General features: G+C 66.6%; 52 protein-coding genes and 1 pseudogene (2 of these 53 running past the window's edge). 19 read left to right on the top strand and 34 right to left on the bottom strand.

The features are described from left to right. The 7 genes from ABZ942_RS40820 to ABZ942_RS40790 all read right to left on the bottom strand — a co-directional run. Window positions 1–6381: the beginning of a C2 family cysteine protease gene (locus ABZ942_RS40820; RefSeq protein ID WP_357391630.1), read on the bottom strand. The gene continues 29466 nt to the left of window position 1, outside the view; the window shows 6381 of its 35847 coding nt (coding positions 1–6381); it begins with the start codon at window positions 6379–6381; the stop codon falls past the left edge of the window. Further along, window positions 6345–7352, bottom strand: a complete 1008-nt coding sequence (locus ABZ942_RS40815; RefSeq protein WP_357391629.1) for a hypothetical protein — start codon at window positions 7350–7352, stop codon at window positions 6345–6347. The genes ABZ942_RS40820 and ABZ942_RS40815 overlap by 37 nt, the downstream gene beginning before the upstream one ends. A gap of 188 nt (window positions 7353–7540) precedes the next feature. Next, window positions 7541–7933, bottom strand: a complete 393-nt coding sequence (locus ABZ942_RS40810) for a hypothetical protein (RefSeq protein WP_357391628.1) — start codon at window positions 7931–7933, stop codon at window positions 7541–7543. Between the two features lie 339 nt (window positions 7934–8272). Then, window positions 8273–9697 carry a HAMP domain-containing sensor histidine kinase gene (locus ABZ942_RS40805; protein WP_357391627.1) on the bottom strand — a complete coding sequence of 475 codons (1425 nt, stop codon included), beginning with the start codon at window positions 9695–9697 and terminating at the stop codon, window positions 8273–8275. Window positions 9698–9706: 9 nt separating this feature from the next. Further along, window positions 9707–10366, bottom strand: a complete 660-nt coding sequence (locus ABZ942_RS40800) for a response regulator transcription factor (RefSeq protein WP_357391626.1) — start codon at window positions 10364–10366, stop codon at window positions 9707–9709. 102 nt (window positions 10367–10468) lie between these two features. Then, a complete protein-coding gene (locus tag ABZ942_RS40795; protein ID WP_357391625.1) occupies window positions 10469–10723 on the bottom strand; it encodes a hypothetical protein in 255 nt (84 codons plus the stop codon). A 467-nt stretch (window positions 10724–11190) separates the two neighbouring features. After that, window positions 11191–12774: an MFS transporter gene (locus ABZ942_RS40790; RefSeq protein ID WP_357391624.1), complete on the bottom strand. Its 1584-nt coding sequence runs from the start codon at window positions 12772–12774 to the stop codon at window positions 11191–11193. Between the two features lie 288 nt (window positions 12775–13062). Between ABZ942_RS40790 and ABZ942_RS40785 the strand changes: the two genes are divergently transcribed. From ABZ942_RS40785 to ABZ942_RS40775, 3 genes are read left to right on the top strand one after another with little or no spacing between them, the layout of a single operon-like run. Further along, window positions 13063–13401 (top strand): hypothetical protein, encoded by a 339-nt coding sequence (locus tag ABZ942_RS40785; RefSeq protein ID WP_357391623.1) that lies wholly within the window; start codon window positions 13063–13065, stop codon window positions 13399–13401. Window positions 13402–13407: 6 nt separating this feature from the next. Next, window positions 13408–16755 carry a hypothetical protein gene (locus ABZ942_RS40780; RefSeq protein WP_357391622.1) on the top strand — a complete coding sequence of 1116 codons (3348 nt, stop codon included), beginning with the start codon at window positions 13408–13410 and terminating at the stop codon, window positions 16753–16755. Then, entirely contained in the window at window positions 16752–17936 is a 1185-nt protein-coding gene (locus tag ABZ942_RS40775) for a hypothetical protein (protein ID WP_357391621.1), read from the top strand. Before ABZ942_RS40780 ends, ABZ942_RS40775 begins: the two co-directional genes overlap by 4 nt. Window positions 17937–17942: 6 nt before the next feature. On the opposite strand, the gene ABZ942_RS40770 is transcribed toward ABZ942_RS40775, so the two are convergent. The 4 genes from ABZ942_RS40770 to eccB all read right to left on the bottom strand — a co-directional run bounded on the left by ABZ942_RS40770 (window position 17943) and on the right by eccB (window position 21449). Beyond that, window positions 17943–18299 carry a YbaB/EbfC family nucleoid-associated protein gene (locus tag ABZ942_RS40770; RefSeq protein ID WP_357391620.1) on the bottom strand — a complete coding sequence of 119 codons (357 nt, stop codon included), beginning with the start codon at window positions 18297–18299 and terminating at the stop codon, window positions 17943–17945. A gap of 7 nt (window positions 18300–18306) precedes the next feature. After that, window positions 18307–18771 (bottom strand): YbaB/EbfC family nucleoid-associated protein, encoded by a 465-nt coding sequence (locus ABZ942_RS40765; protein ID WP_357391619.1) that lies wholly within the window; start codon window positions 18769–18771, stop codon window positions 18307–18309. Continuing rightward, window positions 18768–19862 (bottom strand): hypothetical protein, encoded by a 1095-nt coding sequence (locus ABZ942_RS40760; RefSeq protein WP_357391618.1) that lies wholly within the window; start codon window positions 19860–19862, stop codon window positions 18768–18770. The genes ABZ942_RS40765 and ABZ942_RS40760 overlap by 4 nt, the downstream gene beginning before the upstream one ends. 165 nt (window positions 19863–20027) lie before the next feature. Further along, window positions 20028–21449 (bottom strand): type VII secretion protein EccB, encoded by a 1422-nt coding sequence (eccB, locus tag ABZ942_RS40755; protein ID WP_357391617.1) that lies wholly within the window; start codon window positions 21447–21449, stop codon window positions 20028–20030. Between the two features lie 62 nt (window positions 21450–21511). On the opposite strand from eccB, the gene eccE reads away from it, so the two are divergent. After that, window positions 21512–23248, top strand: a complete 1737-nt coding sequence (gene eccE, locus ABZ942_RS40750; RefSeq protein ID WP_357391616.1) for a type VII secretion protein EccE — start codon at window positions 21512–21514, stop codon at window positions 23246–23248. A gap of 59 nt (window positions 23249–23307) precedes the next feature. Here the strand turns inward: eccE and ABZ942_RS40745 are convergent, their stop codons facing one another. From ABZ942_RS40745 to ABZ942_RS40680, 14 genes are all read right to left on the bottom strand, one after another. Then, window positions 23308–23604, bottom strand: coding sequence for a WXG100 family type VII secretion target (locus tag ABZ942_RS40745; protein WP_357391615.1), 297 nt, complete (start codon window positions 23602–23604; stop codon window positions 23308–23310). A gap of 42 nt (window positions 23605–23646) precedes the next feature. Beyond that, window positions 23647–23964 (bottom strand): WXG100 family type VII secretion target, encoded by a 318-nt coding sequence (locus ABZ942_RS40740; protein ID WP_357391614.1) that lies wholly within the window; start codon window positions 23962–23964, stop codon window positions 23647–23649. Between the two features lie 93 nt (window positions 23965–24057). Continuing rightward, window positions 24058–24843: an ESX secretion-associated protein EspG gene (locus tag ABZ942_RS40735; RefSeq protein WP_357391613.1), complete on the bottom strand. Its 786-nt coding sequence runs from the start codon at window positions 24841–24843 to the stop codon at window positions 24058–24060. A gap of 37 nt (window positions 24844–24880) precedes the next feature. Further along, entirely contained in the window at window positions 24881–25891 is a 1011-nt protein-coding gene (locus ABZ942_RS40730; protein WP_357391612.1) for a PPE domain-containing protein, read from the bottom strand. A 43-nt stretch (window positions 25892–25934) separates the two neighbouring features. Continuing rightward, a complete protein-coding gene (locus ABZ942_RS40725; RefSeq protein WP_357391611.1) occupies window positions 25935–26234 on the bottom strand; it encodes a PE family protein in 300 nt (99 codons plus the stop codon). A 10-nt stretch (window positions 26235–26244) separates the two neighbouring features. Next, entirely contained in the window at window positions 26245–27588 is a 1344-nt protein-coding gene (locus tag ABZ942_RS40720; protein WP_357391610.1) for a hypothetical protein, read from the bottom strand. Then, window positions 27588–27905: a type VII secretion target gene (locus tag ABZ942_RS40715; protein ID WP_357391609.1), complete on the bottom strand. Its 318-nt coding sequence runs from the start codon at window positions 27903–27905 to the stop codon at window positions 27588–27590. Before ABZ942_RS40715 ends, ABZ942_RS40720 begins: the two co-directional genes overlap by 1 nt. A gap of 237 nt (window positions 27906–28142) precedes the next feature. Continuing rightward, complete coding sequence (locus ABZ942_RS40710; protein ID WP_357391608.1) at window positions 28143–28439, bottom strand: YbaB/EbfC family nucleoid-associated protein; 297 nt, start codon at window positions 28437–28439, stop codon at window positions 28143–28145. Further along, complete coding sequence (locus tag ABZ942_RS40705; protein WP_357391607.1) at window positions 28436–28945, bottom strand: hypothetical protein; 510 nt, start codon at window positions 28943–28945, stop codon at window positions 28436–28438. The genes ABZ942_RS40710 and ABZ942_RS40705 overlap by 4 nt, the downstream gene beginning before the upstream one ends. Continuing rightward, window positions 28929–29711, bottom strand: coding sequence for an ESX secretion-associated protein EspG (locus ABZ942_RS40700; protein WP_357391606.1), 783 nt, complete (start codon window positions 29709–29711; stop codon window positions 28929–28931). The genes ABZ942_RS40705 and ABZ942_RS40700 overlap by 17 nt, the downstream gene beginning before the upstream one ends. Continuing rightward, window positions 29708–31381, bottom strand: a complete 1674-nt coding sequence (locus ABZ942_RS40695) for a hypothetical protein (protein WP_357391605.1) — start codon at window positions 31379–31381, stop codon at window positions 29708–29710. Before ABZ942_RS40695 ends, ABZ942_RS40700 begins: the two co-directional genes overlap by 4 nt. Before the next feature lie 42 nt (window positions 31382–31423). Beyond that, entirely contained in the window at window positions 31424–32260 is an 837-nt protein-coding gene (locus ABZ942_RS40690) for a YbaB/EbfC family nucleoid-associated protein (RefSeq protein ID WP_357391604.1), read from the bottom strand. 42 nt (window positions 32261–32302) lie between these two features. After that, window positions 32303–33124 (bottom strand): ESX secretion-associated protein EspG, encoded by an 822-nt coding sequence (locus tag ABZ942_RS40685; RefSeq protein WP_357391603.1) that lies wholly within the window; start codon window positions 33122–33124, stop codon window positions 32303–32305. Then, a complete protein-coding gene (locus tag ABZ942_RS40680) occupies window positions 33124–35061 on the bottom strand; it encodes a hypothetical protein (protein ID WP_357391602.1) in 1938 nt (645 codons plus the stop codon). The genes ABZ942_RS40685 and ABZ942_RS40680 overlap by 1 nt, the downstream gene beginning before the upstream one ends. Window positions 35062–35433: 372 nt before the next feature. Here ABZ942_RS40680 and ABZ942_RS40675 point away from each other — a divergent pair, with 372 nt between their 5' ends. The 3 genes and pseudogenes from ABZ942_RS40675 to ABZ942_RS40665 form a co-directional block, all read left to right on the top strand. Next, on the top strand, window positions 35434–37350 hold the full coding sequence (locus ABZ942_RS40675; protein WP_357391601.1) for a hypothetical protein: 1917 nt from the start codon (window positions 35434–35436) through the stop codon (window positions 37348–37350). A gap of 59 nt (window positions 37351–37409) precedes the next feature. Beyond that, window positions 37410–38489, top strand: a complete 1080-nt coding sequence (locus ABZ942_RS40670) for a glycosyltransferase (RefSeq protein ID WP_357391600.1) — start codon at window positions 37410–37412, stop codon at window positions 38487–38489. Continuing rightward, window positions 38489–39058: pseudogene (locus ABZ942_RS40665) on the top strand (DUF707 domain-containing protein); the annotation flags it as partial. The gene ABZ942_RS40670 and the pseudogene ABZ942_RS40665, both read left to right, overlap by 1 nt. A 996-nt stretch (window positions 39059–40054) precedes the next feature. On the opposite strand, the gene ABZ942_RS40660 reads toward ABZ942_RS40665, so the two are convergent. Together ABZ942_RS40660 and ABZ942_RS40655 are read right to left on the bottom strand one after the other, a co-directional pair. Then, window positions 40055–41026 (bottom strand): magnesium transporter CorA family protein, encoded by a 972-nt coding sequence (locus ABZ942_RS40660; protein ID WP_357391599.1) that lies wholly within the window; start codon window positions 41024–41026, stop codon window positions 40055–40057. Window positions 41027–41078: 52 nt separating this feature from the next. Continuing rightward, the gene (locus ABZ942_RS40655; protein WP_357391598.1) at window positions 41079–42038 is read right to left on the bottom strand and encodes a winged helix-turn-helix domain-containing protein; all 960 of its coding nucleotides are present in this window, start codon (window positions 42036–42038) and stop codon (window positions 41079–41081) included. Between the two features lie 272 nt (window positions 42039–42310). On the opposite strand from ABZ942_RS40655, the gene ABZ942_RS40650 reads away from it, so the two are divergent. From ABZ942_RS40650 to ABZ942_RS40625, 6 genes are all read left to right on the top strand, one after another. Next, window positions 42311–42721 carry a peptidase inhibitor family I36 protein gene (locus tag ABZ942_RS40650; RefSeq protein WP_357391597.1) on the top strand — a complete coding sequence of 137 codons (411 nt, stop codon included), beginning with the start codon at window positions 42311–42313 and terminating at the stop codon, window positions 42719–42721. A gap of 71 nt (window positions 42722–42792) precedes the next feature. After that, window positions 42793–43725 (top strand): hypothetical protein, encoded by a 933-nt coding sequence (locus ABZ942_RS40645; RefSeq protein ID WP_357391596.1) that lies wholly within the window; start codon window positions 42793–42795, stop codon window positions 43723–43725. 163 nt (window positions 43726–43888) lie between these two features. After that, complete coding sequence (locus ABZ942_RS40640) at window positions 43889–44581, top strand: hypothetical protein (RefSeq protein ID WP_357391595.1); 693 nt, start codon at window positions 43889–43891, stop codon at window positions 44579–44581. An 81-nt stretch (window positions 44582–44662) separates the two neighbouring features. Beyond that, entirely contained in the window at window positions 44663–45058 is a 396-nt protein-coding gene (locus ABZ942_RS40635) for a hypothetical protein (protein WP_357391594.1), read from the top strand. Between the two features lie 80 nt (window positions 45059–45138). Beyond that, window positions 45139–45438, top strand: coding sequence for an ANTAR domain-containing protein (locus ABZ942_RS40630; protein WP_357391593.1), 300 nt, complete (start codon window positions 45139–45141; stop codon window positions 45436–45438). Window positions 45439–45579: 141 nt separating this feature from the next. Then, window positions 45580–46593: a YdcF family protein gene (locus ABZ942_RS40625; RefSeq protein ID WP_357391592.1), complete on the top strand. Its 1014-nt coding sequence runs from the start codon at window positions 45580–45582 to the stop codon at window positions 46591–46593. Window position 46594: 1 nt separating this feature from the next. Here the strand turns inward: ABZ942_RS40625 and ABZ942_RS40620 are convergent, their stop codons facing one another. After that, window positions 46595–47278, bottom strand: coding sequence for a PAS and ANTAR domain-containing protein (locus tag ABZ942_RS40620; protein WP_357391591.1), 684 nt, complete (start codon window positions 47276–47278; stop codon window positions 46595–46597). A gap of 85 nt (window positions 47279–47363) precedes the next feature. On the opposite strand from ABZ942_RS40620, the gene ABZ942_RS40615 reads away from it, so the two are divergent. From ABZ942_RS40615 to ABZ942_RS40605, 3 genes are all read left to right on the top strand, one after another. Beyond that, window positions 47364–48167 (top strand): M15 family metallopeptidase, encoded by an 804-nt coding sequence (locus tag ABZ942_RS40615; protein ID WP_357391590.1) that lies wholly within the window; start codon window positions 47364–47366, stop codon window positions 48165–48167. 174 nt (window positions 48168–48341) lie between these two features. Further along, window positions 48342–48878, top strand: a complete 537-nt coding sequence (locus tag ABZ942_RS40610; protein WP_357391589.1) for a hypothetical protein — start codon at window positions 48342–48344, stop codon at window positions 48876–48878. Between the two features lie 190 nt (window positions 48879–49068). After that, window positions 49069–49500: a hypothetical protein gene (locus tag ABZ942_RS40605; RefSeq protein ID WP_357391588.1), complete on the top strand. Its 432-nt coding sequence runs from the start codon at window positions 49069–49071 to the stop codon at window positions 49498–49500. A 106-nt stretch (window positions 49501–49606) separates the two neighbouring features. Here the strand turns inward: ABZ942_RS40605 and ABZ942_RS40600 are convergent, their stop codons facing one another. After that, on the bottom strand, window positions 49607–50413 hold the full coding sequence (locus tag ABZ942_RS40600; RefSeq protein WP_357391587.1) for an SAM-dependent methyltransferase: 807 nt from the start codon (window positions 50411–50413) through the stop codon (window positions 49607–49609). Between the two features lie 189 nt (window positions 50414–50602). Here ABZ942_RS40600 and ABZ942_RS40595 point away from each other — a divergent pair, with 189 nt between their 5' ends. Next, the gene (locus ABZ942_RS40595; protein ID WP_357391586.1) at window positions 50603–52735 is read left to right on the top strand and encodes an EAL domain-containing protein; all 2133 of its coding nucleotides are present in this window, start codon (window positions 50603–50605) and stop codon (window positions 52733–52735) included. A 123-nt stretch (window positions 52736–52858) separates the two neighbouring features. On the opposite strand, the gene ABZ942_RS40590 is transcribed toward ABZ942_RS40595, so the two are convergent. From ABZ942_RS40590 to ABZ942_RS40575, 4 genes are all read right to left on the bottom strand, one after another. Continuing rightward, window positions 52859–53896, bottom strand: a complete 1038-nt coding sequence (locus ABZ942_RS40590) for an oxygenase MpaB family protein (RefSeq protein ID WP_357391585.1) — start codon at window positions 53894–53896, stop codon at window positions 52859–52861. A 29-nt stretch (window positions 53897–53925) separates the two neighbouring features. After that, the gene (locus ABZ942_RS40585; protein ID WP_357391584.1) at window positions 53926–54567 is read right to left on the bottom strand and encodes a TetR/AcrR family transcriptional regulator; all 642 of its coding nucleotides are present in this window, start codon (window positions 54565–54567) and stop codon (window positions 53926–53928) included. Window positions 54568–54655: 88 nt separating this feature from the next. Then, the gene (locus ABZ942_RS40580; protein ID WP_357391583.1) at window positions 54656–54805 is read right to left on the bottom strand and encodes a hypothetical protein; all 150 of its coding nucleotides are present in this window, start codon (window positions 54803–54805) and stop codon (window positions 54656–54658) included. Then, the gene (locus ABZ942_RS40575; protein WP_357391582.1) at window positions 54802–55302 is read right to left on the bottom strand and encodes a DUF4383 domain-containing protein; all 501 of its coding nucleotides are present in this window, start codon (window positions 55300–55302) and stop codon (window positions 54802–54804) included. Before ABZ942_RS40575 ends, ABZ942_RS40580 begins: the two co-directional genes overlap by 4 nt. A gap of 104 nt (window positions 55303–55406) precedes the next feature. Here ABZ942_RS40575 and ABZ942_RS40570 point away from each other — a divergent pair, with 104 nt between their 5' ends. Continuing rightward, window positions 55407–56060, top strand: coding sequence for a helix-turn-helix domain-containing protein (locus ABZ942_RS40570; protein WP_357391581.1), 654 nt, complete (start codon window positions 55407–55409; stop codon window positions 56058–56060). 119 nt (window positions 56061–56179) lie between these two features. Continuing rightward, window positions 56180–56443: a GlsB/YeaQ/YmgE family stress response membrane protein gene (locus ABZ942_RS40565; RefSeq protein ID WP_150403242.1), complete on the top strand. Its 264-nt coding sequence runs from the start codon at window positions 56180–56182 to the stop codon at window positions 56441–56443. On the opposite strand, the gene ABZ942_RS40560 is transcribed toward ABZ942_RS40565, so the two are convergent. Continuing rightward, window positions 56416–57671, bottom strand: partial view of a cytosine permease gene (locus tag ABZ942_RS40560; RefSeq protein ID WP_357391580.1) — the 3' portion only. It continues 199 nt past the right edge of the window; only the last 1256 of its 1455 coding nucleotides appear in the window; its start codon lies off the right edge, out of view — the gene reads right to left on this strand; the stop codon is at window positions 56416–56418. The genes ABZ942_RS40565 and ABZ942_RS40560 overlap by 28 nt on opposite strands.

Here is a 57671-nt window from a genome sequence, read left to right as displayed (position 1 = left end):
ATCCGGATACTCGGACTGCAAGACCGCGCGGAACGCGCAGTTGCCGTCACTGAGGCCGTTGACCAGTCGGGTGCGCAGACCGGCGGTCAGATACCACCGCTGCGCAAGACGTTGCAAGAATTCGGGGTAACCGGCGAGCGCGTCCCAGCCCGGAATCGATTGCCGCACACCGCTGTTCACCAGTCGATCGGCATGTGACAGCGGCGCGATATGGACCAGCAATTCACCGTGGGTATCGGCGGCGACCACCGCGCCGCTGTTGTCCACGGTGATCACCCGTGCCACACCATCGTCGCCGACGACGCTGTACTCCTCGCCTGCCGTCGGGATGACGAGATCGGCCTGCGAACCGAGGTCGGACTCGTCGAGCGACCGAACCCAGACGTGCGTGCCGTCGGGGTCGGTCGCGATCTGCCGGATCAGCGGTGCACCGCTGTGCTGCGTGGTCAGTCGACCGTCGAGAACCGCGGTTCGGATCGTTCCACCGTGATTGGTGGTGATCGTGTTCCCGTGTGGGTCGGTGGTAGTCACCGCTCGGCTCGACTCGGTCACCACGCGGCCATCATCGAAATACCGGGTTTCGGTGTACTCACCGGACGGCAGCATCCGGCCCACCACATCGACCGCACCGCGTTGGTCGTCGGTGAAATAGTGGAACGACGTCCCGTGCTCGTCCACTCGCATCGCCGGACCGTCCGGAATCGGCTGCTGGACAGCGCCGTTCGGGGGTTGCTGCTCGGGTATCGGCTGCGGCGTGCCCACCGGTTGCGACATCGGTTGCAGCACTGGACTGTTCATCGGGCCACCGGTGTCGGGCAGCACCACACCGTGCGCGGCCATGCGCTGTACGGCGTTGTGCGCCTGGAGGACCGGGGCCAATCGCAGCACCGCGTCGGCGGCGATCCGACGGTCTGCCGCAGCGGCAGCACGCGCGTCCAGCGCGGCATTGCGCGCGATCTCGGCCTCATTACGCGCGACCTCGGTCCGGTCGCGCGTGGCCTGAGCATCCGCGCGGGCGCCGGAATCGGCGGCCTGGAACGCGGTTTCGGCGGCGCGATGGTCGGCCTCGGCGGTCTGGTGTGCGGTTTCGGCGACCTCGAATTCATGCGCCGCGGCCCGGTAGCGGGTCTCGGCTTCCTGGTAGCGGGTGATGGTCACACCATGCGCCGTCGGCGCGTGCGCATACAGTTCGTCGTCGATCGCCTCGTAGTAGGTAACGCTGCCCGGCTTACCATTACGCGCCGTACGATTCTCGGCCTGGATATCGATATCGCGCAGCTGCGACTTACTGGTGATGGCTACGTGCAGGCCACCCATTTCCTGGTTGACTTTTTCCTCGACCGGGATGTCGACACCGCGCCCACCCTGCCGGTTGATGATCAGCACCTTGCCCGTTTTTCCGGCCTCGGCGAAGATATCGAGCAGCCGCGCCTCCGCGTGGATTCCGTTGTCGTAGAACCAATCCGCGTCGATGGCGATATGCTCGACCTGCTGGCTTTTCAGCAGTTCCGACAGCACCGCGACTTCGCTGTTGCGGTTCGCGATCACCAATTGCGGCGGACCGGCGCCATCGTTGTGGGTGTCGACGATGTCAGCGGCGATCTTCGCGTGTTTCTCCGACTGCGTCAGCGACATCTCGGCGGTGTGCGTGAGCAGTTCCAGCTTCGCCAGCCGCGGCACCACCACGACCTCCGGCATACCCATCAGCTGGAGCTCCGGCGACACCCCCTTCGCCGTGCCCGAAGCACCGGACAACTCGTGCACGTTCCCGTGCCTGGTGTTGAAGAACTCGTCCGCGGTTTTACTCGTCGAGCTCGTGGTGTCCTGACGAATGTTCAGTCCGTGCAACGCCTCAACGGCCTGCGCCAGACCACTGTTCCACCGGCTTTCGGTCGACGTCGCCGCGTTGTGCATCAGTTTGTGCGCGGTCTGCTCGAGAATGAGGGCCTTGCCGTCACGCACGATGTAGTGGTCGCCCTTGACGAACTCCCACCGGGCCGAGGCCGCCATGGTCACCCGCGCCACCGTGGCATCGAGTTCAGCATCCGACAGCACGCGGCCCTCGTCGGCGGCGTGTTCGGTCAGCAGCTCCCTGACCTTGCGCTCGCCTGCCTCGGTCAGCTTCGTGCCGCCGCCGGCCTGCCCGGCCTGTCGACCGAAATCGGCCTCGCTGAGCACCTTCGATTCCACCTGGGTCTTCAGGAAATTGTGCGCGTACTCGACCTGCCCCTGCACCTCATCGGATGCCAAATCGGCCGCACCGTTGGAAATGGTCCAATTCTGTTCACCATGGATGAGCATGTCGATCTCATCGACGACGACCTTGTGGACCGGCGCCTCGAAGCCGCGCAAATTTGCGAAGACCGCCTGGTCTACGGTCCCGAGATAGATCGTCGGCTCACCATCGACCACCTGCTCGTAAGGCTTGTCCGGGTCCATCCGATGAACCTTGAAACCATACGGGCTCACCGATTCTGAAGTTTCCGAGGGCGCCACCTCCGGAAACTTCAGGACCTTCCGATACAAGTTTTCGGCGGTCTCCACCAAATGGTCCATGGTGGTCAACACCTGCACCGGCTCACCGGACGCCGCCCGCAACAACGCATCCGCCAGGAACACCAGTGTCTTGCCCTCGCCGGCATCCATATTGATGGGGCCGTGCCGCATAGCCAACGCGCCCTGCACCTGGGTATGCCGCAAAACCTTGCCGCCGGGGACCTCGTCGACGGTCCCCCGCCGCACCACCTCGATCGCGGCGAGCACCGAATCCCGATACTTGGCTACCGACTCGGGCCGGAACGGATCATCCGCGTACCGGGTATCGCCCGCATCGAAATAGCGACTGCCCCTGAGGGTTTCGGCCAGCTGCTGCTCCGTCAGATTCTTCCAGTCGCCGGCCGCGTACAGATCGAGCAGATGCTTCGCCTCGGCCTCGTAAATCCCCTCCGGCTGATGCTCTCCTTGCCCCGTCCCCTCGGCCTCCGCAAGGTCGCCCTGCTTCGCCCCGATCGACGAATCATCGTGCGCCCGCGAACTTTCCGGCTCGTCCAGCGGTGGTACATCCTTCGACGAATGACCTGCCTCAGCCGCCTCCGCAGTGCCCGGTGGGCGCGTGCCATGCGCAGGCAACTCTACTTTCGCGTCGCCGGGCACCCGAATCCGAGTCATGCTCGCATCGGCGAAGATTTTCGCCACGTCACCCGACGACAGATCTGTTCCGTCGTCGGCCCGCCGCCAACCGGTCGTCTGCTCGCCGCCGGCACCCGACCGAACGTTCTCGCTCCGCCAGACGTAGTACGCGTGCTTCTCGTCGCCGAGTACGACCAGGGCGGCATCCTCTACCCTGGCTTTGCCATAGTCGTCCTTGGAAAACAGTCTGGGGTCGTCGAGGCCTGCGATCGAGTTCCACTCCCTAGGAGCCGCAGGTACTTTCTCGGCACCGTGCGCACCGGTATCGGTATCACCGCGGTCACCGCCGGGCTTCTTGTCGCTGTCGGTCTCTGTGTTCGTGTGGCTCTTGGTCTCGCCGTCTGTCTCTTTCCCGTCTTTCGGCTTCGGGTCGTTCCGGTCGGCCGCCGGAGGCCACCCTTCCCGCTGTTCCTCGGTGTACTTCCGCCCGCGCTGGTCATAGTGGTCGAGCCCTGCGTACAGGTCCTTCAAAGCGTCCCTGACTCGCGCCGGGGCCGGCTGATAGGCGCCGGCCTCGTCGAAGACGGCCGTCATCCGCCCGTCCTCGAACGCGGCCTTGAACGCCACGTACACCCCGGCGTTGTGAAACGACTCGTGCGGCAGATCGCTGATATACCAGTTGCCTTCGTGGTCACCGACCACCGTCCGCATCACCGGCGCAGTCTGATTCGCCCACCGCTTCAACAGCGGCCCCGTCCGTGGCAGCGGGATCTCCGGGGTTCCGCCCCCTTCTCCGACGACGGTCTTACCCGACGGAGCCTTACCCGCGCCGCCGCCTGCGTCGGACTTACTCGACTCCGACTTACCCGCGTCCTTCGCGGTGTCGTCGGACTTGGTCGGCACCGATGTGGACTTGCTCGAGACCGACGCGGCATCGTCGGACCCCGGCTTACTCGAGACCGACGCGGCGTCGTCGGCGCGGCCCGAGACCTTGGACCAATTCCCCGCCGAGTCGACCGTGTACAGATGCTCGGGCCGCTCGTCCGCGGTCAGCCAATTCGTATTCCGCGAAAGCGGTTTGACCTTTCCGTTCTCCTGACCGAAGCGGGGACGCAACGGTAGATCGCTGCCCTCGTGCGCCCGGTACGGCTCGCGAGCCTCATGCGGAGTCTTGAATCCCTTGAGCAATGCCCACGTCTGCTGCAGCGGCAGAAGTTCCTTCAGGAATGCGCCGGTCCCCGGCCACACCGGACCCAACAGGCTCGCGTCGATCCGGCGCCACCGGGGTTCGGACCACGACTTGCCGGTGTCGGCGGTCTTCCCGTCATGGGGATCACCGCCCTTCACCTTCGTATCCGGTGTCAACGGCTTCTCGCCGGCCCCGTCGGTATGCGGTTTCGCGTTGGCCGAGCTGTGCTGCGAGGTGTTGTCCGCTTCTTTTCGTGCGGACGCATCGCTGCGTGACGAGCTCGCGGTCGGCTTCTCCGCTACCGGGGACTCGGACGCGACCATCGACTTGTTTTCCGCGCCCGATGACTTGTCCCGAGGGGCGGCTGCGGCGGACTGATTCTCCGCGTGAACATTGTCGGGGACGCGGCCGCCGCCGTTGCCTTTCGGATCCGCCCCGAGCGCGCGCGACCCACCGGATGCGCTGGAGTCGGACGGTCGCGACACCGAGTCCGCGACGGGCCTCGACGTCGTCCCGGCTCCCGCCGCCGCCCCGGCCGCACGGGGATTCTGGCCCGCCGGTGCCGGTGCGCCGTCGCCGCGCCCAAGACCTGACTTGGGCGACTGTGTCGTCGTCCCATCGGACTGGCCCGAATGTGGAGTCGCGCCATGACGATTCGACTGCCCCGAATCGCCCTCTGAGCCGGTGCGCGGTGATCCCGCGCTTTGGTTCGATGCTTCACTCCGGGTAGGTGATCCATCGTTGCGGACCGATTCGTCGCTATGGACCGATCCATTGCCGCGGTTCGATTCGTTGGTATTGCTCGATCCGTCGACGCGGTTCGAGCCGTTCGTACTGCCCGAGTCATTCGCGCGGCTGGACCCGCTGGTACTGCCCGAGTCGTTCGCACGGCTGGACCCGTTCGTACTGCCCGAATCATTCGCACGGCTCGACCCGTTCGTACTGCCCGATTCGTTGGCCCGGCTCGGATCACCGGCCTTGACCGACGAGGCCGGACTGTTCGACGGCGATTTCAGATTCTGTTCTGGATTCCCGAGGTCTTTGCCGACCGAACCGACGGGCGGACCACCCGGCCGGTCTTTGAGACTCGACATCGGCAAATTATCGATATGAACCTTGACACTCGAATTACGCCAACCCCGAGCACCACCGGTGAACGCGCCCGCCGCACCGGCGCCGAGCATTCTCGGATCCAGCACGAATGGGCCGCCGTTGGCGATCTGGTTGGCGAGACCGCCACCGATCATGCCGCCGACACCACCGGCCCCGCCCTGCACGAGGCCGGCCGCAATGTGCTCGAACTTCTGGTTGAACCCCATTTTCCCGCCGAGGAGACGGGTCAGATCCCCGCCCAGTTTGCCGAACAAGTGACCGAATGCGCCACCCACCGCGCCACCGAGCGCGAACTGTCCCAATTCCTTGACATCGAAACTCTCGCGGTGATGCGCGGCCATCTGGCCCAGCTGGATCAGGATATCCTGGATAGACTGCAGCGCGGCGGCGCGCAAAGCAGCGAGCACGATATCGCGCAGCATTATCTTCAGCCACTGGAAAACCAGCTTGGTCCACGCGATCTCCGCCGCTATCGTGGGCCCGGCCGTCGGCGGCCAGAACAACGCGAACAGAATCTCGGCCAATAGCTGAAGCAAGCCGAGGATGATCATGATCTTGTTTTCTTGGATCGCGCAACCAACCTTGTCGCACGAACTCGCCAACTGCTTCAAGGACTCCGCGATCGACTGCAGCGACGAGTTGTTCGACTCCTTGGTCAAATCCTTCAGCGTCCGCACCATCGCCGCGTTATCAGCATCCGCCGACGCATACGCATGCAAAACATCGGTGACGGCTTCTTTGATTTCGTCGACCAGCCCCGTCAAATCACCCGAAGCCTCCGACCATGCATCGGCCAGCGCGAACATGCCGTTCTCGCTACCCTCGGGCCACGCGCCACCGGCCACCCAACTCAACCAGTGCAAATCGGGTGGCAAGGTGATGTCGGACTGCGCGATCGCATCGGGAACAGACATCACCGACCACCGATCGGCCAGCCGGACCGCTGCCACGGGTCATCCGTGCCCGGCTCATCCTGGACCTCATCCGGGAGCGGCGACGGCTTACGACGCTCACCACGCCCCTTCTTCTTCCCCTCGGCAGCGCCGCCACCTGCGGCGCCGCTACCAGGCGTACTCGGCATGCCGGGGGGCATTGCTCCGCCGGGCATGCCTGCTCGGGTAGGCATGCCGGCGCCGACGTTCTTCGACGCCAATTTCTCGCCATCGAACGCGGACCCCGGCAACGGTGCCCGCGGGCTGCCTGCGGCACTACCGCCAGCCCCTTCGCCGCCGCCGACCTTGCCGCCCGCGATCGGCGCACCCGATTTGTCCACCGGCAAACCGGTCACCGGATCGATGGCAGACCCGGATGCGTTCAGCCCGAGCGCACCGGGCGGGAGGGACATGCCGGTCAGCGGCGAACCCGATGTGGTGGTCGAGCCGAGCGGGTCGTCCGAACTGTCGCCGCCGGAATTCGGCAGGCGGGACGACGGCGAACCGGACAGTGCGTAATTCGAAGGCGGCGGTGTGCTCTGACCGTCGGTGTCATCGGCGTTCGGTCCCTTCGGATTCAATCCACCAGCACTCGGGCCACCTGCATTCGGGCCGCCTGCGCTCGGGCCGCCTGCATTCGGACCACCCGAATTCGGGCCACCGGCGTTCGGACCGCCCTGCGACGACCCTCCCGAATCCTGGCCACCGCCACCTGGACCCTGATATTGGGTGCCCGGCGGCGGCGTCTGATTGTTCTTGTCGTCTTTCTTGCCGAAGTTCGGATCGGAACTGAGCGGTCCTTTGTATGGGCCCGGATTACCCTTCGCGTCTTCGTTCACATAGTTGCCGAGCATCCACTGGGCGTAGAGATCCTCGCCGAGGGAGAACGCTTTGCCCGCTTCCTCGATCGTCTTGCCGTAATTGACCAGTATCTGGCCATAGACCGGAATCGCACCAGCCGCGTCCGGACCAGGAGTGGCATTACCCACCAGCGACTCCACTGCGGCCAGGTAACCCGACGCACCCTCCGAAAATTGTTTCCCGATTTCGTCGTCACCCCACGGGGTCCCCAATGACTGGATGCTGTTGTTCAGTTTTTTGAGAATGTCGAACAGGCCGTTCGCCGCACTCGGCAGATCCGCCAGCTTCTTGCCCTTGGCGATCAGTTCCGTCGGATTTACCTGTACGGCTTTCCCGCCGCCGCTCGAATTACCGCCACCCGAGTTGCCGCCACCCGTATTACCGCCGCCTGGGTTGCCACCGCTCGGCTTACCACCACTCGGGTTGCCGCCGCCGTCACCGCTCGGCTTACCGCCGCCGGAGTCACCGCCATTCGGCTCGCCACCGCCGGAATCGTCACCATTCGGCTTACCGCCACCCTGGTCACCACCATTCGGCTTACCGCCACCGTTCGGCTCGTCACCGGGGCCGGTCGACCCATCCGCGCCCGTAGCACCGTGCCGACCTGGACCATGCGGTCCAGTCGCACCCGAAGGACCATGATGACCAGGATCATGCGGCCCAGTGCCACCGTGTGGCCCGGTCCCACCATGAGGCCCCGTCCCACCATGCGGTCCCGTCCCACCATGCGGTCCCGTCCCACCATGCGGTCCCGTCCCACCATGCGGATGGCCCTTGTGCGGGTGCGGGTGCGGATGACGCCCATGCCCACCGTGTTCGGGATGACGGGGGTCGTGCGAATGACCGTTGGTGTCAGGCGTGGGTGTCGTCACGGTTCCTTCTCATCTCCCGCCGAGCTCACCGCCCGACGGCCTCGTCAGCTGCCGCACTGCCGGTAGGCCCCGCTGCCACCGAGCCATCGTTGCGCCATCGGCACGGCTTGACCTTGGCTGGAGATGCAGAATTCACCGGCCCGTAAGCAGTTCACCGGGCCGTAAGGTTGCGCGAATCAGCGGATGCGGGCCGTTTCGGCGACACCGGCCGGGCCGGACGCGGCGGGAAAACTCACCGTCACCGCCAGACCGTGCGGCTCGACGGCCTCGACGAAGAACAATCCGCCGTGCTGAGCGGCCAGCGTCGCGGCGATCGGCAGGCCGAGCCCGGAGCCGCCGGCGGCGGCCTGCGCGCCGCGAAAGAATCGGGTGGTGATCAGGTCGATCTCGTCCGGCGCCACACCGATTCCGCTGTCCCGCACCGAGATCACCACCGACTCGCATTCATGGTTCACGCTGACCGTGGCCGCCGCACCACGCCCGGCATAGCGGGCCGAGTTGCTCAACGCGACGTCGAGGATCTGCGTGAGAACCTGGTGCGGCACTACCGATTCCGCAGCGGCGAGCAGGGGTCGCATGGTCAGGGTCAGACCGGCCTCGGTGAACGCATCGCGCCACGCCTCGACCCGCTCGCCAGCCACCCGCACCGCGTCGCAGCCGGACGCGGCGACCGTTTTGTCGGCGCGTCCTGGCTCGGCTTCGGCTACCGCTGAGGCCAGCAACCCGTCCAGCAGTCCGGTCAGCCGGTCGACTTCGCCGACGACACTGACGAAGGCCGAAGCCGCCCGATCGGCGGCCATCATGGGCTGCAGCGCTTGGAGTCTGACCGCCAGCGCGGTGAGTGGATTGCGCATGGAATGCGCGGTATCGGCCACGAGTCGCCGCTCGGCGGCGGCCAATTCGGCCACCGCCTGGGTCAAGGCCCGGACCCCGACCGCCAATTCCACGATCTCCGGCGGGCCCTCGTCCTTGGGCGCGTGCCCGCGCGGCTCGGCACTGCGTACCGGCATTGTCGAGGTCAGTGCGTCGACGTTGCGCAGCAGCTCGGACACCGGTCGCAGAATCCACCCGGACATCACCAGCGCGAGACCGCCGACCAAGAGCACTCCAGTCGCGGTGACACAGCCGAGTTGTATCCAGGCATCGCCGACTTGCGTGCGGGTCGCGAAGGTGGAGACCACGATGATCACGACGCCTTCAGCCTGCGGCGGCGTGCCGATCGGTTCCGCGACGAGCAGCTGTCGGGTACTCCACGGATACAGCCACGGTGGCGGGGCCTCGGGCACGAAATGCTGTGCCCGGCCGGAAATCTCGACGATCGCCGGATCGTGGCGATCCACCCCGATATTGCACAGCACGGTGCCGTCCGCTCCGATCACCAGGACGTTGTCGCCGCTTCGGTCGTGGTAGCGCTGCGCCTCGTCACGGAGATTCGCCGGTGTGTCCGCGGACAGCGCCACGAACCGTTCGGCGTCATGGATCCGATCGATGAGCAGTCCCCTGGTCCGGCTGCAGACGATCTGGAAGCCGATCCCGATGGCAAGACAGGTCATGCAGATCGCCGCGAGCAGGGTGAACGCCGTCAGCAAACGGACGCGCATCGAGCGATCTCACCGAGCCCAGCGGTAGCCGAAACCATGGACCGTGGTGATCAGGCCCGGCCTGTTCAACTTGCCCCGCAGCGCGCCCATATGGACATCGAGTGAACGCGAGATGGCGGGGGTCTTCTCGCCCCAGATCTCGTCCATGATCTTTTCGCGGCCTACCGCAATCCCCGCCTGTGTGACCAACATTCGCGCCAAGGCGAATTCCTTCACGGTCAACGACACCGACTGGCCGGCCACCACGACGGTGCGCGCCACCAGATCCACGGTGACGTCTCCGGTGACCACCACGGCCGGGCAATAGTCGGTGGCCTGCCAGCGCCGCACGATCGCTTCGAGGCGGGCCGCCAGCTCGCCGACGCGCGGCGGTTTGACCATGTAATCGTCCGCGCCGGCCCGCAAGCACGACACCACCGCGAGCTCGTCGCCCTCGGCGGTGAGCACCAGCACCGGGACCGAGCTGACTTTGCGCAATTGCCGAAGAACGAGATATCCGTTGACATCCGGCAGACCGAGATCCAGGATTACCGCGTCATAACCGGAGTGCGAGGTCAGTAGATCAAGTCCATAGGACAGATGATCGACGGACTGAAATCCGTGGGCTCGTAGTCCGTCGACAACGGCCGCGACCACACCCGGGTCATCCTCCACAAGCACCACACGCACGTCTGTCCGATCCGTCGACCTCAGGCAGCCTGAATGGTAGCGGACCGGGGAAGTGACCGTTGACCGGGAGCGATCTGCCGGGCGGCGACGCCGAGCCGACCGTCATGCGGTGGCGGAACCCCGGCGCGGACCGGCGGACTGCACCGAAGGCACGGCGACCGGCGGGTAGCCGACGGTTCGCGGGACCGGCGGCAGCGTCGGGAATCGGCGGCGCATGGTGCTCAAATGGCGATAGACCTCACGCAGCTCGGCGTGCAGTTCGCGCAACTCGTCCTGTAACTGCTCCGCCTCGGTGATGAGCATGGCTTGGAACACGCGCGCTTGTTCGCATTGCGCCCGTTCGGCGCGCGATCGCATCAGCGTCTCCTCGGCCGACGTCCGCGCCGGCATCGATCTGCTCGCGGTACCCGGACGTGCCGCGCGGCGGCTGACGCGTGTGCCGCCCTCGAAGTCCTGCATGCAACCTCAGCCTTTCAGTAGCACTGACACACCGTGTCGAATGGCCGGATCAGCTCGTTACGGGTGCCTTACGTGATGATTATGCACACTTCAGGAGTCGTCAACTTTCAATTGAAATATTTGCATCAGCTTGACATAAGTTGATATTCCAAATAATTTCCCATCACTCTTTAGAAAACCTTTAGATATTGATATTTATTTAACAAACTACCAGGTCCGGCCAGTTTTCTGTTACCGTCCAAGCTGAAATACGACCGCCGCAACGACAGCTCCGCGCACACAATCAAGGCCAGCTCCGGCAGATTTACGTCCACGAGTACGGAAACCTATTCATCGTGCACTATTATTCCGGCAGGCAAGTAGATTCAAATCTTTTCCGCATTTACCACACGAGCAACGAGCCCTTGCCCACGCCGCCGTTTCGAAGCGGTGGACTTCACGATGATCGTGACCATCGTGGCAACGATGACGCCGATGATGGCGAGCAACCCGTGCCGATAACCGGCCAGGAAGGCGTGCTGCACAGCGGCGGCCAGCGGTGCGGCGGACTGATCGACCGCCGAGGCGGCTACCGCCACCGCTTTACCCAGCGAGTCGCGGCTGACAACGGTGCCGCCCTGCTGGATGGGCACCGCGGCCGGAACCCGCAGATGCTCGTGGTAACCGCTGTCCACCAGGCTGCTCACGATCGCGAGCCCGAGCAGTCCGCTGAGCTGTGCGAATGTCATGCGCGCCGCGCAACTGATGCCGCGACTCGACGATGGCGGCGCGCCGATCACCGTGTCCATTCCGACGCTGACGACGACGGCGAAACCCGCGCTCGCCACCGTCACCATGGCCACGATCGGGGGTAGATCACCGGTCGCGTCGGCGGTCAGGCCGATGGCAAGGCCGTCCAAGACGGCCGCCAATCCGACGATCAGCGCGGCGCCCGGCCCGAGTTGGCGCCGCAGCATCGGCCCCAGCTTCGCACCGATTGCCATCGCGGCCACCGTCGGCAGGAACGACAGCCAACCCGCGACAATCGGCGAGTAGCCGCGTACCGCCTGGAGATATTGGATGACCAGGAAGACGATCCCGAACACCGCCAGGAACACCGCGGCCATCGCGATCACCGCCCGGCGGATCCGCGGATCCGAGCGAAACAGGTAGTCCTGCAACGGCTCGTTGCCGCGACGCCGACCTATCGCGAGGATCGCGGGTGGCAGGATGCCCGCGGCCAGCGGCACCGCGATCGAGGGGTTCGTCCATCCCCACTCCGGCCCTTGGATCAGGGCGAACGTCACCAGCCCGACCCCGAGCGCGACCACCGTCGTCGCGGACCAGTCGACGGGGCGCGGCGGATCCGGTGGCATTGCGGGCACCACCGTGACGACGCCGAACAGCGATGCCACGGCGATGAGCCCGAGCACCGCCACGATCCGCGGCCACCAGAGATTATCGAGAACCAGGCCACTGACGAGTTGCACGATCGTCACCCCCGCGGCGAAGCAGCCGAGCCACAGCGTGAACGCCTTGACCCGCCCGGCGTCGGTGTCACTGACCGCGCCGACGATCGACATGGCGGCCGGGACCATGAGCGCGGAGCCGACCCCCATGACCGCGCGCAACCCGATCAGCGGGACCGACGTCATCGCCAGTGGATAATTGGCCAAGGCACCGGCGAGGTACGTCAGCAGGCCGACGATCAGGACGCGCTTGGCGCCGAACCGGTCGGCGAGCACGCCACCGACGATGAGCAGCGCGACCGCCACCACCACGAAAACCTTGGGAATCCACTGCGACGTCTGCAGCACCGGCCGATCCCCCAACTGCTGCAGCAGGGTCGGCACCGCGATGGCGTGGATGGCGGTATCGAAGCTGAGCAGGAAGGCGAGGCCGCACATCACCAGCAGCACCGCCGCACGGTGCCGTCGGCCGAGCCGCGCGGGCAGCGTCTGCGTGCTCATCCGGCCTGCCGCAGCGGGGGCCGAGTGGTTTGTCCCATGGTCTTCTCTCACATCTGCCGAGCCGTGAAACGAGTCCGCTGTCCAATCGCGGTCACCGCAGTGTCGTTTATTGGACACTCTCCCGCCAATCGGCGCGATGCGGGGGGCAGTTCGGAAATTAACACTCGATCGGCGTCGGTCCGATCCACCGGCAGATACCGCCGTCCTGTGATAGATCCAGTGAGTGATACCGAGTGCGGCATGTCGTTCGATCGAATGATGCTGCGGGACAGAGCCGGAGGCACCACCATGACGGAGAGCATCATCATCAACCCGAGTGATGTGCGGGCCGCCGGACAGGAACTGCTCGACCTGAGCTCGAGCTCCGCGGGCGGCCCGGTCTCGTTCCACACGATCATGCGCGAGCTCATCGACGCGGTCGGCGGCGCCGGGGCGGAGACCTGGGGCGACGACTCTTTCGGCAAGCAGTTCGCCGAGGGCGCCAACGGCTACCGTGCCTCTCGTTCGAACCTGCTGAAAGGCGGCAACGACATGCTGACCACGCTGCAGGATTTCGGCACCGGATTGACCACCGCGGCGAACAACACGTCGAACGGAGAGTCCGGCAACGTCAACAACTTTCGCTAGCCGCGCATGTCGCTACATTGGCCCTCGGACCTGGCCTGGCTGACCTATGTGGTCGGCTCGGAATGGCCGGAGGGCGACGAGGACAAGATGTTCGCCATGGCCCAGGCCTGGCTGACCGCCGCCGACGCCATGGAAAAACAGCTGATTCCCGCACTCGGCGAGGTGCACAACCGCGCGGTGCTCGGCTATCAGGCCGGGCAAGGCCATGACGCCATCAGCTTGGAACTGCGGAAACTCATCTCCGGTGACAACTCGATAGACCAGCTGGCCAAGGACTTTCAGCAGGTCGGCACCTCTACCCGGCACGCGGCGACCACGCTCGAAGAGACCAAGCTGATGATCATCGTGGCGATCAGCATGCTGGCCGCGCAGATCATCGGCGCTTGGTTGTGGCCACCGACCGCCCCCGCCGTCGAGGCCGCGGCCATCGGTGCCACTCGTGCGGCGGTCTACCGGGTAACCAACCGTGCCCTCGACCTCATCGCGGAAATCCCGGGTATCGGTGAATTTTTGGTGAAAGTGCTGCGGTATCTGCCGAAGGTGTCCGACGGCCCGGGAAAGATCGCCGGGCTGGTGGCCAAACCGGTGACGGGTTTCGCGGGGAGAGCCGCACCGGGATTGACCCGTGCGGCGCTCGATTGGGGGTTCACCGACGCCACGGCACTCGCGGTCGGCCGGATGCCTGCCGCGGTAACCAAATTCATGATCGAGAAGGCGGTCAACAACGTCATCTGGGCCGGCGGTGGCGACCTGCTGATTCAGGAGATCCAGATCGCCAAGGGACATCGAGACGGCATCGACGGCAAGGAAGTCGCCCTGTCGATCACCGCATCGATCGGCGCCTGGTACGCCGGGGCCCTGGTGGCCACCAATGTCGAGAAGTACGGCGGCAAGCTGCTGACCCGCCTGGGCAAGGACCCCACCGCGGGCGTCTGGGGCGCGGGCCTCGGGCTGCTGTCGGGTACCGTCCCGACCGTTGTCGCCACCCTCGTCGGCGCGGGGATCGGCGAACTGTTCACCGGAACCTTCGACCCGAGAATGGCGCTGATCGGCGCGGTATCGGCCAACTCCCTGATGGGCGCGCAGCGCGGCTACATCGGAATGCTCGGCGATGCGCCGCAACAGTTCCACGCGCGGCCCGAATCCGAGCACGGCTCGACCATGACCGGGCGCGCCGGATCCGCCGAGCACATTCCGATGACCGAGCGGACCGAGCAGACCCGACCGCCCTCGCTGCGCTCGATGGGCAGCGGCAGCACCGGCGGGCGCGTCAAATCCTATGACGAGCTGCTGCAGGAGATCAGGCAGCGCGATGTCCCCGGTTACCACGCCGCCCGCGTCGCGGACCGCGAAGCACGATCCGGCGGCCGCGCCGGCGAGCCGGAGTTCGATCCGCGCCAGCACCGCAACGCATTTCAGGCCGAGCAACGCAAAGCCCTGAACGATCTGACCACCGCGCAGCGGGAGGTGAAGGCACGCGAACTCGAACTCGTCCGCGCTCGCGCCGCGGCGCGAGCGCCGAGGGCCGACGCGTCGCCTGATCAGGCCGGCGACCCCATCGTCCATGCGACGCAACGGCTAGGGGAAGCACAGAGCCATGCGGTTGAGGAGCGATCGCGGATCCAGCGAATGCTGGCAGGAGAGCCGGAACCCCAGCCCACCGGTGCCGGTAATCGGACGGTCGAGGCGACCGAGCCGATCGACGCACCCACCGACCACATCGAAACAACCCACCGGTCAACCGGTGCCTTGGAAATCACCGAAACCGTGACCTACCACGACGATGCCTCCTCCACCCATTCGGTAATCGGCGAACTCCCGCCCAACGCACCCCACGCCGACAACCAGCCACCCGACCGGTCCCGACCAGTCCTGGAAATCATCGAAACCGAGAGCTACCACGACTACGCCTCCTCGACCCATTCGACGGATCGCGCCGACCTTCCCGCCGACCCCCCCGGACCCCAGCCACCGCGGCTCGGCATCCGGTCGGCGGACCGGACCATCACCGATCTCGACCGGAAGCTCAGCACCCTCGAACAGCGAAGTCGCTCGCTGGCCGCCGCGGACGAGCGGGTGCAGCGAACCCATGAAGAAATTCATGACGCGAACTCTCGACTGGCCGGTCTCAATGACCGGCGCAACACGCTTCAGCGCGAGAAGGACGCGGCGGAAGCCAACCTCAGCGCGGCACAAACCCGCCTGGACCACTGGCGCACACAACTCGACGAACCCACGGTGACCGGCCCGGCCCGAGCGAGCGCCACCGAGGAGTTCACCCAGGCCGAACGTGATCTGAAGGCAGCGCAGCACAACATCGTTCGCGCCACAACCCACCTCGAGCTGACCGCGCAAGAGCAGAGCCGCGCGCACGGCAAGTTGGATGGCCCGGTGCGTGATCAGGACAAGGCCGTTGCCGCCACGGACAAGGCCGACCGCGCCGCCGAGGACGCCTTGGACGCGGCAACCAGAGCCCACGAGGCGCAACGCGCCGAACTCGATCGACTCACCGCGCGCCGCGACGTCAACGAGGCCGAGCTCCAGCAGGCGCAACGTGAGCACCGGACCGCCGAGGAAAACCTCGCCGCGCACAACCGGGAGTTGGCGCGGGCCGAGCAGGACTACCGTGACCTCGCCGCGCGTGAACGAGTGCACAAGCAACGCGAGGCTCGTGCCGCACAGCATGATTCGTCGGCGGAGGCAGAGCGCCAGAAGCTGTCCCGGCAGTCGACTCGCAATACCTTGGCTCGACGAGACACCGTCGACGACCAGACCCGGGCCGCGCACCTGCAGGAGCGCAATGAGCGCATCGCACGGCACGAGCGGGAAAGCGAAGACCTACGGCGACAGAACCGGGAAGACCAACCGGAGCAGCGGCGAGCCGAGCACCGCGCCCTCGGCACCAGGATCCGCGAGCTGGAGGGCCAGCAGGAGCGGCTTGCCGAGCGGGCCGCCGCCACCCGAACCCAGGTCGAGACCGCACAACAACGGCTCGACGCGGTCGACACGAACATCCGCCGGACGCACCGGCAACTCGCCGGCTTCGCCAGGCTGCACGAGCTCCAGGACCAGTTCGCCGCACAACGCGGCACTATCGCGGAAATGCGGGCCCTCCGCGAAGAGCAACTGCTGACCACCGGCATCACCCAGGCCAAGCTCGAGGCCGAGCTGGCGCAGATCGCCAAGGATGGTCAGACCGATCGAACCCAGATCGAACGGACACTGTCGGACGGCGGCTACTTCAGCGGCAAACCCAAGGGCCGTAAGCTCCCGCTGAACCACGACATGCCGGACCCGTTCAGCGCGCTGTTACCGCCCCCCGGCCCCGGATTCTGGCTGACAGGGGTGGCGTGAGCACCGACGAAACCCCGGATTTCGCCCTCTCATTGGCCACCGAGTACGGTGCGGCGGCGGTCACCGAGGTGACACCCGCCGCACCACCCGATGAACGCGACGCGGTCCGCCGCTACGCCGACGAGCTCGCCGCGGACATCACCGAGCTACTGGTACCGGCAGGCCCACCACGGTGGCAGCGGCTGTACCTCACCTGCTCGGCGACGGTCGCGGCGGTCACCGGTGACGCAGTATTCGTCACCGAGACAGGCGATTCCGTGGCGGTCGCAGTGCCGGCGACGGCGACGGAGCTGATCCAGCTGCTGCGCACGGTGACCGTCGCGCTGGCGGATCGGGCCTGGTGGCTTGTCGAGCTGCGCCGCGACCGTGGCGGCAGCACGGTCACCGAATTCGGCTACGGCGACCTACCGTTCCCGCCGAGCCTGCTGCAACCCGCCGCCGCCTACCGCGCCGATCTGGAACGCTTTCCGCGCGAACGACTTCCGGTGTGGCTTGCGGCCTACCTGGCCGTCGAGGACGGGCGGACACGACTCTCCGAGCTGCTGACCCGCGCTCACCTCGACAGCGAAACACCCGCGATACCAGTCGAATTCCTCGAGCCACGGCTGATGTGGGCGCGGTGGGCCATCGTGGCGGCTGCTGCGGTGGCGGCCGAAAGCGATTGGGGCCCAAGAGTTATCGGCTCCGCAGCCGCGTTCGAATCCACCGACGGCAGTGGCTCGACCCTGCATCTGCTGCCACGCGGGCGCGCCGTGCTCTCCGGCGGGGTATGGGACGCCCCGGAACTCGACGCCGCCTACAACGACGGTGCGCCGATGCCGGAATACTATGGCGGCCTGCCGGATTGGGTAGACGCTCCGGTCCTGAACCACCGGGCGGTCGCGGGCCTGCTGTCGTTCTGCTACTGGTGGGACGGCACCGGCTGGTATCGCGGGCAGTCCCCCGGGCCGGCCGGCATCGGTGCGGCGATCCCGGGAATGTGGACACCGGAAACGGTGACCGGCATCGTCTGCGCGGTACTCGGCGACGCGGCATCCCGATCGGCGGTCGCCGACCTGGTGGCGGCCGCCGAATCGGGTGCGGTCAGCCGCGATACGGTACGGGCGGCCTTCGGCGGCGCGGACCGCACCGCCGCGGCCGCCGGCTTCACCCAGCTCGCGCTGGCCGGTCTCACCCGTTGATCCGGTTCAGCTGAACTGGTCTTTCAAGGCATCGACGGCGGCGAGCATGTCGCCGACTTTCGGTGCCGCACCGTAGTCGACCATGACCGGGGCCATCAGCTCCTTCCGGCGCTGGACGACATCGGCAACCGCCCTGCCGGACGCCTCGGTCACCGCCTCGGCGATCTCGTCGTACTCCAGATCGCCGATGCTGGAGGCGAACTTGATGTCGATGGCGATGCCGTCGGCGTTCACCACGACGGTCACCCGCCGGCGCGCGGCCGTTCCGGTACCCATCAGCTGCGCGGCCTCGGCCTGCAGCCGACCGATAGCGGTCACCTGCTCGGTGAAATCATCGACAGCCCTGGCAAATTCGTCGTTCATCCGTGCCTCACTCATCGCGATCCAGTATTCGGTGGCCGGTGGCGGGCCGCTCGTTGCGCTCACTCGGCGGGGTGAGTGGCGCGGGCACCGCCTTTGGCATCCTCGTGCGGAGTTCGGCCAGTTCGCTGAACATGTCCTCCAGCCGGGGCATGGCCGACTGCCGCTCGTCGAGTGGAGCGCGCAATTCCGCTTCCTTGCGGGTGATCTTCGCCGCCGCGCGCTGGGCCGCCTGCAGGGTGGCGCGGGCGATCTGGCCGTAGCTGAGATCATCGACGGCGCCGGCGAACTTCGTCGCGATGATCGAGCCGGAAGCGTTGACCGTCACGGTGATTCGCCCGCGCTCCGCCGACGCCGATGCCGTGAGCTCGGCTCGGCTGCGCGCCAGTTCGGCCAGGTGCCCGAAGGTTTGCCCGAAGGCGTCCAGTAATCCGCTGACGTCCTCGGCCAGCCGTCGATTCTCGGGATTTATCATGACGCCGCCATTTCGGTCATGGCCTCCTGCAGGCCTTCGGTCTCCACCCGCAAACCCGCGTATCGCGCCAGGTACGCGATCACCTCGGCGCTGTCGCGCTGGTCGGCGTGCGCGGGCAGCAGCAGCACGAACTGCGCCGGATCCGGTTCCTCGTCGCCGACCAGTGCCACCATCCGGCCATCGCGCAGCCGCAGCACCAGCATCGGCGGCTCGTCGGCGACGACGTCACCGAACGGCGCCTTCACCGCCCATTCCAGATCGTCGATGGGGATGTCGACCCAGCCGATCGGCACGCTCGACCCCATCGAGGGCCACGTCGCCGGGTCCACCGATACCAGCGCCGGCTCCGGCCACGGCCGCAACCGGTCCAGCTCGGTCACCACCCTGGCGAAGAAGTCGAGGATCTGCGCCGTGTCGAAGCCACCGGCCAGCTCGCGGACCTCGTCGGGCAGCGTGCCCGCCGCGACCGATGCCACCAGCGCCGGATAGAACTCCGAAACCGTTGCCGCGTAACTGATTCGATCGATCAGGTCCTGCGCCGCGTCCGCGACGATCTCGGCGCCGGACAGGTCGTCGAGGTAGGCCATGGACGCGCACAGCTGGGTCACCAGCGGCGGCTCGCCGAACTCGTCGTCGGCCTCGCCCGCCGCGCCGGCGCGTTGTGGCGTCACGGCCTGCTCAGTCCTCGGTCCGGCACGCAGCTCGAGGGCGAAGGCGACGTCCGCCGACCGTGCTCCCGACACGGGATAGGCGTCACCGGTGTCGGGACGATAGCGCAGATACAGTTCGGCCTCATTGCCGCTGAGGCCCGGCCGCTCCGCATCGCCCTCGACGCCCTCGACGAAACCGACCTCCCACGCCAGGATCGCCGCGATCTGATCGGCCGAGAGCAGGCCCTCCGGCATCGGCCCGTCGGCCGAGGCGAAACCGGGTTCGACCGCGGCTATGTTCACCAACGTCACCTCGAGCGCGTTCGCGGCGACCCCGTACCGTCCGCTCGCGTCGACCGAGTCAGGTTCGACGATCACGCAGGCGCCGCCGACCGCGACGATCGCCGCCCCGTCCGTACGCCTGCTCACTATCCGCGGCATCAGTCCTCATCTCTCACTGGGGAATACATCAAACCGATCCGGCGTACCGGGCGGCCGACGGCGCTCGTTCGGGTTCTCGTCATGGTGAACATCTGGTGAACGCGGCGGCTGCGGCTCGCTGGGCGCCCGCCCGCGGTAGCGTCCAGCGGAATCACGGCCGGGCATCTATCGGGCGGTTCCGTCGCCGCGCACGGTGTCGCGGGCGATCAAGGCCGACTGCCGATCGAGCATGGGGCCCGGCGGCAGCTGGCTGAGCAGCTGCCACGGCACGAGTTTCGGTTCGGACAGGCCGAGCATGGCGGCGGTGGCCGCGTCGGGGATGCCGAATCGGATCCCGGTGTCGGTCACATAGAACAGGCCGTCGCGTCGGGTGCTGTCCGGTTCGATCCCCGTTACCTGCACGAATTCGCCACTGGCAGGCGGGATGTAGCTGGCGTCGGCGTGGCCGTCGAGACCGCCGCCGACCAGCGTCAGCGCACGCGCGTCCACCGGCAGCGGCAGTTGTTTACCGGCGAGCAGCTGCAACCGCGCGGTCGGGTCGGCTTTGCCGCGCGACCAGGTTGCGCACGCGATCGGCTGGTCGTCGGCGGACACGATGGTGGGGCGTTCCGCGGGGAACTGGTCCACCGGCAACGTGTCGAGCACCGGCACGCCGCTGATCGCGTCCGGCGAGACGAGCGGAATCGCCGCCATGCCCATCGAATTCGCGGTACGCAATACCTCCGCGGTGAACGCGGACACCTTCTGTACACCGTCGGACAGCACCACGTAGAGCGTGGTGTCGTGCGAGTTGTCGACCCGAATCACCGACCCCACAACGAGTTTGTCCAGCCGGGCCGGGCCGGGGGCGCCCGCGTTCGCGATCCCCGGCACCGTGAGTTCGGGCGCGGCGACGGTAGCGTTCAGCAGTCCGGTCCCCATCGGGCGCGGACGCAGCCCACGCACCCGCAGTGCGGACACGATCGCGGGGTTGTTCATGTCGACGCGAGCATGTTTGCCGTTGTAGATCAGGTAGGTCGCGTCACCCAGCGTCGCCAGCAGCGCCTGGTCGTCGGCGACCGCGCGCACCTGCGCACTCACCCGAGGCGTGCCGTCCAGCAGGGTGGTCTTGACGCCGGAGGTCGTGTCATCGCACAACGTCCATTCCGAACGGTCGGCCGTGTCCGGGCCGAGCAGCGCCGCCGGGGCGCCGGGGATACCGAGCAGCGGACCACGCGACAGCGAGTTGAGCTTGGCATCCTTTATCTGCGTTGGTGCTTCGGCACTACCGGTGACCAGTCGTGCCGAGGCCAGATTGAGCACCGGGTGCAGCGTCGTCTTGTCCATCACCACATACAGCGCACCGCTGACCGAGCCCATGACGATCTTCGACTCACCGATCTTGGTGTCCGGCTTCAGATACGACATGACCATGCAGCCACCGGTGAACAGCACGGCGAGCACCAGCCCGGTGATCAACGACCGGAATTGAATGCGCATCGGATCGTGCAACATGCGGACGTCGCGGCGCACCAGCGCGTGTTCGAAACGCTGCAGCAGGAATCGATAACCATTGACCTGCGCTCGGGTAGTCAACTGTGCCGGCATTACATCTCCTCCACCATGCCCGCGAACACGCGAATTCGAAGGGCTCGTGAGATGCTACCGCAATGAGTGAAGTGTCCGGCCTGCCGATCAACAGAAATCCGTTATCCCCAGGTATTCCCGCGTTGCGTTCCGGGCCCCGCGGACTTTTCGATCTGCTACCGCTTTCGGTGGTGCTGCCCGCGGCCGCCGCCGGTGCCGCCGCCGGAACTACCGCGGTCGCGTTGCACGCAGAACTCTGGGTGTCACTTGCCATCGGTTTCGGAATTGCACTGCTCGGCACGATCAAAATTAAACAGACAAATATTTGGCAAACTCTGGGAATGCGAATCGCCCTCCGGTGGCGCAATCGGCGCGGCTCTGCTATTCAGCCGGCCGCGGCCGCCTTCGACGTGCCGGTCCCGGAGTCCGGTGGCGTCCACTGCGGAATGCGCTGGGACGGCCGCTACATGATCACCATGCTCGAGGTGGGCCAGGCCACCGTCGCACCGACGCTGCTCGGCCCGGCGCAGATCCGCACCGACGACGCGGTGCCGCTGACCGAGGCGGCCCGCTGCCTGTCCCAGTTCGACATCCGGCTCGCCGCCATCGACGTCGTCACCCAGGGCGTGCGCACCCAGGGCGATCAGGAGGTGGTGCGGATCTACGAGCAGCTGCTCGGGCCGCTGCCCGCCTCGGCGGCCCGCACCGTCCGGCTCGCGCTGCGCTTCGATCCGCTCGACAACACCGAGGCCATCGACAATCGCGGCGGCGGTGACGAGGGCACCATCCGCACGGCGCTGGTCGCGACCCGCCGAGTAGTCAGCCGCCTGGCCACCGACGGCGTCCGGGTGCGCATGCTGACCGCCGCCGAGCTGACCGCCGCGGACGCGGACGCGCTGTACGACACCGCGCCGCAGGACTGGACCGAGCAGTGGCACACGGTGCGCAACGATGCCGTCGAGATGTCGGGCTACACCGTCCGATCAGGACGGCTGACTTCCGAACTGCTGGCCGGAATCTGGGCGGTACCCGGGCTGTCGACCCTGGTACGACTGCGATTGACACCGGTCGCCCGATCGGCCGCACCCGGCCGCACCGCCGACGAGGTGGCGGTGACCGCGCTGGTGCGGCACGACACGAACGCTACGGCGCAGGGCGATCGGCCGGAGATGCCTGCCGAGCTGGGGCTACGGCGGCTGACCGGACGACAGCGCCGAATCCTGTTGGACGGCGGGCACATCGACCCGGCCACCGCGTCCAGCGGTCCGCCCGCGGCGCTGGCTCGACTCGCCGTCCCGGCCGCCGGATCCGGCCAGGTGATCGGTGCGACCAGCGACGGATTCGGCGTCGCGGTGCCCTTGTTCGGCCCCGCGGTACGGCGCGTGGAGATCGTCGGGCAGCTGCGCCTGACCCAGCTGATGGTGCTGCGCGCGATCGCGGTGGGCGCCAAGGTGATCGTGCACAGCACCCGGCCGGACGCCTGGTCACACCTGGCGGCCGAGGTCGGCGAGCCGACGGCGCTGTCGGTGTCCTCGCCCGGTGGCGGCGCCCAGCATGCCGCGGCCGCCACGATGATCGTCTACGACGGGGTCGGCTCGGCCGGGCAGGTCGCGGAGGCGACCGTGGTGCATGTCCGAGCGCCGGGCGAGGTGTCCGCGGCCGTGCCGGGGGCCGATGTCGTGCTCGTCGAATCCGCGACCGATCCGCACGAGGTGACCATCCGCACCGCGCGTGGCGTGCTCACGGTGCGGGCGGTGACGATTCCGGAGGAGTCGCGCTACCTCGATGCCGCGCCGGACTCGGTGCCACAACCGGCCTGACACCGAAACGCGGGCCCGGCACCCTCGGGGGTACCGGGCCCGCGTCGCGGATAGGCGAGCTACTCGAAGGTGGCGGCTACCTTGCCGTCGGTGGTGAAGGCATGGTCGGAGGCGGCCTGCACGCCGTCGATCGCGTGCTTCAGCACGGTCTCGGTGAGCTGGGTCAGGTCGTCCATCAGCGTCTTGTGCTTGGCGTCGAAGCTGACGTTGCCCTGGCCCTGCCAGTTCGCGTCCAGCACCTTGCGCTGCTCCTCGGCATCGTTGTGCTGGCCCTGCAATTGCTGCTGGTAGGTGCGCAGGTCGGCGACCAGTGCGGACATCGCACCGGCGTTGTACACCATGGGGGAATCGGTCATCAGAATGCCTTTCTTATCGAGTACGAACGGGGGCGCGGTGCATCAGGTGAATTTGGTGCCGAGGCTGGTGAAGCTTTCCGCGTTGTCGTATTCGGTGTTGGCGATGACCTTCTGGCCCTGATCCAGGGCATCCGACACCGCGTTCAGGTCACCGTTCAACTTGATGATCTGGGCGTGCAGATCGTCGGCGAATTTACAGAAAGCCACATACGCCTGACCCTGCCAACCGGACTTCGCGCCTTGTACGGTGCCGTCGAGATTCCCGGCGATCTTCCGGATCGCGGGAATCACCGCCGCGTAATTGCTCTGCGCGGTTTTGAACGCCTGGGGATCAATACTGGTTGTTGGTGCTCCGGACATGGAAAGCCTCCTGAGTGAATAAGGGGGTTGCAGATGAATAATTCTTGAACAGGCCGGGATCACATGTCGCCGACGGCCGTTCCGATCTATTGATTAGGGCATCCACCTGCCTTCCGGCAGCGACTCGATTTGCGCGGCGATCACGTGTGCCAACCGGCGATCGCTGCCAGGGGCGAAGGTGGTCCAAGCCTGTCCGTCCGCTGCGACACTGCCGCCGCCGATGACGCGCCCGTCCGCCGTGTCGTAGACCGCGGCGGTGGCGGCGGACCGGACGGCGCTGCCGTCCCGGTAGCTGTAGCAGACCAGCTCGGCAACCGAATGACAGTGCCGCAGCACCATTCCGAGGGTGATCGCCGCCGCCTCCGGCATGCCGAGGCCGTAGGCGACCGCCGCATAATCCGAACCGGCGTCGTCGAATCGCTGGCGCAGTTCGGCGGTCGGGGCGCTCAATGTCGCGATGTCGGCGGGCTGGCACCGGCCGAGCGTGGCGAGCAGCGGGGCGGCCAGCGCGACGGGATCCTCGTCGCCCCACACCGTGCGCACCTCCAGCTCGTCGCCGGTACGGACCGCGACCGCGTGGTCGAGGCCGCGGCGCGCCAGGCAGAGCCGAATCAGCTTGCCGTCGCGACGGATTCGCATGATCAGCGCGCGATCCGGGCGCGCGAGGGTGCGCAGCGCGGCGGTCAGCTCATCGTCGAGCACGTCGCCGCCGGCGTCGAGCACACCACGATCGAGCAGCTCGGCGACCGTGCCCGCCCTGGCCGCGTCGAGCCGGTCGTGGTCGCGATGGCTCGGGTGCAGCGCGAGCACGGTCGGGAAGGTCTGCACGCCGAGTGCGTCGGCGACGGCCAGGAAGCCGTCGCTGGTCAGTGTCGTCATCCGTGCCTCGCCGCCGAACGGGAACAAGCGGTACCCATCAGTCCTCCGCAGTGACCGTCGGCACCGGACGGTGGTCGACCGTTCTGCCCAATACCGCTGGCGCGGTGGCGAATCCGGCCTCGACCAGAATCGAGTCACCGAGGTCGTCGGCCTCGGCGGCCACCGCACGAGACACCGGCGCCTGGGCCTGGGTTCGACTGTCCGCGACCGGCGGCAGGATCGGCGGCGCGGCCGCCATGGGCTGGGTGGCGAGCTGCACGGTCGCCGGGGTCGGCGCCGATGCCATCGTCACGGCGGGCGACAGCACCGGGGGCAGCAGCATCGGCTCGGACCCGACCGGCACGGTCGGCACCGGGGTGAGGTCCAGCGCGGACAGATCCAGGCCCTGCGGCATCTGCAGCGCGGGCTGCGTCACCGAGGTGCTCGCCGCGGGATCCTGCGACGGCGTAGCGGCGGTGGGCGACTCTTCCTCGGCGAGCAGCGCGGCACCGTCGGAGACCGCGGGTGCCGGATCCGGCTGCCACGGCGTCGCCAGCTGCTCGCTCGCCGCCTCGTACGTGCGCATCACCTGGGCGGCTTGTTCGCGCAGCGCGTCGAGCTGCTGCTCGGCCGAGTCCAGCACCCCGGCCAGCGGTCCGCCGAGCAGGCTGCCCTTGATCAGATCCTCGGCCGTGTGCAGCGCCTGCGACACCTCGGCGACGTGCGGCATGGTGAGCTGCGCGATCTCGTAGGCGGCCGCCTGCTGCGCACCGGTCGCCGCGTTGCTCCGAGCGGCCGCGGCGCTCGCGTCCAGCCAGGCACCGAGCTGGGCCAGCTGGGCCAGCGCGTCCTGGCTGGAGTGCGAGCCCCAGGCGTTGCCGACGACGGACAGGATGCTGTGGTATTCCATCGCCGCGTCGCTGAGCCGCGCGGACAGCGCGGTGTAGGCGAAGCCCGCCTCGGCCATCGGGACGACGCCCGGCCCCGTGGTCAGCTCGTGCGCGAGCTGCTCGGCCGGGACGGCATCCCACACCGTGCCGGTGAATCCGTGCTGGGCCGGTTCGGCCATCGCGTCCATCCTTGTCTCGGTGCGTACGCGCACCCGTGGTGCGTCAGAGGTGGAACAACTGGGCGTTGCTGCTCTCGGCGCCCTCGGCCAGATCCGCGTGCGAGCGCAGGTTCGCGGCGATCTTGCGCAGTTCGCGCACCCCGCTCAGATACGACTCCCGGAACGATCCGCCGACCTCGCTGAAGGTCTGAGCTGTCCGGATCGACACGGGATCCAGACCGGCGGCGGCCGGGCGCAGCGTGGCGTAGGAATCCTGCATACCGCCCTCGAGACCATCGGCCAGGCTGTCGAGCCGGCCGGCCGCCAGCCGGGCCAGTTCATGATCTATCGCGACGTGACTCATGGTGTGCTCCTTACGGGTTGAACGGGGTGTCGGGGCCGCTGGTCATGTGGTCACCGATGACCGGTGTGGTGGTGTCGGCGGGCTCCCCGCCCACCAGTTCGTCGCCGTGACGGGCGGTGACCAGCGCCGCGTCGGTGCCGTTGGCGGCGCCCGCCCGGTTGGCGCCGAGCAGCGCCCCGGTGGCGGGCAGGATCGGTGGCATCGCCTCTTCGGTCATCGTCACCGCTGCTCCCGGCACCACCGATGCCGTGGTCACCGCGGGCACCGGCGTCGCGAACGCGATCTGCGACTGCCATTGACCGAGCGGCGCGGACGCGAGACTGGTTGCGCCACCGACGATTCCGACGGCTTGGAGCGCGGCTCCCCGCGATTCGGTGCCGGGGGTCGGTCCGGCCGGCGTGCGCAGCACCGGTCCGCTCGGGACCGGGCTCGGTTCGTGACCGAGCTGGCGCGCGGTGGAAAGCAGCGGCTGCACTACCTGTTGTAGCTGCGAAATCAGTTGCGTCAGTTGCGATTCGATCGACTTGTTCGGCGCGGTCGCAGCCGCCGCGGTGGCCGGTTTCGCGGTCTTGACGTGCGTGCCCACCCTCGGCGCCAGCTTCGCCGGAACCCCTTTAGCCGACGAGGTCGCGGAATTCAGGCTCGCGCGGCTCAGGTGGTGCGTCGGCACCTTCTGCCCGGTGGCGCTCATGTGCCCCGAGTGCGCGATCAGGTGCGCCTTGGTGGTGGCGGTGATCGCGAGCGCCTCGGTGGCGGCCTCCAGCGCGGAGGCCAGCAGCGCCACCTGCCCCGCCGGGGTGGCCAGCGTGACACCGAGCGCGGCGGTGGTGAGCGCGAATCGCGCTGCCACCGCGCCCATCTGGGCGTATCCGGTGGCCACGGTGCCGGCGGCCGCGCCCATCGACAGGTGCATCTGCCCGGCCTGCTGGGTCAGCGCGCCCGAGGTGAGCTGCGCGGTGGCCGCCGAGGTGGCGGCAGAGCGCGGGCCCGCACCCTCCAGCGATTGCAGCAGCTGGATACCCTGCGAGGCCCACTGCATCGCCGTCTGGACGGCCTGAATCACGTTGGTCAGCAAGGTCTGCGGATTGACCGCCCCGCTGCCGCCGAGATTGCCGTCGCCGAAACCACTGAACAGATCGGTGATCGGCTTGGCGAGGGCGGCCACGTCCAGCGGCGGCAACACCGGCAGGCCCGGCAACGGCGCGAGCGCGGGCAGTTGCGGAAACGCGGGCAGTCCGAGTCCGGCCAGCACCTGCTCGACCGGCTGGCCGAGCATCGGCCCGACCGGAGTGTTGCGCAGGGCGTCGAGGACCGTGGGATGCAAAGGGTCCGTTGCTGTTTCGGTGGTAGCCATCACTCGGTGACCGACGGGACGACGAAGGTGTCGGCGCTGTGCTGGTCGGCCTGCTCGTAGGCCGCGGCCGCGGTGTGCGAGTTCGCCGCGGTGGTACTGAAGATCTCGGCCAGTTCCGTCACCGAGCCGAGGTGGTTGGCCTGGGCGTAGGCGAAACTGGCGAGGAACTCCTGGCCGATCAACCCGAACACGGGCACTACGGCCGCCACCCCGGCGGCCTGATCGGCGGCCCCTACGAGTGCGACCGTCGCTGCCATGGCCGCAGAAATGTCGCCGTAGTGTCGGAAGGTCTCCGGCTGCACATGGAGGACGTTCATCGCGGTAGCTCCTAGGGCTGTTATTACGAACTCGATACCTACACGGTTCCCGGTGAAATCTATTGAGCCGCTGACGATCGGCAAGTTCTGCGCGGATGCCGCGCCTACTGTTCACCTGGCTGTCGATTGCCCTGATCAGCGGGCGGAGCAGGCTCGATTGTGCTGTCCTGCGCAGTTGCGCCGAGGGCGATTCAGGTGCCCACCGCCGAAACCGGCTGGGCCGCGCGAGCACCGATGCTATTCGTTCACCTGGCCGTTGAAATCTTCGATCAGCGTGGCGCGCAGGCCGAGCGCCCGCTGCGCGGCCGCCCCGGCGGTGGCCACCACGGCGCGCTCGAACTCGGCCGGCGAGAGCTGCGAAACCGCCTCGGAGACACGGAGATCCAGTAATCTCGCGGCACCGTCGACAGTAATGGTGATCGCCCCGCTGTCGTGCGTGTGGGCGACCCGCACGGCAGCCAGCTCATCGGACAGTTGTTGCATCCGAGTCAGCCGCGCCCTGGCGGCGGCCTCGAGCGCGGCGAAGTCGGTCACCACTGGTCCCCATCCTGCTCCAGCCAGCTGCGTGGCTCGTAACTACGTTCGGCCTCGTCGACCAGTTCCGAGCGTTCCACCGCCGCCGGTGTCGGCAGGCCGAGCAAGTTCATCGTCCGTTCATCGAATCCGAGTTCGGCCAGATAGGTTCGGCGGCTCAGGCCCGCGCGATCGGCCGCCAGCCGGCACAACCGCAGCACATCGTCGCCGAGATCGTTCGGATCGCGGCGCAACTGGGCCTGGGTGACCCGCACCGACAGCGGAATTCCGGAATCGGTTGCGGTCACTACGATCTCGCCGCCGCGCAGCGAGGCCTCGCCCACCGAATAGGCGGCGAACTCCGAGTCTTTCTCGGCCACTTCAGGATCGAGGTCCCCGCTCGACGATTCGGCCGAATGGTCCGCGGCCCCGGTGTCTTCATCGCACCGGTCCGTGCCGTCGTCATCGGCGCCTTCGAAAACACCGGTCTCGTGCACGATCCCGAACCGCTCAGACACAGCGCTCATCCTCCAAAGTTTGCGACACCTTCGTGATGTCGGCGGTGATCATCGCCGCCAGCCGCCGGGCATCCACCGCCGTGGCGACCGGAGCGCCGGACTCGGCGATGGCGTAGCGGCCGTCACCGACCAGATCGCGCCAGGAAATACGGTGCGCGGTAACCCCTCTGGGGCCGAAGATCGAACTGCCCAAGCTGGTTTCGATCAGCCCGTCGCGTTCGACCGGATGCTCCAGCCAGGCCGCGCTGCGGCGTTCGGCATCCAGATCGCTGTCGTACACCAGCGACCGACCGTACTGATGATCGGTGTCGTCGTCCGGTACGAACACCAGCGGGATGTCCGGTAGCCGCCCCGCGCCGCAGGCCGGAAGGGCCGCCGCCAGCCGCCGCGCCAGCCCCTCCGCCGCCATCAGGGAGATCATGAATCCAGAACTGTGCCAGCGGGTTTCGCCGGGCAGCTGACGGATCAGGGTGGCCATCGAGCCCTGCTGCGCGCCCAGCATCCGTATCGCGGCGCACGGATCGTCCGGGTTCCGCGGATCGAAGGCGTACACCCCCACCTGGATGTCGGCACGCGCCACCCGGTCGAGCGCACCGTGCAGCACCCCGTCTTCCTTGGCACACAGGCTGTTACGAGCATCGGCGGCCAATTGCTCCCACTCGGCGCCGTCGGCGCCGCGAGACAGCGCGAACAACGGCAGCGGTAGCCGATCGGTGAACAGCCGGTGCCACAATACGATCAGCTCGACATCGGTGACCTGCCAGGTGCGGATCACCGCTCCAGCACCGGCCGGACACCGCGGCCGGGCGTGCCGAGCGCCTCGTCGAGATGCTCGGTGGAGTTCAGCAGTTCTGAACGCTTCTTCTGCTTCTCCTCGTCCCGGCGCGCGCCGGGAGCACCGCCGATCGGAAAGCCGGGCTCGCGGCCACCGACCGGACCGGACCGGCCGAGCGGGACCTCCTTCGGCGCAATGCTCGCGCGCGGAAACAGTTTCGACTCCCGCGCGAGCAATTCCTCCGCCGTCAGCAAACCCTTGCCGACGACGCTCTTGCCGCCGATCCCACCGAGTGGGCCACGTCCGCCGCCCGTTCCGATCGACGAATTCAACCCCAGCGGCGGACGGCCCGGCGAGGTGACCGACAGCGCGCCGGGCTTGTTGGTCGTCGATGGCAGCACACCGGTCGGCAGGTGCTCGGTCGGCGCCGGTTTGCCGGGGTTGTTACCGCCCGGCTGACTGCCACCGGGGTTACTACCACCTGGATTGCTGCCCCCGGGTTCGTTGCCACCCGGTTCGCTACCGCCCGGCTCCGTGCCGCCCGGATGGCTACCGCCCGGTTTGTTGCCACCGGGTTCATTGCCGCCCGGCTCGCTACCACCCGGATCACCCTCACCCGGATTGTCACCGTCCGATCCCGGTTCGCCGTTGGTGTCCGGTTCGTGTGCCGGTGGGCCCTGCTCCCCTTCGGGGTCGGGGCTGTCGAGCGGGGGCACCTCGGCCACCTGGTTGGGCTGCGGCAGCGCCACGATGGTGCTGGCCGTGGTCGGGAAATTGGTGGTGTAGTAGGTCTGGAAATTGGCCTGGTAGTGGAACAGTTGAATTTGGAGTCGATACTGTTCGGCCGCATTGGGCGACGACGGCAGGTCGGGGGTCGGCGGTGTGGCGTTCTGCTTGGTCTGCTGCAGCCAGCCCGAGGTGTTCAGCATGTTGTCACCGAGCAGGTTCATGTCGCCGGTCAATTGGAGCGACGCGCCGACATACTGGCCGGTGGCCTCCGTCGCGGACTGTGCTCCCGCACCCTGCCAATCGACCCCCGCCGAATAGATATTGGATCGCAGGGTGGTGAACCCGGTGTCCAGGGTCTTGGACAACCAGTACCAGACCCCGGCGGCGTCGGCGACGGCCTGTGGATTGATCGAGTTGCCGATGGTGTACAGCTGCGACCAGCTGAACTGAGATCCCTGCTCGGGAACGGCGTCCAACGGGTCGTATGTGGTGGACTGAGAACTGTTCTTGCGCGGATGCTTTGGTATCGCCCCAGGCTTCGGCGATCCGCTCGGCGGCCTTCCCGGCTGGTTGCTCTGGAAGGTCACGGTGTTGTCGTGCTCGGTCGTTTGATAGTTCTTGGCCGCCGCGACGAACGTGTTGCCCATGTCGGTGAGGATGGTGCGGTGCCGGTCCATCCGTTCGGTCAGTTCGGTCCCGATCTTCTGGTTGTACCTGTTGTACAGTGCCGTACCCGAATTGGTGCTCGCGATGGGCGGACTCGCCCGCATGAAGTTCGAAACAATCCAAGTATGCACGCCGACAATCACATTGAGCATTTCCTCGACGTGCTTGGCGCACTTCTCGGCTGTCCCCGGCTGCAGCGACAGATGCCCATTGGCGGCCTCGCCCGGCAAACCCGCCCACTTCGTGTTGTCTGAGATATCCGGATCAAGTGCCATGTCCACCACTCCAAGGTGCTGATGTATGAATTACATTGCGCGTCAGCGCAATTGGTCTCGAAGCTGCTCGACACCGGTCAGTATCGCCGCCGGGCCAGGGAATCCGGTGCGGTCGGCGGCGATCGGCGCGAACAGCGCCGTGGCCATCCGCGCCACCGCGGACACCGCCTGGCGTGCTGCCTCGGCGATGGCCTCCGCGATCTCGTCATAGTCGAGATCGCCTATGCCAGTGGAGAATTTGAGATCGATCAGGATGCAGTCGGCGTTCACCGCGGCGCTGACGCGGCGTCCTTCGGCGGTGCCGGTCGCGACGAGCTTCGCGCGAAGATCCTGCAACCGGATGATCTCGGCGGCCTGGTCCGCGACGGCTGAAATACCGGAAACCGCGGCCGAATCGGCCGTGTCACCGGCACCGTGCGGCACCGGCGTCGGACCGTCACGCTCGATATCGAACAGGTCGGTCGCCACCCGATCACCCGGCGGCGTCAGCAGGGCGGGCGGCGGCTGCGGGATCCCGTCCTGCCGCGGCATCCAGACCACCAGATCCGACAGCTGCGGCAGCCGCGCCTGCGCCGCGTGCAGGGGCGCCATGATCGCGTCGGACCGGCGCTTGACCTGCGCCGCCGCCTGCTGCGCCGCCGCGACGACGGCCCGGGCGAGCTGCTTGTAGTCCAGATCATCGACATCGTCGGCGAAGCTGACCTCGGTGACGGCGCCGGAGGCGTCGACCACCACGAGGACCCGCCCGCGCTCGGTCTCGGCCGACGCCGTCAACGCCTGCAGCCGCTGCCGCGCACCCGCCATTCCGGCGATCAGCTGCCCGACATCGTCGAGCACCTGCGCCACGTCGGACTTCAGCCGATCACTGGACCTGGTCACCGCTGCTCACCACTTCCTTTCCGCCGCACCGACTTACGCTGCTCACCAGGCGTCGTCGTAGACACTTTCCCGGTCGACCCCGCGACCGGATTCGTCCTGGCCGACCAGCAACAGTTCGCCACACTGCCGGTCGATCAGCGCGCGCAGACCCTCGGTATCGGTCGCGACCGCGGCCGGCGTCGGATTCAGGTCGATGACGTAGCCGCCGTCACCGACGTGCTCCTCCCAGAAGATCTGCTTGGTGACCTTGCCGCTCGGCCCGAACTTGGAGTGGCCCTGCGTCATCACGATGCGGCCGACGGTGCCTTTCGGCGCCGCCTGCCACTGCCTGCAGTGGCTGTCGACTGTGTGATCGTCGTCGTAGACCGAGCTGCGGCCGTGCCAATGGTCGACCGTCTCCTCTTGGTGCTGCCCTAGCAACTCGACCCGTGGCAGCGAGCCCGCCGCCATCGGCGGCAACTTGTCGACTATCAGGCGGGTCAGCGCGGTGGCATCGCACACGGTGATCTCGATGTCGTCGTGACTGTCCACGGTGTGGGTGTTACGTCCATGGATGAGCAGCGCGCGATCGCCGAACCGCTTGCCTGCCAGCACCATCCGACCCGCGAGATCCGCAGGCGCGCCACGGTTGTAGACGTGCACCGCCATCCGGAGTTCCGCATCGAGCGACTGCACCAGTGCCGCAGCGAGTTCGGGTTCCCACCTGCCCTGCAGTTCGCCCCAGACCCGGGCCTTGCGGAACTGGAAGTCGTAGTAGCCGCGAATGTCGGAGTAATAGTTCATCGGCCAGTTCTGCTGACGACCGACGAGCCGCTCCCGCAGCACCAGATACTCCAGGCCGGTCAACCGCCAGGTGCGTGCCATTACTGCTGTCCTTTCACTTCGACACCGGCGGGCCTGCCCGCCTCGGCACCGGCAACCGGCTGCCCATCGGTCGTCGTGACCGTGAAATCGGTGAAGACCGCAGGCTCCGGCGCGATGGCCCGGCCGGGCCCGGTGGGCAGCGGGTCCACCGCGAAGACCCCGGGGAGTAGCGAACGAGACTCGACGTGCGGGCCGGTGGGACCGGGTGGGAGGAACCGATCCCGCACATCTTCCAGCCCCGCCGCGATACGGTCGGCAGCTTCTTTCGTGGCCTGCTGCACGGTCATCGCACCGTCCTGGACTGCCTTGGCCAGTGCCTGCAGGCCCGGCCCGAGCTGGGCGGCGAGCTGGGCGCCCAGCTGTTGCAACATCGGGATGCCCGACGAGATGAGCTGCAGCACTTCGGAAAAGAGACTGAGCAGATCCGCGCCGGACATGCCACTACCGCCGCTGGCTCCGCTGCCGAACGGGCCGGACTGCCCGGGTCCGGTGGCTCCCGAGGGGCCGGTGCCCGGTGCGCCGGAGTGGCCGGAGCCGCCATGCTGACCACTGGCACCGGAATGTCCACTGCCGCTGTTGGATCCGCCACCGCTGCTACCACCGCTGCCGCTACCGGATCCGCTACCGCTGCCACCACCGCTGCCGCTACCGCCGCCGCTGCCGCCACCGCTGCCTTTGCTGCTGCCACCGCCGCTGCCGCCGGTTGCGCCGCCGCCGGAGCCGCCGTTGTCGTTGCCGCCACCTCCGGTTCCGCCGCCGCCGGAGCCGCCGCCCGTGCCGCCTCCGGTTCCGCCTCCACCGGAGCCGCCGTTGGCGCCGGCCAGGGTGTTGACGTCGGGGAAAAGCGGGATCATCTTGGCGAGGATGGTCATATCGTCTTTATAGGTTTTGCCGCCGGACCCGTCCCAAAAAGCTCGGGGACCTGCCAAATCCTTGACGCTACCGTCGAGTTTCCATTGCCACTGGTTATTGGTGGTGTTGAATTCGACGCTGCTGGACAGGTTGTTGTTCTTGCCGCTGCCCGCGTACCAGTAGCTGCCGCCGCCCGAGTGCGGAATGTTCGCCCAGACGTAGTAGTGGAGTTGCCTGGTGTGGGCGATGATGTCGGCCATGTCGACCATGGCGGTGTGCAGCGTCGCGCACGCGGTGATGTAGGTAGTGATGAAACCCGACGCGGTGTCGGCGCCCTCACCCTGCCAGTTCGAGAATTTGGGTCGGACGACACTGACGAATTTCGTGTAACAACCACTCCATTGGTCGGCCAGCCATTGCCAATCAGTGGACAGGGTCTGTGTCGGACCGCCGATGGCCTCGACGATGGCGGCGATGTTGGCGAAATCGGGCTCGATGAGGCTCGCGCTGTTCTCGATCGCCCCGCCGATCAGGCCTGGCGCGCTGGGATCGCCGGAAACCCCGGAACCCGCCCCCGTGGGAAACGAGGGGCCGGTCGCCCAGTTACCGTAATTGACCGGTGCCGTGAACGCGGGCGGCGTGATCGCTATCGAGGTCGCCGTCGTAGGCGGGGTAAACATTTTCGCGCTGGTCAGCTCATTTTGCGCGTAGGCCTTGGCCGCGGCCGTGAACGTGTAACCCATGTCGGTGACAACCGCCTGGTGATTCTGCAGCATGGGGACGATCGCATTCGCCTTTTCGCCGAATGTGCTGAACAGCAGCTGCATGCTCCACCAGTTCGTCGACCTGGAGTGCGCGCCATCGGAGGTTTTGAATTCTCTGGTGAACAGGGTCGGGTCCATCGTCTGGAAACTGCCGATGGCCTTGACCAGATTCATGATCGTCTGGATCATGTCCTCACAGGATTTGCTGATCGCGGTCAGATCGGCACTATTCACATTCAGGAGCTTGAGCCGACCACCGTCGGCACTTTTCTTCAGGCCGGACCAGTCGGTCTTGTCATTTCCCGTCGCTCCCGACGTCATCGCACTCCTAGCCATCTACCCCAAATTGCGTCGCGCCATGTTTCTAGCACTCGGGGTCGTAACTCGACATTCGAGCAGATCCACCGACCGATCCGTACACCGACTGTTCACCGAGCCGGACGAACGAACGGGGACGGACCGGCAGCGTGCTCGGCCGAGTTCCTCCGCCGGTGCCGACGATCGCAACCAGGGCAGATGCCCGCGAACGGCCGCGGGAAAGCCGCTGCGAGCGCGCCAGTTCGGGTATCGCGACGCCGCGGGGCCACGGTTAACGACGGATGTCCACTTGGTGCTTCGGATATTCCGAGGTCGAAAGCCACAACGCACCATGGTTAAGTACCTGGGCAGCGGCGGGTGATGGCTAGGAGTGCGATGGCGTCGGGAGCGACGGGTAATGACAAGACCGATTGGTCGGGCTTGCGTAACAGTGCCGCCGGCGGTCGACTCAAGCTCCTGAACGTGAATAGTGCCGCGCTGGGCGCGATCAGTAGATCCTGTGGCGACATGATCCAGACGATCATGGGTTTGGCCGATGCCGTCGGTACTTTTCAAACGATAGATCCGAACCTGTTCACCGCCAAATACATCTCCGGTAATCAGGAGCGGTCGACGACCTGGTTGAGTATGCAACTGCTGTGCGATGCGTTCGCGGGCAAGGCGAAAAATGAGATCGTGCCGATGCTGCAGAACCACCGAGCCGTCGTCACCGATATGGGTTACACGTTCACCGCCGCGGCCAAGGCCTACGCGCAGAACGAATTGACCAGTGCGCAAGCCTTCACCCCACCCACTACCGGGACCTCGATGACGGTCGCACCGCCTCCGTTCACGGCGCCGATCAATTACGGGAACTGGTCCACCGGACCTTCCTTTCCCACCGGAGCCGGTTCCGGGGTTTCCACCGATCCCGCGGCTAAAGGCCTGATCGGCGGGGCGATCGAGAACAGCGCCAGCCTCATCGAACCCGACTTCGCCAACATCGCCGCCATGGTGGTCACCAGCGCCGCTCCGATCCAGACCCTGTCCAGCGATTGGCAATGGCTGGCCGATCAATGGAGTCGTTGCTACACGAAATTCGTCAGCGCCGTCCAACCCAGCTTCGCCAATTGGCAGGGCGAAGGCGCCGATACCGCATCAGGCTTCCTCACCACTTACATCACCGCCTGCTCGACCCTGCATACCGCCATGCTCGACATGGCCAACGTCATCGCCCACACCCGCCAACTCCACTACTACATCTGGGCCAACATCCCGCACGGCGAAGGCACCTTCTTCTACGGCGGAACCAACAACAAATCCAGCAGCGTCGGATACAACACCAGCACCGGCCAATGGGAATGGAAATTCGGCGGCACCGTCACCGACCTCACCGGTCCCCGCGCTTTCTGGGATGGAACCGGCGGCAAAACCTACAAAGACGACATCAACATCCTCACCGGCATGATCCCCCTCTTCCCCGACGTCAACACCCTCGCAGGCGGCACCGGCAGCGGAACCGGACCCGGCGGCGGAACGGGCGGCGGCACCGGCGGCGGATCAGGGGGCGGAGGAACCGGCGGAGGCGGCAACAACGGTGGAACGGGCACCGGCGGCACCGGCAGCGGAAGCGGCGGATCCAGCGGCGGCGCAAGCAAACCCAGCGGCAGCAGCAGCGGCAGCAGCAAACCCAGCGGCGGCGCAAGCAAATCCAGCGGCGGCAGCTCCAACCCGCTCGGCGGCATGCCGACCGGCAGTCCCCAATCCGCCACTCCCCCAGGCTCGTCGGCCTTCAATCCGGCCGCCCTCGGTGCGAACCCGCTGAGCGCCGCCTCCGGCCCCCTGTCGAAGCTGTCGAACATGCTGCAGCAGTTGGCATCCGGCGTACCGTCCGGCGCGTCCGGCCCCTGGCTACCGTCCGGCCCGTTGGACATGTTCGGCTCGGGCCCTTCCGGCCCGTACGGATTCACCATGCCCGCGAGTTCGGGCGGCGGCGGCTCGTCGCCCGGCGGCGCGCTCGGGCCGAACCCGATGAAGAATCCCGCCGAGGACAAGCTGTTTCCCCGGGCGGGTAAAGGCGGCACCGGGGCGGTGACGACGGAAACCGTTGTCCCCCGGGCCGGTATCGCGGAGGCGGCGGCGATGCCGATGGGCGGCATGCCGATGGGCGGTATGCCCATGGGCGGCATGGGCGGAGCGCAGGCCGGTCAACAGAAGGAACGCAAACGCGCGTCCTATCTCGACGGCAAGGAACACCTCGAGGAGGCCGTCGGCGAGGATCCACTGTCCGTGCGCCCCATCATCGACCGCTGAGAACCGGCCACCGAACGACCCTCTCCCCTATCCCTGCGACTCGAACGCGAGCCTCTCCCATGCGTTTCCACATCGTCAACCTGCCCAACACCCAGACCACCAAGTACTACCAGCCGTGCGCCTACACCCAGAAGAACCGGCGCTTCGCCACCATGATGACGCGACTGGGCCACGAGGTGTTCCTGTACGGCGGCGAGGAGAACGACGCGGAGTGCACCGAATTCGTCACCATCGTGACGAAGGACGAACAGGCCGATTGGTTCGGCGGCAACGATCCGTACGCCGAGCCGCTCAACCTCTCCTGGGACCAGCACGCGCCGCACTGGCTGACCTCCAACGAGCGCGCCATCACCGAGATCGCCAAACGCAAGCAGGACCGGGATTTCATCGGCGTGCTCGGCGGCTGCTGCCAGAAGCCGATCGCGGACACCTTCCCCGAGCTCATGACCGTCGAGTTCGGCATCGGCTACAGCGGAGTATTCGCCAACTACCGCGTCTTCGAGAGCTACGCCTGGATGCACTCCGTCTACGGCTCGCAAAGCACCGTACCCGGTGTGATGAGCGCACGCGGCCGGTTCTACGACGCGGTGATCCCGAATTACTATGAGGTGGAAGACTTTCCGTTCTCCGCCGAGAAGGACGACTACTTCCTCTACGTCGGCAGGCTGGTCGAGGCGAAGGGCATCCAGATCGCCATCGACACCTGCCGGCGGCTGGGGGTAAAGCTCGTCGTCGCCGGTGCCGGGACGGTGCCGCAGCCGGCGGACGCCGAATACGTCGGTGTGGTGGACCATGTCCGGCGCGGTGAGCTGATGAGCCGTGCCCGTGCCGTTTTCGTGCCGTCGCTGTATCTGGAACCTTTCGGCGGTGTGCACGCCGAGGCGATGCTCTGCGGTACCCCGGTCATCACCACCGATTGGGGCGTGTTCACCGAAACGGTGCAGCAGGGCGTGCACGGTTTCCGCTGCCGCGATCTGCGTGAATTCTGCGACGCCGCCGATGCCGTCGACAAACTCGATTACCAGGGCATCCGCGACTACGCGATCGCGAAATTCTCGACCGACGTCATCGGCCCGCAGTACGAGGCCTATTTCGAACGCCTGGAGAGCCTGTGGGGCGAAGGGTGGTACGCCGCGTAATGGCCGGGTCGAGCCGCCGGAACCTGGTGATCCTGCGCGCGGGCGACGCCTCGCTGCACGAGCGCTGGCTGGCCGGACCCGAACCACGCACCTGGGACCTGGTGGTCAGCTATTTCGGTGACGATCCGGACCGGTACCGCACCGACGACGTGACCAGGCTGGACCGGAAAGGCCCGAAATGGCCTGCGCTGCACCGGGTGCTGACCGTGGACCTGGCCGAGGTGATCGACCACTACGACTACGTCTGGCTGCCCGACGACGACCTGGACACCGACACCGCCGGTATCAACGACCTGTTCGCGCACTGCGCACGCTACCGCGTCGCGCTGGCGCAGCCCGCCCTCACCGAGGACAGCTACTTCAGCCACGAGATCACCCTGGTCGACCGCCGATACACCGTGCGGTACACGAATTTCGTCGAGATCATGGCGCCCTGTTTCACCCGCGAGTTCCTGGCTCGCTGCCTGCCGACCTTCGACGCCACCCAGACCGGCTGGGGCCTGGACTACCACTGGCCGCTGCTGGCCAGGGACACCCGCGCGCTCGCCATCATCGACGCGGTCACCGTCCGGCATACCAGGCCGGTGGGCGGCCCGAACCTCACCGCGGCGCACGCGACCGGGGTGAATCCCTTTCAGGAATACCGCGATTATCTGGTGCGACACCAGATCTACGACCTGTCGAAGCGAGTCCATCATGGGGTGCCCGCGACCAACCGACCGCCGACCGATCAACCGACCGCGATCTGCGTCACCCTCGACCGGCAGCGTCCGGACCTGGCGGCCTGGTTCCACTACCACTCGGTGCGGGTGGAGCTGATCATCGTCTACACCGACGATCCGGGTGTCCGGGCGACCGTCGACGAGCTGACCGTCGGGATGCCAGTTGTGTTGTGTGACAACACCGCAGCCGACAACGCCGATGCCGCGGCTCAGGAGACCGCCAATATCGCCGCCGCCGTCACGGCAGCTCGCGCCGTCGGGATGGCGTGGCTGCTCCCGTTGGGTATCGACGAATTGTTCTACACCGACGGACGCCGCGACTGGCAGCTGCGCGGCGCCGGGCAGGTGAGGTTCATCGGCCACGAGGCCGTGCCGGTGCGGGCTCCGGTGACCGATCCGTTCCAGGCGTGCACAGTCTTCCGGATCTGCGGCCGGTCCCCCTTCCTGGACGCCCCGGCCGTGCGCAGCGCGGTCCGGCTCGGCCCGGACGTCACGCCGGTGGACCGGCACACATTCGACGGATTCGCCGGTGCCAGCACAACTCTCGTCGCGCCGATGATCCTGCACTATCCGTATCCCAGTTTCGAGAGCTGGCTGGCGCGCGCCGCGGACATGGCAGCCAACGGCGGCATGCGAGCCAGGCAGTTCGCGCACCACTCCCGCGAGCTGTTGCAGGTGGCCGTCGCGCACGGCCGGCTGGAGGGCGCACGTCACTGCTTCCTGGCCGGAATTCCCTCGGACGGCATGATCGACCGGATGGTGCGAGCGGGCGAGCTGCTCCGCGCCGACCCGATGTCCGGCCGCGACGCACGGTTCGGCCCCGCGGCGACGCCTGCGTTGCGGTCAGAGCCAGTCGCGGCGTTTGAACAGGACGTACAGGGTGGCGGAGATGACGATGATGACGAGGGTGGATGCCCAGAAGCCCCAGACATTCGCGAAGCCGGGGTAGGGGACGTTCTGGCCGTAGAAGCCGGTGATCGCGGTGGGGACGGCGATGATCGCGGCCCAGCTGGTGACCTTCTTCATGATCGAGTTGAGGCGATTGCCCTGCAGCGTCAGCTGGGTTTCGCGGATGGTGGTGACCAGATCACGGAGGGATTCGGTCCATTCGGCGGCACGGAGAATGTGGTCGTAGACGTCCTGGTAGTAGGGCATCATCGTGTCGTCGACGACGTGCAGGTCGGGGCGCATCAGGGCGTTCGCGAGTTCCCGCATCGGTAGCACCACCCGGCGCAGCATGACCAGGCTCTTGCGTAAACGCAGTGAACGCCTTTGCAATTCGCGATAGTCACCGTGGTCGTCGAAGACGAGATCCTCGAGCGCTTCGATCTGCTCGTCCAACGACTGCACCGCGTCGAAGTGGCTGTCGACGACGTAGTCCAGCAAGCCGTGAACCAGGAACCCCACCCCGCTCTCGGCCAGCTCGGACGCGGCGTCCCACCGCCGCACCACCTCGTCGATATCGAAGTCCTCACTTTTGCGCACCGTGACCAGCGCCCGCTCGGTAATGAACGCGGCGAGCTCCGACTTCTCCAGTACGCCGCTGGCAGCGTCGAGCCGCACGGTGTACGCGGTCAGGAAACTATGGGTGTCATAACGATCGAGCTTGGGCCGTTGGTGCTCATTGACCGCGTCCTCCACCGCGAGCCGATGCAGACTCAACTCTTCACTGATCTTCGCCAGGTCCTCCGCATTCGGGGAGCACATGTCCAGCCAGACCGTCGCGGTCGTATCGGTGAGATAGTCCGAGATCTCCGTCAGCGGAAAGTTCTCCGCTTCGAGCACACCGTTGCGATAGAGCCGAGTACGCGCCATACCAGCAAACGCTAGTCGGCAGTCCCGACCGCATGCGTGCGGCGCAGATCGCTCAACCGCTGGCGACGAGCAGGTCCAACCCCAGCGGGGTGCATTGGTGCCAGACGGCTTTGCCGTCGCGCTGGGAAGTGATCAGGCCCGCTTCGCGGAGTGCCTTGGCTTGCATGGACGCGGCGGCGAGGCTGAGGCCGAGGTTGCGGGCTAGTTCGCTGGTGGTGTGCTGGCGGACTGCCAGTTGGAGGGTTCGCGCGCGAGTGGTGCCGAGCAGAGCGGTTAGTGGGTGGGTCGACTCTGTGCTGTCGATCAGTGGCAGCGGGGTCGCGGCGGGGTAGATCAGCAAGAGCCTGCCGTCGGGATATGGCGCTGGGAGCAGGTGGTCGGTCCACAACAGGGTGGGGCACAGGATGATGCCCTGCCCGGTCAAGGGGATCGTGAGGTCACGCGGGAAGTTGGCCTCGAGGGTGAGTCCCTGCAATCGGATGGACAGGCCCAAACTGGTTAGCGCGGTCTGTAATCCGTGTTGGGCGAGGATTCGGGCACGCCATGCGGTTTCCGCGTAGAAGGCGGACCGCAGCCGGGGCCACTGCTCGGCGAGGAGGGTTGCGTGCGCGGCCTGCAGGGCCCGCTGCAGGTCCTGCCAGGCCTCGCGATCCTGGTCGGCAAGCAGACGGAGCCATGGCGTAGGCGGACGATCGATCCCGGACATCCGCGTCAACTCGGCCCGGACCGTGGCGCGCGAACTCGACATCACCTGATCGAGGCCCTCGCCGATCCCGGGGCTCGGCGGGTCGATGAAACACGGACCCGCGCCGAGTGGCGACACCAGTTGCAGCAGCGGGCGCACCTGTGCAGGCAGCCTGCGCGCCATGTGCCGCCGCCACGGCGCGAAGACCGGATGCGAATCCTTGCGCTGCATCATCGACATCGCGATCGTCAACTCCGCCAGCGGCGCAGGCTGCTCGGCGATGGATACCCGAAGCAGATCGTCGGCCGAGCACAGTATCCGCAGCATTCCTACCCCGTCTCACTATTCAGGCTGAGCTGAAACCATTGCGCGCGCTGCGGCCGAGCAATGAGAATTGTGCCAGCCGGAAGAAGAAAGTTCACACCACCTCGTTCAGACGGAATCGACTGTGCCACAACAGCGCTCGGTCGACATAGGCGTCGATCCCCAGTTGGTCTCCAGTCGAGCCGGCCGACCGGCCGCAATTCTCTGGCAATGGGCGGGACAAACGGTCTTCTTGTTTTCCGCAATCGCATAAGAAGTAAGAGAAGGAGAGATCGATGAAGTTGCAGATCGCTTTAGCGGCGGGAGCAGTTGCACTGTTCTCAGCACTGGCCCCAGTCGCTCAGGCCGACCCGGGTGCGGCCGAGCTGGCCGACTCATCATGCCCAGCGGGGTCTTTCTGTTTCTGGGCGTACAACAACTACCAAGGGCCTCGCGGCAAGGTGGAGGGCAACAACCCGGACTTCAGAAGATTCCCGCAATCGGCCTGCGCTTCCGGAACCTGGAACGACTGCATCAACTCGATCAAGAACCGTGGCACGCAGTGCACGGTCTATATGTACACCGGATTCAACTACTCGGGCATCAGACACAGTTTGGGCATGGGTGACAGCGTGCCCGACATCAGCGGGTGGGTACACGACGGCTTCGCGCGAAACATCAGCTCCAACAAGTGGTGCAACCCGTAGCCGGACTCCGGTCCTCGGCAGCCGGCGGATCGACAGCTACCGCCGGCTGCTCGACCTACCGAGGTGAACTGATGTCATCGATACGTTCGATTTCCTTGCGCCCGTTGCTGTTCGCACTGTCGCTGACAGTTCTGTCAGCGTGCGCAGCCAACGCACCGGCAACTCTTTCGCCGCGCCAGTTGCCACCGCCACCGCCGTTCTCCGGCACGCTCAGTCGGTCGGAGTTGGATCTGGTCACCTTCTCCGGCACCTGGCCCGCCACCCAGCGAATCCTGAATTCCGCTGTCGCACAGCTGAACCGAACCTGCCTCGCCGACCAAGGGTTCGACTATCCGGTCGACCAGGCCCCGCCACCACCCGTCGCCGACGACGACGCCGTCATCGACCTACCCGGCCGCCGGGCCAACGGCTACGGCATCTCGGGCAGCAAACCCGCGCCGCCGGCGACCCAGGCGGACAGCTACGTCGACAACCTGCCGCCGGAACAGCAACGCCGATTCCACACCGCATTGCTCGGGCCGCCCGATACCGGACGCACGATCGACCTACCCGACGGCACGCAGGTCACCGTGCCCGACCAAGGCTGCGAGGCGGCGAGCCGCACTCAACTGGCCGGTGACCTCGCACGATGGGCCCAACTGACCTATATCCCCGAATTCTTTTACAACAGGATGGCCGCACAGCTCGACACCAGACCCGTGTTTCGCGCGGCTCGCACCGAATGGCGGTCGTGCATGGCCGCCAAGGGCTATCAATATCAGACGCCGGAACAGGCCTGGCACGCGCTGCAGTCCGAGACCGACACCGGCGCAAGCGATTTCCGAGAGCGAGAAATCGCGACCGCGGTCGCCGACGGCGAATGCGCGTCCGGAGCACACCTGCCTGCCGCAACGCTGGCCGCGCGGCGCGAACTCGCCACGACCATGCCCGAAGCCGACCGCAAGACGCTGCACGAACTCGCCTATTACCGGGACGCCATCATCGAACGGGCCGCCTCGAACTGACCGAGAGCGGGCAACCGACGGCGGGGCGGCCGACTGCTCGGCCCCCCAAAGGTTGCTGGGTTGGTGGTTCGGCCCCGCGGTGGTGGGTATCACCGGTGACGCGGCGTGACAACCGTAGGCTCGGGCGGGTCGACTGGGTGGTCGGCGATCGAGTGTTGTCGTGATGGGTTGTGACCTACTGGAAGGGCTGTTGGCAATGCTGCGGAAGTTCCTCGACAAGGGTGTCGTCTCGTTGATCGACAGGTCGGCGCGGGTGCAGGCGCCGCTGGTGGGCAAGTACACGGGGTTCGTCCGCGGTCGGCATCCCGGTGAATCGCCGGAGCAGCTCGTCGACCGGCTCGGGCGGCATTACTCGATCGTGGTCACCGCCAGTGGTGTGGTGGTCGGGTTGACCGCGGCGGTTCCCGGGGTGGGCACCCTCGTAGGGTTGGCGGCGGCCGGGGCGGACACGCTGTTCTTCCTGGAGGCGTCCACGGTGTATGCCGTTGGCGCGAAGCAGGTTTCGGGGCGCACGGCGGCAGCGCCGGGCCCGCTACTTGTTTCGGCGGTCGTGCTCGGCCAGGCGGGAATCGAGTCGCTCGGTGCCGCGGGGCGCTCGGCAAAGCAGTGGGATACCAAGTTGGCCAACAGGCTGCCGGTCATCCGGCGCATGAACGACTCCCCGATCAAACGGTTCGTCGTGCAGTTCATCGTCAAACGCGGCGCGCTCGCGTTCGGCAAGGTGATCCCGGCGGGCATCGGCGCGGTGGTCGGCGGCGTCGGCAATTACGCGCTTGCCCGTGGCGTCATCAAGAACCTGCACGAAGCCATCGCCGACGCGGAATCGAGTCAGGCCATGTCCACCGTGGACGTCTGACCGGCGAGCAATCGGGCGGCCAGCGCGGGAACACCCGCACCGGTCGCGACCGCGTCGATGAGCCGAGAGGAGACTGGACGCGTGCCGGATGCCGGGGTTCAGCTGATCGTGGTGGATGCCGCGAATGTCGTCGGGTCACGGCCGAATGGATGGTGGCGTGATCGCGCTGGTGCGGCTCGCAGATTACTCGAGCAGCTGACCCGGTTGGCGGAGCGTCTGGAGCAGCCCGCCGAGGTGGTTGTCGTGCTGGAGGGGAAGGCGAAAGCAGCGGATCCGGAGGTCGAGGGGGTGTGGGTGGTATTGGCGGACGGGTCCGGGGATGATGCGATCGTCGAGGTGGTGACGGCGGCCGTCGAGCGGGACAGCGCGCGATCGATCACCGTCGTGACGGCGGATCGTGGATTGCGGGAGCGCGTCGAAGCGCTCGGCGCGGGCACCGTCGGTCCCGGCTGGCTGCTGGACCGCATCGAGTCTTAGCAGACCGACCAGTCCTGGACCCGGACCGGCAGGTTTGCCAACTGCCCCATAACAATCGATTCGCTGGGTAGTCCCCCGGTATGAGCGATGTTTTCGAGGAACGCGGCCAACCGTCCCTCGGGCGCGCCTCTCCCGATCTCCTAGCGGCTCGGGCCGTGATCGAGCAGGCCAAGGGCGCGCTGATGCTGGTCTACGGCGTCGACGCCGAGCAGGCGTTCGGCATGTTGCGGCGTCGCTCCCAGGCCACCAACGTCAAGCTGCGCGCGCTGGCCGCGCAACTGATCGCCGAACTGCCCTCACTAGACCTCGCTCCGCCGGAACTGCGCGCCAAGGTCGACTATCTGCTGCGCATCGCGCATCCCCGCAAGCCCAACCCTTGAACTCTGACCAGCGCTGATCCCGACGATTCGATTCGGATCCGCGCGAAACCTGTTGGGACGTATCGGACATTCACGCAGCAGGCGGTGCACTAACCCCGGCCCCGATGCGATCGGCCGCAACCCGAGGGCTACGGTGCGCGGGTGATCCTGCTCACCGTCGGCTTGGTTCTGTTAGGCGTCTTCGCATTGCGGTTCCATCTGGACCGGCGACGGCTGAGCAACGGGGTCTATCTGCTGCTAGGCGTGGCGGTGCTCGGTGTGTGGGCGATCGGCTCGGGCGACAACGCCGACCTGACCCTCGCGCTGGTCGGACTGCTGGTGGTGCTGTCGCCACTGGTGGTGCTGGTGCTGGCCGGGCTGTTGATCGCCAACGGTATGCAGATGGTGCGTCGCGAGGGGCTGCGGATCGCGAACCTGCTCTCGATCGGGCCGGGGATCGTGCTGCTGGTGCCCTATGTGCTGCTCGGCGTCGCCATCGCGACCGGCAGCCTGCGCTCGGTGCTGTTGGCGTCGCTGGCGCTGGCGGTGAGCTACTTCGGGTTCGTGTTCACCAGTTTCGTGTTGTATTCGCTGCTCTACGGGTGGTTGCCATATCGGCCGGGCATGGATGCGATCGTCGTGCACGGCTCGGGCCTGGTCGGCGCGCGGGTATCGCCGCTGCTCGCAGGCCGCCTGGACCGGGCGGCCCAGATCTACTGGGCGGAACTGGCGGAAGGCCGCCGTCCGGTGATCATCACCAGTGGCGGTAAGGGCTCCGACGAGGCGGTGTCGGAGGCCGCCGCGATGGCGGATTATCTCCAGGCCCGCGGCATTCCCGAGCAGAGCGTGGCGCGGGAGGAACGGTCGACCACGACGCGGGAGAACCTGCTGTTCATCAAGCGGCTGCTCGGCGAGCGCGGCACAACCACCCGAATGGTGTTGGTCACCAGCAACTTTCACATTCTGCGCACGGCGATTCTGGCGCGCAGGCTGAAGCTGGACGCGGAGGTGACCGGCGCGCGCACCGCCTTCTACTATCTGCCGAGCGCGATTCTGCGGGAGTTCGTCGCGATCGTGGTCGCCTACAAATGGACCAATGCCGTCACGTGCCTGACGCTCGTCTCGTTGCCGCTGCTGCTCGCGCTGGCGACCGGCGGGCTGCCCGCCTACCGGTGAATCAGGAACCGTCGACGCGTTCGTGCACGGTCAGCAGCAGGTGATCGAACCGAGTGCGGAACCCGGCGGACTCCTTGCTGAGCATCCTGAGCTCGTCGACGAACTGAGCGGCGAGGTCGCGCAGCTTGGTGTTGGTCTCCTGGGAGCGCCAGCGCAGCACCCGGAACGCCTGCTCCGCGTTCACCCCGTAGGCGAGGATCAACGCGCCCTTGGCCTGCTCGATCACGGCGCGCGCCTCGATCACCTCCGGCAGGACCTCCTCGAGCACCTCCTGCCGCTGCTCCTCGAGCCGTTCGCTGACGTCGACGTAGTAGCCGGAGGTCCCGATCACCGAGCCGTCGTCCTCGGCGAACAGATCACCGACCACGACCACCTCACGCACCTCGCCCTTGGTGTCGACGATCCGGTGCCTGCCGCAGAACGGCTGTCCGGTCTCCGCCGCCGCGGCGATGCAGCCGGCGACATGCTCCCGGTCATCGGGATGCTTGTGCGACAACAGCAGGTCAGTCGTCGGTTTCACCTCGCCTGGCGCATAGCCGTACATCGCCGCGAGCTCGTCGGACCATTCCCACCGCTGGTCGGCAAACCAGAATCGGAACCAGCCCGGCTCCGCGCACGCGTCGAACCCGATGGTCTCCTCCATCGCGCTCACCGCCTCCGGTGCTACCTCTTCGCCCAGCGTCACCGCCCCAGTATCCGCCGAAACAGTCCCGCTTCGGAACCCGACCCGATAATTTGCACAAGTCCATGCCTGATTCGCGAGGAGAGCGATGAATTCGGTGCTGTCGTTGCGGCGTGTCGGCTCGTCGATGCTGGCCTGTGTGGTGGTTGTCACGGTCGCGGCATGTGGGGATTCGCGCCCTGATGCGCCCGCGCCGAGTACGCCGGTGGCCGATGCGACGGCGTTCGTTTCCGTGACCGATCTCGATCCGACGATTCTGGTCGACGCTCGTTACTTCGGCGACCACAACTTCCTCGGGACTCGGGTGGCCGGGTATGAGGCTCCGCGCTGCCTACTGACCAAGCAGGCGGCGAGCGCGCTTGCGCAGGTGCAGCAGGAGTTGCGGCCGATGAACCTGACGCTCAAAACCTATGACTGTTATCGACCGCAGCGGGCCGTCGACCAATTCGTCGCTTGGGCAAAGGATCTCGGTGACGTGAAGATGAAGAAAGAGTTCTACCCGACCGTCGACAAGGCGAACCTGTTCCGCGACGGCTACATTGCCGAGAAGTCCGGGCACAGTCGCGGCAGCACGCTGGATCTCGCGATCGTCGCGCTGCCCGCGACCGATCCGGAGCCCTATCGCGACGGCGATCCGCTGCGCGAATGCTTCCTCCCCGTCGACCAGCGGTTCCACGACAACATGCTCGATTTCGGCACCGGCTACGACTGCTTCGACCCCGCGGCGCACACCGCGAACCCGGCCGTCGGCGGCACCCAGCGCGCCGTCCGCACGCTGCTGACCGAGCTGATGACCGAACACGGGTTCACCAACCTGGCGGAAGAGTGGTGGCACTTCACCCTGAAGGACGAACCGTTCCCGACGACCTTCTTCGACTTCCCCATCCGCTGAGCTGCGGTAAAACCGCCCCGCTGCGTCTATACGCAGGCCGGGCCAGGCTTCTACACTGAGTAACTGCGGCATGGTCGACCGTCGGAGCGCCACGGCAATTCAGCGATCGGCATATCTCGAAGTCCCGATTCGCCCAGGGCCGACGAGTTCGGCCCACATCCTGGAGGAGGCCGGATGCCCGATCCATCGCACCGGAAGATCTGCCTGCTCGGCCACGGCTGCGCCTGCCCCACCGTCACCCTGTTCCTCGCGCCCGAACCGCTGATCCCCGGCGGCAGCATCCTGCACCTACTCGAACAGGCGCCGGTCGCCGCCGCCGCGCCGACCTCCGACGCCGACCTGGTCGCACTCGTGCAAACCGACTCGGCCTCCGCCGCGCCAGGCCCGCTGCTACACACCGAATTCCGCGCGTTCCTATCCGGCCTACCCGACCCCGGCCGCACTCGCACCATCCTGCACGACCGCCACATCACCGACACCGCACCGGTCGGCCTCGACCTCGACGACCCCGCCGAAATGACCCGCCTCGCCCTGCTCCCCGAGCGCCCCATCGGCTTCCGCCGCACCGAGGACTTCCAAGAGGCGGCGATGCGCCAAGCCATGCTCGCCATCTACCGCCATTTCGCGATAGACCAACGAATCCGCCTGACCTACCACGGCTTTGCCGACCCGGCCACCGGCTGGTTCGCCCTCCGCACCGCAATCGCCTGAATAGTCGGCGAACGGCAACCTCAGCCGTCCTGGTCCCTTGACCAGGTGGGCCGATCCGGTCATTCTTATATGCGGTAGCACTGTTGCGCAGTGGGTCCGGGGACTCATCTGCTGAGGGGGGTCACTCTGCTATGGAGGGGTTCTTTCTTTGTGCTGTCACCCTTTGGTGTCTTCGCACGCAAGGAGATTCATGAAAAGCACGAAACGCGTCCGCCGCAGTGTCCGGTGTTTGGGTGTCTTGGCGACTGTCGCGGCAGCCGCGCTGGTCGGGACGCCGGCCGCGTCGGCGGAAGTCGTTGGCATCGAGACCTGGGATGAGATGGGCACCGGGAAAGTCGCCGAGGTGCACGCCGGTACCGGCTACTATTTCAAAGCCGTTATGGGGGGAACACTCCAAACATATGGCTGGGTGTATTTCTACGACAACGGCCAGGCTATCCCGAACCCATGGTACCCGGGCAGCAACAATTCCGACATCGTCAGGCAGAACGGGAGATACGAAGCTGTGTCCTTCCACTGGACACCGAAAACCACCGGCAATCACACCATCAGAGCAATACAGTGTGCCAACGGATGCAGTTATGTCGTCAACGAGCTGTCCGTGGTGGTCGTCGTGACCTAGCAGAGCGACACAGTTCGTCCGGCCGGACCTGATCAGCGGGTTGTCTCGGCGGGATGCATTCCCACCGAGACGATCTCGACCAGCGACCGGTCGGCAGCGGTCGCGCTCAGTCCTTGCGGGCGACCCCGCCGTAAGCGCCGGAGCGTTCGGGGTTGTCGCCGACGTCGGACGGGTTGTCGGGGCGCCACAGCGGCAGGTGGACGAGGCCGGGGTCGAGCAGGGTCCAGCCAGCGAAGAATTCGGCGATCTCGGGCTTGGCGCGCAGCACGATCTCGGTGGAGGTGCGGCCGGAAAGCTTTTGCGCCTCCAGCACTTCGGCGGGTTGCCCGTCCGCGGTGGCATGGGTGATGGCGAGGTAGCTGCCGGGGGCGATCGCGTCGCGCAGGCGGGCGACGCAACCGGCGGGGTCGGCGTCGTCGGCCACGAAATGCAGGACGCCGAGCAGCAATACGGCTACCGGCTGGTCGAAGTCGAGCAGCTGGGCCACCTGCGGGTCGGCCAGGATGGTGTCGGGCTGGCCGATGTCGGCCTGCACCACGACGGCGGCCGGATTTCCGTCGAGAATGGCCTGGCTGTGCGCGACCGCGACCGGGTCGATGTCGACGTAAACCACCCGCGCCGCAGGGTTTACCGCCTGGGCCACCTCGTGCACATTGCCGACAGTCGGGATGCCGGAGCCGATATCGAGGAACTGCGTGATGCCGGCATCGACCAGGAACCGCACGCATCGACGCAGCAGATCGCGGTTGGCGCGCATGGTCTCGCCGACGCCCGGCGTGAACTCCTCGATCTGGCGCGCCAACATTCGATCGATCTCGAAGTTGTGCATCCCGCCGACGAAATAGTCGTAGACGCGGGAGGCGCTCGGGCGATCCAGATCGATACCCTCGGGAGCCCAACTCGGTCTGGTCATCTAACGCCAACCCTTCTCGGTATAGAGCGCTTGCGAGCGCGGATGCGCGAGGCCGCACAGAGCGCTTGCGAGCGCGAATGCGCGAGGCCGCACAACGCACGCCAGCGACGAAAGCATCGTCATCGTAGCGGGGTTCGCGGGCGCGTGCAGTTGGGCGGAAGACCACAAAACGGACTACCATCAGAGCTTATGGCGTGGGATGCCGGGAGCGGTTCAGATCCTGGCGGGCCGCACGCGGAACTGGCCGGGCAGTGGGCGGCCGCACTCGGTGGCGGGCCGCGCAATCACGTCGTGCCCATGAGCTCGGCCGAAACCCGCGATCTGCTGACCATCCTGGCCAAGGAATTCGTCGCCGCCGCCGCCGGCGGCCGGTGCCCCGCCGAGCGAGTCGGCGAACTCGGTGGCGAGCTGGCCCGTTCGCATTTCGTCGGCGACGAGGTACTCGGGCGCAGTCTCGCCGTGCTCAACACCTACCTGCTCGGCCCCGGCGCGGTGCCCGCCGAGCGAGCCACCGAGTTGCTGGGCGCCTTTGCCACCGGTTATCTGCGCGCCTTCCGCGCATGGTTGCTCGCCGAGCAGGAGAGCGTGCGGGCCGCCGATATCGCCGCCCGCCGGGTGGTCGAGCAGCAGCTGCGGGCCAGCGAGGCACGGCTGCGTGCGGTGTTCTCCCAGGCCGGGATCGGCACCGGGCTTTCGGATATGACCGGGCGAATCATCGAGGTCAACAACGCCTTCGCCGCGATGCTCGGCTATCGGCCCGAGGAGATGTGCTCGCTGTCGGTCACCGACCTGACCCATCCCGACGACGGCCCCGACATGTGGCAGAAGTACGCCGGGGTGCTCGCGGGCAAATACGACAACGTGCAACTGGAGAAGGCCTACCGGCACCGCGGCGGCGGCACGGTATGGACCCACATCAACGTCTCGCTCATCCGCGACGAGCAAGGCAGGCCGCAGTACACCTTGGTGCTGGTGGAGGACGTCTCCGAGCGCCGCGCGCTGCGCGAACGGTTGCAGTACCGCGCGCACCACGACCAGCTGACCGGGCTGCCGAACCGCTCCCGCTTCTTCGACGCGCTCAGCGCCGCCTTCGCCGACTGCGCCAGGGTCGGGATCTGCTACATCGATCTCGATCACTTCAAGACCGTCAACGACACCTTCGGTCACGCGGTCGGTGACGAACTGCTCGCGCAGGTCGCCGCGCGGCTGAATGCCTGTGTCTCGCGGACCGATCAGCTGGTCGCGCGGATGGGCGGCGACGAATTCGTCGTGCTCATCCCGCATTCCACCGGCGTCGAGGAAATGGCCGATGTGGCACGGACCGTGCTGCACGCACTGGCCCAACCCTTTTACGTGCATGAGCACCAGCTGACCGTCACCGCGAGCATCGGTGTGATGGAGGAACGCGCGGACCGCCTGTCCACGGGCGAGTTCCTGCAGGCGGCCGACACCAGCATGTACTGGGCCAAGGCCGCGGGCCGCGGCCGGTACGCGATCTTCGACGCCGACCGCGGCCGCCGCGAGCACACCAGCGCCGAACTGTCGGCGGCCATGCCCTCGGCGCTACGGCACGGCGAGTTCTTCCTCGATTACCAGCCGATCGTCTCGCTCACCAACGGACAGACGGTGGCCGTGGAAGCGTTGGTGCGTTGGCGTCATCCGGATCTCGGCGTGCTCAGCCCGGCCCGGTTCGTCGATATCGCCGAGGACAACGGCCACATCGGCGCGCTCGGCGCGGTGGTGCTGGAGACCGCCTGCCGCGCCGCCCGCGAGTGGCACGACCGCTATCCGCACACCCCGACCGTCAGCGTGAACGTCTCCGCCGCCGAGGTGGCCGATCCGGCCTGGCTCAGCCACGTGCAACAGGTCATCGCGGAGACCGGCATGGACGCGAGCCTGCTGCAGCTGGAACTCACCGAGCGGGCGTTCATGCAGACCACCGGACGACCGCTGCGCGCCCTGCACACCCTCGCCGACGCCGGCGTTCGCATCGCCATCGACGACTTCGGCACCGGCTACTCCAATCTTGCCTACCTCGGCCAACTTCCGCTGCACGTGGTCAAGCTCGCAGGCCCCTTCATCCAGCGCATCCGCACCCCCGACACCGCGAGCCCCACCGACCTGCTGCTGCTAGAGACAATCATCGACCTCACCCACGCCCTAGGCTTCACCGTCACCGCCGAATGCGTCGAAACCCGCCACCAGGCCGACCAACTCCGCGACCTCGGCTGCGACACCGCCCAGGGCTGGCACTTCCACTATCCCATGCCCGCCGATCAGGTGACATCACTGCTCGGCGTCTCCGACCTCCGCCTGAGCTGACCATTCCACAAATCTGCACTCTGTCTCGGGATCTGCACTCGGAATAGGGCCCTAGTCGGAGTGCAGATCCCGAGACAGAGTGCAGATCTTCGGTAGTACTGATCGGGGGAGTCGGTGGGGCTGTTAGGCGAAGGGGAGTAGTGGGGCGCTGCCGTCGGCGGCGGCGTGCTCGGGCAGTGTCTTTTCGGCACGGGCGGCACGGATTTGGGCGTACTGGTCGGTGGGACGGACCGTACCGTGGTGGGCGCGGGCTGCCTCGGGAGTCCAGACCACGGGGTTCTTCGGGGCAACGGCACACAGGATCGGGTCCGTGATCGGCGCGGTGAGTGGGCTGGCGGTGTGGATCAGGAAGCGTTGCGCCGCAACGCTTTGCGCGACCAGCCGGAAGGTGGCGCGCAGCAGGACGGTGACGAGCGCGTCGGTCACCGGCGACTGGTGTACGCCGCCCATCTTGCGCATCCAGCGCGGCAGCGTGGCGATGGTCCCCTTCCGGAACAGTGTCTGAGTGAGCTTTGCGACGGGCCACCACAGCGCGGAGTCGGGCAGCAGCGTGGACGCACTGTCGAGCAACTGCTCGACGTGCTGCTGCGTCGCCTCCGTGGCTGTGAGGATCGGACGCATGCGTGCGTAGTACGCCCGCATCTCCGCACGCGAGCAGGGCACGTCGGCGATGTCGATGGTCTGGAACTGCGCGGCACGGGCACACTCGACCCAATACTGGCGCTCCTCTTCGGGACTCAGTTTGCCCGGCCCGAACTTCTCGTAGGTGTAAAGCACGGAGTGCCACGCCGTCAGGTGGATCCAGAGCTGCGCTTCAGGATCGTTCGCGTCGTAACGCAATCCACTGATCGGCTCGGTGCCGGTGATCTTCGAATGGATCTTCACCAGAATGTCGGAAGCCTTCAGCACCGAGACACTGTCACCGAAGGTGACGGTGGCCATGTACTGCAGCGTCCGGTCGTAGCGCAGCGCGGGGCGCTTGCTGACCGCACCGGTGTCGTTCACCGACGCGAGCAGGAACGGTTCGTACATCTCGGTGACGACGGTCCGCTGAAACCCGATCGATAGGGCCGTCGGATACAGAAATACCTTCCAGGACACCGAGTCCGGGCCGAAAAAGCCGTAGTCCTCATGCGGAACCACCGTGTCGTGGTTGCTCATGGCATGCCTTCCTCTCACTGCTCGGCGAGCTACGCGCTCGACCCGAAAACCATGGGTGCCAACGTGCGCCGCGCATAGGCGCGCACGGACTCGTCGGTGCGCAGATCGATCCCCTGCGCGGTCGGCATCAACACGCAGGCCGCGAACAGCATGGCGATGCTCTGCGCGGTCTCGTCCGCGTCCAAATGTGTTGCGTGCCCATCGGTTTGCGCCGATCGAAGCTGGTCGGCGATGACGGCGCTGCCCAGCCGCAGCAGGGCGGCATCGTCGGCCATACCCATGGCGATGAGCTGGTCCGGCTCGAGCGCCGCGGTGCGCGCGATGACCGGATGTTCGCGGGCCATCCGCATGCAGGCGACAAAACTTTCCACCAACCGGCCCGCCGGATCCGCCACCCCGTCGACCGCATGGAGCACGGTCTCGGCCATCCGCCCGCCCTCACGCATGGTGAGCGCCTCGAGCAGACCGTCCAGATCACCGAAGCGGCGATACACGGTGGTCCGATTGATCCCGGCCCGCCGCGCGACCGCGTCGATCTTCAGTCGCGATACCCCGACAGCGGCCGCCTCCACGAGCGCGGCATCGAGAATCCGCGCCACGGTCCGGTCGGTGTCCTCGTTCGCGCCGCCGAAGATCCCAGCGGCGAGGAGAGCGGCGATGCTCTGCTTCATGAGACCTACGGTAACGCCCCAAGTCAGTCGATGCAACAGTTTATGACACTATTGTTGCAATCGCTGCATCTGGCCGAGCAGTGCCAGGTCAACGAAAGAACGAGCACGACGAGCGTGGACGACTCCCCCGATACCGAGACTCCGCGATCTCACGGCCGTGAAAGTCCTGCGCATCACCGTCGCGCAGCAGCAGATTCGCCAGGACGAACACCGCGATCAGCAGGATGACGGCAGTCACGACGCCACCCCACCCGCACCGGAAATAACTGACGGCCGAATCGAATCGGGCTCACGCTTGCCCACTACGCCGGATGCCGCGATACCGACGAGAATCACACCTTCGACAACGTGAACCCAGTTACCGAAGGTGTCCACCGCCATCATCCCGCACACACTGGTCCCACTTGCCAGACCGAGCACGCCTACCGCCAGATAGATCAGCGCGGTCACTGCGGCGTAGCGCACCGCAACCGCCTTCGTACGGACACAGAGCAATCCCGCCACCCCGGTGACGAAGTGGAACAAGGCATGCCAGCCGTTCACGGTGACCGGGATGAACCCGAGCACGTGGACGGTGTGCGAATGCATTGGATGCATCGAGAAGTCCGGATTCATCGCCAGCGCGACCGGGCCATTGCTGGTGAACCAGACCGCCATCAGCAGGGCAAGAACCTGGGTCGCCGTGCCGCGCACGTCGCGAAAATAGCCGGTCACAAATGTTCGTACGAGTGTCATGCGAGCTCCTTGCCGCTACATTGAGACAACTGAGACATTGATCGCCTGTTTGTCTCGACGGTACTGTTGACCGGCCGGCAACGACAAGGAGTGCAGTGACGCGAGTGACCAGGGACACACTGCTGAACAAGTTGGCAGCTCCCGATCCCGAGGTGCTCAAACTGCTCGACGAGGCCGACGAGGTGACCGAGCGAATCCTCGCCGCCGCCTTCGAGCAGATGGCGGTGGTCGGCTGGCGCCGCTCGACCGTCGAAGACGTCGCCAAACGGGCCGGACTCGGCCGCGCGACGGTGTATCGGAAGTTCCCCAGCAAATCCGCACTCACCGAGGCCGTCCTGGTCTCCGAGCTACGCAAATACCTCGCGGGCAGCACGACCGCAACGAGCACGCAGACCACGGTGGCCGATCGGATGGCCGAAAGTGCCGCCTACACAGTCGATTTCCTGCGCGTGCACCCGCTGCTGCGACGGCTGCTGGAGACCGAACCGGAATCCATCCTGCCCGCCCTCACCATCGATGCGGGCCCCCTCATCGACACCTTCCGCGAATTCTGCGTCGCCCTCTGGCAGCACGAGTTCTACGCCGACACCACCATTTCCGACGAGGATCTGCAGCACCTGCGCACCGTGGCCGAGCTGCACATCCGAATCACCCTGTCGCTCATCCTCACCCAGCAAACCGCCATCGAACTCGACACCGCCGAGCAGGCCCGCGACTTCACCCGGCGCTACCTCGCGCCGATGCTCGACAAAGAATGAACTTCCGGCGTGTGACGCGTACCCGGCGCGCGATTACCGCACATGGAACCCGGGTATCCCGCACACTGATCGCGGCGTCTCCCGTGCGTCACACCCAGTGAGTTTCAAGGAGCGAATCCATGGGCATCATCTCGATGATCATCATCGGCCTCATCGCCGGAGCAATCGCGCGCCTGCTGGTCCCTGGCAAAGAGAACTTCGGCTGGATCGGCACGATCGTGCTCGGCATCGTCGGCGGCTATGTCGGCGGCACGCTAGGCAGCTTGGTGTTCGCACCGCACAAGTTCACTCTCCAGCCACCGGTCAACCACGCGTTCCTCGGCGCCATCGTCGGCGCGGTGATCCTGCTGGTCATCTACAAGTTCGTGCGCGCGCGAGTCTGAGCGTCCGCAGTATGCACGGTGCCCGCCGGATAGATCATCCGATCCGGCGGGTTACTGGTGCGCCGAGCCAGCGGGTAGTAGATCGCGGCCGTGAACACGATGCCGACGATCCAGGAAATGTCTGCGCCGCCTAGCTTTTCGGTGATCGGGCCGGTGTAGAGCTGCTGGGCGAGGAACGGGATCTGGGCGAGCACGCCGAGGGCGTAGCAGGCCAGCGCGGTGACGTTCCAGCGTCCGTACCGTCCGTCCGGGTCGTACAGCGCTGGGATGTCGATGCGTTCGCGCGAGATCAGGTAGTAGTCGATCAGGTTGATCGCGCTCCACGGCGTGAACACCATCAGCAGGGTGAGCACGAAATTCTTGAAGTTGCCGAGGAAGTCGGCGCTCGCCCCGATCGCAACGAGCATCGATACCGCGATGAACCCGACGATGTAGGCCGCGCGCGCGAACGGTGTGGTGCGCGACTGCCGGTTGAACGCGGTCACCGAGGTCAGGATCGACATGAACCCGCCGTAGGCGTTGAGACAGTTCACCGTCAGCTTGCCGACCACGATCACCAGATAGATCAACAACGCCAGCGCGGACGGACCCGCGAGATCGCCGATGAAACCGACCTGGTTGCCCAGGAACGCTTTACCCGCCACCGCCGCCACCAACGCGCCGAAGGTCATCGACCATTGCGAGCCGAGCACGCTGCCCGCGAAGGTGGCCAGAAAGGTGGTCCGGTCGCTGGTCGAGCGGGGCAGGTAGCGCGAATAGTCCGCCACGTAGGGCCCGAAGGTCAGCTGCCAGCCCGCGCCGAGCGAGATGGCCAGCACGAAAGTCACCATGTCGAACGACTGCACGCCGACATAGGCGCTGACGTCGTACTGGGTGAAGAGCCGGACACCGAGATAGGTGAAGCCGATGACGCCGACCACCGTGGCGATCCGGCCGACGATATGGATCAGCCGATATCCGGTCACCGCCACCACTGCGGTCAGCGCGCCGAAGACGAGAATGCCGACCGTCGCGTTGTCGATGTGCAGGATCTTGTTCACCGCCTGCCCCGCGAGCACCGTACCCGTCGCGGCGAACCCGAGATACATCACCACCACGAGCAGCAGCGGCAGCACCGCCCCGAAAACGCCGAATTGTGCTCGGCTGGAGATCATCTGAGGCAACCCGAGCCGAGGCCCCTGCGCCGAATGCAGCGCCATCACGACGCCGCCGAGCACATTGCCGAGCA

It is taken from the genome of Nocardia sp. NPDC046473, assembly GCF_040645995.1.
Lineage (GTDB): Bacteria > Actinomycetota > Actinomycetes > Mycobacteriales > Mycobacteriaceae > Nocardia.
This window is presented reverse-complemented; position numbering and strand designations above follow the sequence as displayed.

Bases quoted from the DNA above. Each gene is read 5' to 3' on its own strand.
- ABZ942_RS40740 (WP_357391614.1), bottom strand. From the start codon at position 23,964: ATGTCCGGAGCACCAACAACCAGTATTGATCCCCAGGCGTTCAAAACC.
- ABZ942_RS40675 (WP_357391601.1), top strand. From the start codon at position 35,434: ATGGCGTCGGGAGCGACGGGTAATGACAAGACCGATTGGTCGGGCTTG.
- ABZ942_RS40705 (WP_357391607.1), bottom strand. From the start codon at position 28,945: ATGAGCGCTGTGTCTGAGCGGTTCGGGATCGTGCACGAGACCGGTGTT.
- ABZ942_RS40590 (WP_357391585.1), bottom strand. From the start codon at position 53,896: ATGAGCAACCACGACACGGTGGTTCCGCATGAGGACTACGGCTTTTTC.
- ABZ942_RS40565 (WP_150403242.1), top strand. From the start codon at position 56,180: ATGGGCATCATCTCGATGATCATCATCGGCCTCATCGCCGGAGCAATC.
- ABZ942_RS40785 (WP_357391623.1), top strand. From the start codon at position 13,063: ATGACGGAGAGCATCATCATCAACCCGAGTGATGTGCGGGCCGCCGGA.
- ABZ942_RS40810 (WP_357391628.1), bottom strand. From the start codon at position 7,933: ATGGTGGGACGGGGCCTCATGGTGGGACCGGGCCACACGGTGGCACTG.
- ABZ942_RS40630 (WP_357391593.1), top strand. From the start codon at position 45,139: ATGAGCGATGTTTTCGAGGAACGCGGCCAACCGTCCCTCGGGCGCGCC.
- ABZ942_RS40770 (WP_357391620.1), bottom strand. From the start codon at position 18,299: ATGAACGACGAATTTGCCAGGGCTGTCGATGATTTCACCGAGCAGGTG.
- ABZ942_RS40765 (WP_357391619.1), bottom strand. From the start codon at position 18,771: ATGATAAATCCCGAGAATCGACGGCTGGCCGAGGACGTCAGCGGATTA.
- eccB (WP_357391617.1), bottom strand. From the start codon at position 21,449: ATGCCGGCACAGTTGACTACCCGAGCGCAGGTCAATGGTTATCGATTC.
- ABZ942_RS40695 (WP_357391605.1), bottom strand. From the start codon at position 31,381: ATGGCACTTGATCCGGATATCTCAGACAACACGAAGTGGGCGGGTTTG.
- ABZ942_RS40780 (WP_357391622.1), top strand. From the start codon at position 13,408: ATGTCGCTACATTGGCCCTCGGACCTGGCCTGGCTGACCTATGTGGTC.
- ABZ942_RS40795 (WP_357391625.1), bottom strand. From the start codon at position 10,723: ATGCGATCGCGCGCCGAACGGGCGCAATGCGAACAAGCGCGCGTGTTC.
- ABZ942_RS40680 (WP_357391602.1), bottom strand. From the start codon at position 35,061: ATGACGTCGGGAGCGACGGGAAATGACAAGACCGACTGGTCCGGCCTG.
- ABZ942_RS40650 (WP_357391597.1), top strand. From the start codon at position 42,311: ATGAAGTTGCAGATCGCTTTAGCGGCGGGAGCAGTTGCACTGTTCTCA.
- eccE (WP_357391616.1), top strand. From the start codon at position 21,512: ATGAGTGAAGTGTCCGGCCTGCCGATCAACAGAAATCCGTTATCCCCA.
- ABZ942_RS40745 (WP_357391615.1), bottom strand. From the start codon at position 23,604: ATGACCGATTCCCCCATGGTGTACAACGCCGGTGCGATGTCCGCACTG.
- ABZ942_RS40595 (WP_357391586.1), top strand. From the start codon at position 50,603: ATGGCGTGGGATGCCGGGAGCGGTTCAGATCCTGGCGGGCCGCACGCG.
- ABZ942_RS40735 (WP_357391613.1), bottom strand. From the start codon at position 24,843: ATGACGACACTGACCAGCGACGGCTTCCTGGCCGTCGCCGACGCACTC.
- ABZ942_RS40575 (WP_357391582.1), bottom strand. From the start codon at position 55,302: ATGACACTCGTACGAACATTTGTGACCGGCTATTTTCGCGACGTGCGC.
- ABZ942_RS40600 (WP_357391587.1), bottom strand. From the start codon at position 50,413: ATGACCAGACCGAGTTGGGCTCCCGAGGGTATCGATCTGGATCGCCCG.
- ABZ942_RS40655 (WP_357391598.1), bottom strand. From the start codon at position 42,038: ATGCTGCGGATACTGTGCTCGGCCGACGATCTGCTTCGGGTATCCATC.
- ABZ942_RS40760 (WP_357391618.1), bottom strand. From the start codon at position 19,862: ATGCCGCGGATAGTGAGCAGGCGTACGGACGGGGCGGCGATCGTCGCG.
- ABZ942_RS40605 (WP_357391588.1), top strand. From the start codon at position 49,069: ATGAAAAGCACGAAACGCGTCCGCCGCAGTGTCCGGTGTTTGGGTGTC.
- ABZ942_RS40685 (WP_357391603.1), bottom strand. From the start codon at position 33,124: ATGGCACGCACCTGGCGGTTGACCGGCCTGGAGTATCTGGTGCTGCGG.
- ABZ942_RS40790 (WP_357391624.1), bottom strand. From the start codon at position 12,774: ATGAGCACGCAGACGCTGCCCGCGCGGCTCGGCCGACGGCACCGTGCG.
- ABZ942_RS40615 (WP_357391590.1), top strand. From the start codon at position 47,364: ATGAATTCGGTGCTGTCGTTGCGGCGTGTCGGCTCGTCGATGCTGGCC.
- ABZ942_RS40660 (WP_357391599.1), bottom strand. From the start codon at position 41,026: ATGGCGCGTACTCGGCTCTATCGCAACGGTGTGCTCGAAGCGGAGAAC.
- ABZ942_RS40670 (WP_357391600.1), top strand. From the start codon at position 37,410: ATGCGTTTCCACATCGTCAACCTGCCCAACACCCAGACCACCAAGTAC.
- ABZ942_RS40645 (WP_357391596.1), top strand. From the start codon at position 42,793: ATGTCATCGATACGTTCGATTTCCTTGCGCCCGTTGCTGTTCGCACTG.
- ABZ942_RS40725 (WP_357391611.1), bottom strand. From the start codon at position 26,234: ATGAGTCACGTCGCGATAGATCATGAACTGGCCCGGCTGGCGGCCGGC.
- ABZ942_RS40730 (WP_357391612.1), bottom strand. From the start codon at position 25,891: ATGGCCGAACCGGCCCAGCACGGATTCACCGGCACGGTGTGGGATGCC.
- ABZ942_RS40610 (WP_357391589.1), top strand. From the start codon at position 48,342: ATGCCCGATCCATCGCACCGGAAGATCTGCCTGCTCGGCCACGGCTGC.
- ABZ942_RS40640 (WP_357391595.1), top strand. From the start codon at position 43,889: ATGGGTTGTGACCTACTGGAAGGGCTGTTGGCAATGCTGCGGAAGTTC.
- ABZ942_RS40715 (WP_357391609.1), bottom strand. From the start codon at position 27,905: ATGAACGTCCTCCATGTGCAGCCGGAGACCTTCCGACACTACGGCGAC.
- ABZ942_RS40585 (WP_357391584.1), bottom strand. From the start codon at position 54,567: ATGAAGCAGAGCATCGCCGCTCTCCTCGCCGCTGGGATCTTCGGCGGC.
- ABZ942_RS40720 (WP_357391610.1), bottom strand. From the start codon at position 27,588: ATGGCTACCACCGAAACAGCAACGGACCCTTTGCATCCCACGGTCCTC.
- ABZ942_RS40805 (WP_357391627.1), bottom strand. From the start codon at position 9,697: ATGCGCGTCCGTTTGCTGACGGCGTTCACCCTGCTCGCGGCGATCTGC.